Annotated in this window: 38 protein-coding genes and 1 tRNA gene (1 of these 39 cut by a window edge); 28 read left to right on the top strand and 11 right to left on the bottom strand. The window is 40.8% G+C overall.

What is annotated here, in order from left to right; translation table 11 throughout:
- The first annotated feature begins 208 nt into the window (after positions 1-208).
- Positions 209-703, top strand: a complete 495-nt coding sequence (locus JMY09_RS03280) for a hypothetical protein (protein WP_201622154.1) — start codon at positions 209-211, stop codon at positions 701-703.
- A gap of 263 nt (positions 704-966) precedes the next feature.
- On the opposite strand, the gene JMY09_RS03275 is transcribed toward JMY09_RS03280, so the two are convergent.
- The gene (locus JMY09_RS03275) at positions 967-1,674 is read right to left on the bottom strand and encodes a 3'-5' exonuclease (RefSeq protein ID WP_201622153.1); all 708 of its coding nucleotides are present in this window, start codon (positions 1,672-1,674) and stop codon (positions 967-969) included.
- A 367-nt stretch (positions 1,675-2,041) separates the two neighbouring features.
- Between JMY09_RS03275 and JMY09_RS03270 the strand changes: the two genes are divergently transcribed.
- Positions 2,042-2,701 (top strand): glutathione S-transferase, encoded by a 660-nt coding sequence (locus JMY09_RS03270; protein ID WP_265087990.1) that lies wholly within the window; start codon positions 2,042-2,044, stop codon positions 2,699-2,701.
- A 273-nt stretch (positions 2,702-2,974) separates the two neighbouring features.
- Entirely contained in the window at positions 2,975-4,111 is a 1,137-nt protein-coding gene (locus tag JMY09_RS03265) for a M14 family metallopeptidase (protein ID WP_201622152.1), read from the top strand.
- 292 nt (positions 4,112-4,403) lie between these two features.
- On the opposite strand, the gene JMY09_RS03260 is transcribed toward JMY09_RS03265, so the two are convergent.
- On the bottom strand, positions 4,404-5,045 hold the full coding sequence (locus JMY09_RS03260; RefSeq protein ID WP_201622151.1) for a TetR/AcrR family transcriptional regulator: 642 nt from the start codon (positions 5,043-5,045) through the stop codon (positions 4,404-4,406).
- Positions 5,046-5,516: 471 nt separating this feature from the next.
- On the opposite strand from JMY09_RS03260, the gene JMY09_RS03255 reads away from it, so the two are divergent.
- The 11 genes from JMY09_RS03255 to arcC all read left to right on the top strand — a co-directional run bounded on the left by JMY09_RS03255 (position 5,517) and on the right by arcC (position 20,654).
- Positions 5,517-6,656 (top strand): acyl-CoA dehydrogenase family protein, encoded by a 1,140-nt coding sequence (locus JMY09_RS03255; RefSeq protein WP_265087989.1) that lies wholly within the window; start codon positions 5,517-5,519, stop codon positions 6,654-6,656.
- 130 nt (positions 6,657-6,786) lie between these two features.
- Positions 6,787-7,587 carry an enoyl-CoA hydratase/isomerase family protein gene (locus tag JMY09_RS03250; RefSeq protein WP_256932977.1) on the top strand — a complete coding sequence of 267 codons (801 nt, stop codon included), beginning with the start codon at positions 6,787-6,789 and terminating at the stop codon, positions 7,585-7,587.
- Positions 7,588-7,710: 123 nt separating this feature from the next.
- A complete protein-coding gene (locus JMY09_RS03245) occupies positions 7,711-8,487 on the top strand; it encodes an SDR family NAD(P)-dependent oxidoreductase (RefSeq protein WP_201622149.1) in 777 nt (258 codons plus the stop codon).
- Between the two features lie 18 nt (positions 8,488-8,505).
- Positions 8,506-9,534 carry an MBL fold metallo-hydrolase gene (locus JMY09_RS03240; protein ID WP_201622148.1) on the top strand — a complete coding sequence of 343 codons (1,029 nt, stop codon included), beginning with the start codon at positions 8,506-8,508 and terminating at the stop codon, positions 9,532-9,534.
- Between the two features lie 121 nt (positions 9,535-9,655).
- The gene (locus JMY09_RS03235) at positions 9,656-11,218 is read left to right on the top strand and encodes a class I adenylate-forming enzyme family protein (protein WP_201622147.1); all 1,563 of its coding nucleotides are present in this window, start codon (positions 9,656-9,658) and stop codon (positions 11,216-11,218) included.
- A 58-nt stretch (positions 11,219-11,276) separates the two neighbouring features.
- The gene (locus JMY09_RS03230; protein ID WP_201622146.1) at positions 11,277-12,518 is read left to right on the top strand and encodes a thiolase family protein; all 1,242 of its coding nucleotides are present in this window, start codon (positions 11,277-11,279) and stop codon (positions 12,516-12,518) included.
- 204 nt (positions 12,519-12,722) lie between these two features.
- Positions 12,723-14,426, top strand: coding sequence for a class I adenylate-forming enzyme family protein (locus tag JMY09_RS03225; protein WP_201622145.1), 1,704 nt, complete (start codon positions 12,723-12,725; stop codon positions 14,424-14,426).
- Positions 14,427-15,105: 679 nt separating this feature from the next.
- Positions 15,106-15,585: a hemerythrin domain-containing protein gene (locus JMY09_RS03220; protein WP_201622144.1), complete on the top strand. Its 480-nt coding sequence runs from the start codon at positions 15,106-15,108 to the stop codon at positions 15,583-15,585.
- 181 nt (positions 15,586-15,766) lie between these two features.
- Complete coding sequence (locus JMY09_RS03215; protein WP_201622143.1) at positions 15,767-16,150, top strand: DUF1971 domain-containing protein; 384 nt, start codon at positions 15,767-15,769, stop codon at positions 16,148-16,150.
- A 952-nt stretch (positions 16,151-17,102) separates the two neighbouring features.
- The gene (locus JMY09_RS03210) at positions 17,103-18,785 is read left to right on the top strand and encodes an NAD-dependent malic enzyme (RefSeq protein WP_201622142.1); all 1,683 of its coding nucleotides are present in this window, start codon (positions 17,103-17,105) and stop codon (positions 18,783-18,785) included.
- Positions 18,786-19,712: 927 nt separating this feature from the next.
- On the top strand, positions 19,713-20,654 hold the full coding sequence (arcC, locus tag JMY09_RS03205; protein ID WP_201622141.1) for a carbamate kinase: 942 nt from the start codon (positions 19,713-19,715) through the stop codon (positions 20,652-20,654).
- A gap of 249 nt (positions 20,655-20,903) precedes the next feature.
- On the opposite strand, the gene JMY09_RS14665 is transcribed toward arcC, so the two are convergent.
- The 3 genes from JMY09_RS14665 to JMY09_RS03190 form a co-directional block, all read right to left on the bottom strand.
- Entirely contained in the window at positions 20,904-21,044 is a 141-nt protein-coding gene (locus JMY09_RS14665) for a hypothetical protein (RefSeq protein WP_201622140.1), read from the bottom strand.
- Positions 21,045-21,116: 72 nt separating this feature from the next.
- Positions 21,117-21,269: an oxamate carbamoyltransferase subunit AllG family protein gene (locus JMY09_RS14660; RefSeq protein WP_201622139.1), complete on the bottom strand. Its 153-nt coding sequence runs from the start codon at positions 21,267-21,269 to the stop codon at positions 21,117-21,119.
- Positions 21,270-21,631: 362 nt separating this feature from the next.
- On the bottom strand, positions 21,632-22,585 hold the full coding sequence (locus JMY09_RS03190; RefSeq protein ID WP_201622138.1) for an NAD(P)-dependent oxidoreductase: 954 nt from the start codon (positions 22,583-22,585) through the stop codon (positions 21,632-21,634).
- 562 nt (positions 22,586-23,147) lie between these two features.
- Between JMY09_RS03190 and JMY09_RS03185 the strand changes: the two genes are divergently transcribed.
- The 14 genes from JMY09_RS03185 (at position 23,148) to JMY09_RS03120 (ending at position 49,584) form a co-directional block, all read left to right on the top strand.
- Positions 23,148-24,476, top strand: a complete 1,329-nt coding sequence (locus JMY09_RS03185) for an ATP-binding cassette domain-containing protein (RefSeq protein WP_201622137.1) — start codon at positions 23,148-23,150, stop codon at positions 24,474-24,476.
- A gap of 274 nt (positions 24,477-24,750) precedes the next feature.
- The gene (locus tag JMY09_RS03180) at positions 24,751-28,584 is read left to right on the top strand and encodes a DUF4132 domain-containing protein (RefSeq protein ID WP_201622136.1); all 3,834 of its coding nucleotides are present in this window, start codon (positions 24,751-24,753) and stop codon (positions 28,582-28,584) included.
- Between the two features lie 66 nt (positions 28,585-28,650).
- Positions 28,651-29,826 carry an AAA family ATPase gene (locus JMY09_RS03175; protein WP_201622135.1) on the top strand — a complete coding sequence of 392 codons (1,176 nt, stop codon included), beginning with the start codon at positions 28,651-28,653 and terminating at the stop codon, positions 29,824-29,826.
- A gap of 81 nt (positions 29,827-29,907) precedes the next feature.
- Complete coding sequence (locus JMY09_RS03170) at positions 29,908-32,787, top strand: DUF5682 family protein (RefSeq protein WP_201622134.1); 2,880 nt, start codon at positions 29,908-29,910, stop codon at positions 32,785-32,787.
- Entirely contained in the window at positions 32,784-34,055 is a 1,272-nt protein-coding gene (locus tag JMY09_RS03165; RefSeq protein WP_227677130.1) for a VWA domain-containing protein, read from the top strand. Before JMY09_RS03170 ends, JMY09_RS03165 begins: the two co-directional genes overlap by 4 nt.
- Positions 34,055-36,421 carry a hypothetical protein gene (locus JMY09_RS03160; RefSeq protein WP_201622133.1) on the top strand — a complete coding sequence of 789 codons (2,367 nt, stop codon included), beginning with the start codon at positions 34,055-34,057 and terminating at the stop codon, positions 36,419-36,421. Before JMY09_RS03165 ends, JMY09_RS03160 begins: the two co-directional genes overlap by 1 nt.
- A 99-nt stretch (positions 36,422-36,520) precedes the next feature.
- Positions 36,521-37,645 carry an SEL1-like repeat protein gene (locus JMY09_RS03155; RefSeq protein ID WP_201622132.1) on the top strand — a complete coding sequence of 375 codons (1,125 nt, stop codon included), beginning with the start codon at positions 36,521-36,523 and terminating at the stop codon, positions 37,643-37,645.
- A gap of 199 nt (positions 37,646-37,844) precedes the next feature.
- Complete coding sequence (locus tag JMY09_RS03150) at positions 37,845-38,711, top strand: hypothetical protein (RefSeq protein WP_201622131.1); 867 nt, start codon at positions 37,845-37,847, stop codon at positions 38,709-38,711.
- A 1,083-nt stretch (positions 38,712-39,794) separates the two neighbouring features.
- A complete protein-coding gene (gene zorA, locus JMY09_RS03145) occupies positions 39,795-41,861 on the top strand; it encodes an anti-phage ZorAB system protein ZorA (RefSeq protein WP_201622130.1) in 2,067 nt (688 codons plus the stop codon).
- Between the two features lie 18 nt (positions 41,862-41,879).
- Positions 41,880-42,611: a type I Zorya anti-phage system protein ZorB1 gene (gene zorB1, locus JMY09_RS03140; protein WP_201622129.1), complete on the top strand. Its 732-nt coding sequence runs from the start codon at positions 41,880-41,882 to the stop codon at positions 42,609-42,611.
- 5 nt (positions 42,612-42,616) lie between these two features.
- Positions 42,617-43,990 carry an EH signature domain-containing protein gene (locus JMY09_RS03135; protein ID WP_201622128.1) on the top strand — a complete coding sequence of 458 codons (1,374 nt, stop codon included), beginning with the start codon at positions 42,617-42,619 and terminating at the stop codon, positions 43,988-43,990.
- Between the two features lie 17 nt (positions 43,991-44,007).
- Positions 44,008-47,235 carry a DEAD/DEAH box helicase gene (locus JMY09_RS03130; protein WP_201622127.1) on the top strand — a complete coding sequence of 1,076 codons (3,228 nt, stop codon included), beginning with the start codon at positions 44,008-44,010 and terminating at the stop codon, positions 47,233-47,235.
- Between the two features lie 646 nt (positions 47,236-47,881).
- The gene (locus tag JMY09_RS03125; protein ID WP_201622126.1) at positions 47,882-48,943 is read left to right on the top strand and encodes an HNH endonuclease domain-containing protein; all 1,062 of its coding nucleotides are present in this window, start codon (positions 47,882-47,884) and stop codon (positions 48,941-48,943) included.
- Between the two features lie 338 nt (positions 48,944-49,281).
- Positions 49,282-49,584 carry a BrxA family protein gene (locus tag JMY09_RS03120; RefSeq protein ID WP_227677139.1) on the top strand — a complete coding sequence of 101 codons (303 nt, stop codon included), beginning with the start codon at positions 49,282-49,284 and terminating at the stop codon, positions 49,582-49,584.
- A 261-nt stretch (positions 49,585-49,845) separates the two neighbouring features.
- On the opposite strand, the gene JMY09_RS03115 is transcribed toward JMY09_RS03120, so the two are convergent.
- The 6 genes from JMY09_RS03115 to JMY09_RS03090 all read right to left on the bottom strand — a co-directional run.
- A tRNA-Ile gene (locus JMY09_RS03115) sits at positions 49,846-49,922 on the bottom strand.
- Between the two features lie 97 nt (positions 49,923-50,019).
- Entirely contained in the window at positions 50,020-50,856 is an 837-nt protein-coding gene (locus tag JMY09_RS03110) for a pteridine reductase (RefSeq protein ID WP_265087988.1), read from the bottom strand.
- On the bottom strand, positions 50,853-52,082 hold the full coding sequence (locus tag JMY09_RS03105) for a tRNA nucleotidyltransferase (RefSeq protein ID WP_201622125.1): 1,230 nt from the start codon (positions 52,080-52,082) through the stop codon (positions 50,853-50,855). The genes JMY09_RS03110 and JMY09_RS03105 overlap by 4 nt, the downstream gene beginning before the upstream one ends.
- A 168-nt stretch (positions 52,083-52,250) precedes the next feature.
- The gene (locus JMY09_RS03100; protein ID WP_201622124.1) at positions 52,251-54,557 is read right to left on the bottom strand and encodes an NADP-dependent malic enzyme; all 2,307 of its coding nucleotides are present in this window, start codon (positions 54,555-54,557) and stop codon (positions 52,251-52,253) included.
- A gap of 387 nt (positions 54,558-54,944) precedes the next feature.
- Positions 54,945-56,417: a protein adenylyltransferase SelO gene (locus JMY09_RS03095; protein WP_201622123.1), complete on the bottom strand. Its 1,473-nt coding sequence runs from the start codon at positions 56,415-56,417 to the stop codon at positions 54,945-54,947.
- A gap of 461 nt (positions 56,418-56,878) precedes the next feature.
- A protein-coding gene (locus JMY09_RS03090) for an acyl-CoA desaturase (RefSeq protein WP_227677129.1) crosses the window boundary here: on the bottom strand, positions 56,879-57,671 show its 3' portion. The gene runs 662 nt beyond the window's last position; the window shows 793 of its 1,455 coding nt (coding positions 663-1,455); the start codon falls outside the window, past its right edge; the stop codon is at positions 56,879-56,881.

Below are 57,671 nucleotides of genomic sequence, written 5' to 3'. Positions count from 1 at the left end.
ATGCTGCTAAGGATTAGCCTAATACAAGTCATCGGTGGTCATAGAATAATGGTTAGTAGGCTACAGTCAGAGTGTAAAATTATCTTAAATTGAGTAAACATGGTTTACCTATTGAAACTTATGAGATACAGACAGCTAAAGGAGTAAGGGAGTAAGCTCAGTACTAGCACTACAAAACTAAAAACAATTAAATAAGAGGTGTTAAATCATGAGCAATAATAAATCTACAGATGAGAAGAAGCCTAAGCAGACTGATAATGAAGGATTAGAAGCCAAAGACAATAAAGACGTTAATAAGTCGGACGATAAAGCTAGCAAAGACACTAACAAGTCGGACGATAAAGCCAGTAAAGACGCTAATAAGTCGGACGATAAAGCCAGTAAAGACGCTGACAAGTCTGGTGATAAAGCCAGTAAAGACGCTGACAAGTCGGATGATAAAGCCAGTAAAGACGCTCACAAGTCGGATGATAAAGCTAGCAAAGAGTCTAAGAAATCTGATGACTCTGATGATGAAGACGTTGACAAGTCTGATGATGAAGGCGACAAAGAGTCTAAAAAATCTAATGAAGAGGGCAAGACTTCTTTAGTTGAAGCTGCTACTACGAAGGCTAAAGGGGTTGTTGGAACACTAGCTGATATAGCAGCTGATACTATGGAATCAGCGGCTAAAACTATCAAACAAGCTCGTAATAAAGATTAGTTGTTTGAGAGTTAGATAAAGCCTTGCTATACGCAAGGCTTTTTTTATGCGATTTCCCTAGCCAAGACACAGGCACTGCTCAAGACACAGGCGCTGCTCGAGACACAGGCGTTGCTATAGTACTGACATAAAATTATTATAGGGTTTGCTTGCTACGTTGTTGGCTTATAAATAGCCATTGTACAAGCGGCTAAGTTCTATAAAAAATACAGTTGGTAGTAAGAAAACTTGCTGCATAACTCTATTGATAACGATTGCTACAATTACAATGCCTGCTTGCAGGCTTGAGCTAAGTACGGATCGACACTGTCCTGCTTAAGCAGCCATTTAAGATAGCCCGCCCCATCAGAACTGCTCGCTAAATCTGCAATAGCCTCGCCTTTATGTTTACCAAAACTCAAGTGAGTAGGTATACGTGCCTTCTGGCTAAAGTCATATAAGCTAGCCACGTCAGTGATGGCATGACCTTGATTATTAGCTAAGTCAATTAGACTGCTAAGCACCAGCTGAGTGAAGTAAATATCAGCAATAGCGGCGTGTGCTTGCTTTGCTTGAGTGCGCGCGATATCACGATGGAAGTAATAAAGTAGAGATACTAACTTATGGCTATCGAGGGCAGGTAGCAGATGGCTTGCCATAGCAAAAGTACATATCAATTTAGGCGTATGTGTGACGCCAGCATTATGTAAAACCTGCATATCAAAATCGATATTATGACCTACTAAATACTCGACATTGCTGGGCAGTTTAAAGTCTGTATGAGGGGACTCATTGGCGATATCCTCCTCACATATATGTGATATCGCCATAGACCCTAAGCTGATTTCTTTTAGAGGGTTAAAACGCTTAGCTCGTGGCTCTTGCAATACTGCTACCTTACCATTATTTAAATCAATAATAGAGTAGGCCGCTTCAGTCATGTGTGGTTCAATAAGGCCCGTGGTTTCTGTATCAAGTATATATGTGGTCATTATAAGCCTCTATAGCGTTGAGTTATCAGTAGTGCTTGTGATTTGAAAGTCTGCAAATGACAGTTTGCAAATAATAGTCTGCAAGTGACAGTTTGTGAGTAATAGCGTAAGCGTTAAGTTATGCCAATTTAGTAAAAGTAGTGCTATTGCCAGTGAACTAGATGGCTTTTATAGTTTGATGATTAACCAGAGATTATGACCCTAGATAGGGCTATTGTAATGATAAATCATCAGTTATTGTCAAGCAGAATTGAGCCTAAGCTATAAAAGCTATTTTTTCAATAGTTGCTGGTTAATAACTGAGTGCTTAAACCATTTTGTGAACTCTTTATCCTCATTCATTTTGTTTTAACGGCGGTAACTTTCTATGAGCTCTGTTTTAGCTATGACTTCCTCACTTCCTCTGCTGTACTCTTTTCGTCGCTGTCCTTATGCTATGCGCGCCCGTCTTGGTTTACTATTTGCTGAGTTATCAGTAGAGCTGCGGGAGATAGTGCTAAAGAACAAGCCAGCTCAGATGCTTGAGATTAGCCCGAAAGGCACTGTGCCAGTGTTACAGCTCGTTGATGGTACGGTGATTGCAGAGAGCGTGGAGATAATGAGATGGGCGCTTGAGCAGCAAGATCCGCAAGGGCTTTTGGTAGCATGCGTTTCCCTGCAAGCTAAGGCCTTGATCGAGCAAAACGATAATGACTTTAAACTTTGGCTCAATCGCTATAAGTATGCCGATCGTCATCCTGAGAGGACGCAGATAGAATATCGGCAACAAGGCGAGGTCTTTTTACAGCTTCTAGAATCGCTACTGACTAAAAATACTTACCTGTTAGGCAGCAGTCCAAGTATTGCTGATATTGGCATAATGCCTTTTGTGCGCCAATTCGCTCATGTAGATCGTCAGGTTTTTTATAGTCTACCTTACCCAAAGCTACAGCTATGGTTACAACACTGGTTACAGCACCCCTTGTTTGTACAAGCTATGACTAAGTTTCAGCCATGGCAAGAGGGTGATGATGTGGCTATCTTTTAACAGGACTATTTCGGGCACTTGCCGTTTCGTTTACTAGTGGTTATTACTATCTAGCCAACAGGGTTTCGGTAACCTAAGCTTATCAGCTACAATAGCTGATTCGATTGGTTGGGCTATAGTTAATTTTGTTCAATCTAATTGAGTAATAGACAGCGAATCTTTATATAACTTGAGTCATAATTCGCTTACCCAAGTTCAAGGTTTAGTAGCAATACAAGGATTCTGCTGGCCCGTACCCTCTAATTTATGACAATAACTAATTAAGGAAAAATCATGCATATCAGTGCTAATTTTGATGCCGGTAATATTGAAGTCATTAGCTTAGAAGATAAAAAAAATATCCAATTGGCTATTCGCCCAGACGTTGGCGGCGAGTTTTTTCAATGGTTTAACTTTCGTCTAACCGGACAGATCGATGAGCAATATGTGCTTAATATTCTCAACGCAGGGCAAGCAGCATTCCCAGCAGGATGGGATAATTATCAAGCAGTGGCCTCATACGATCGTGAATATTGGTTCCGTCTGCCCACCTCTTATAAAGATGGCAAGCTAACCATAATGGTAGATATGGAATGTGAAACCATTCAAATTGCTTTTTTTGCCCCGTATAGTTACGAGCGTCATCAAGATTTATTAGCCGCTGTACAAATGCATCCGTTAGTGACTTTAGAGCATTTAGGCGAGACCTTGGACAAGCGCGACTTAACTTTAGTTAAAATTAGTGATGACGATAGCGATAGTGAAAGCAAGCGCAATATTTGGATTACGGCTCGTCAGCATCCTGGTGAGACTATGGCGGAATGGTTAGTCGAAGGTCTGCTGCATAGCTTATTAGATAGTGATAATGCCACTGCTAAGCTGCTACTAGACAAAGCCAACTTCTATATTGTGCCTAATATGAATCCTGATGGTAGTGTGCGTGGTCATCTGCGGACTAACGCAGTCGGCACTAACCTAAACCGTGCTTGGTCAGATCCAAGTTTAGAAGAGAGCCCTGAAGTTTTTTATGTGATTAATAAAATGGAAGATACTGGTGTTGATCTGTTTTATGATGTGCACGGTGATGAAGAAATACCTTTTGTATTCCTTGCCGGCTCTCAAGGTACGCCGAGTTATAATGACCGCCTTGCAGGTCTACGCGATAGATTTGCAGAAGTGTTAAAACTAGCCAGTGCCGACTTTCAGACTAAAGAAGGCTATCAGGTTGATGCACCGGGCAAAGCTAATATGACTCTGGCTACCCATTGGGTTGCCGAACGTTTTGACTGTCTGGCTAATACTTTGGAGATGCCATTTATAGATAACAATAACCTTCCCGATGCTGATACCGGTTGGTCGCCAGAGCGCTGTATTAAATTAGGCGAAGCCTCGTTAGTCGCTATGTTGGCGGTCTTTGATGATTTACGTTAAGTAGTGATTTATGTTAAGTAGTGATTTACGTTAATTAGTGACTTATGTTAAGTAGTGACTTAAGTCATTGAAATTAATAAAACCTTAGTAAGTAATTGCTAAGGTTTTATTTTTTAGGCCAAGTTATAGGGTAGTTATATTTTTTACTGGAGTTAATCCTAAATAAAAAGAGACCATCCATTACAGCGTGCTGCTGGTATAAATCTCCCTTGCATGCTGCGTTTCTAGAAGCTACACAAAATTGATCCCAGTAGCCCTTCAATTATTAAGCTAATATTTTATAGTGATTATATTAATCTATTTCAGGATTGCTAATAGCCCGCCATAAAATAGTAAATAGCCCATCAAAGTTCTCATTCAGAGAATCTGGATTTTTGCGTATGATATGCATGAGTCCTAAGCGGCTAATAAAAGCTATAAACACATCGAATAAAACGAACAAAGGCACAGTGTCATTCAATATACCTTGTTGCTGTCCATCGCCTAATACTTGCATAAAAGAATCAACCAACTCTTTATTATCATAAATAGCTATCTCTCGATAACGAGAGGCGGGCACTGCTGTGGACAATACCATCATAGCATCTGGGCTTTTATCAATAAAATCAAAGAACACCCAAAGCGTTTTACGCAGACGGTCTCTAACGCTATCGATACCTTGCAAATGATCAATCATACGGACTGCTAGACGGCCTAATACTCTATTTAAAATAGTATAAATGATGGTTTGCTTGTCACCAAAATAGTTATACAGAGTCTTTAATGACATATTTGCTGTACGAGCTATCTGTATCATGCTGACTTCAGTAGGATCATGATTCGAGAATAACAGTAGCACTGCTTTTTCAAGCTTATCTAAAGTTGCCGGTCGCATCGCTGATATTGGTTTTAATGCTTTATTCAGCGTTTTATGGTGCAGATCTTTGTCTTGCATTTCTTATCCTCCAGTCTCACAGCTTGCGTTGCACTACTTTGTAATTTCCTATCTAGTACCTAGTGAGGCACGGCGTGTTTTAGTTACTTATAAAACTATCTTTAATGGCTTATCGACTAATACTTATAGAAATAAAGGGTGGAAATACTGCTGTTGTAAAGTGGGGGACTGACAGCGTCTACGGATATACATAAACTACTCATTAGAAAATATCTATATCAACAAAAATAACTGTAATAAAATTTAAGGATAATCTTAATTATCTTTAATATAAATTTAATTGCAATATTTATTAGAACTACCTAGTATATTTGTAATAAACACTGATTTAATACGTTTTCTTCTACCTTAGCATAAGATAATCTAAATTATCATTATTTTATTTTTAGTCTAATGCATCCTCTGAAAACTAGCACCAATAGCATTAGTAAAGTTATTAAACGTACTAAAATAGGCAAGGAAGCCATGAACATGTTAATGACAGAAGAGCAGAAAATGGCCACAGAAGGCTTACGAAAAGTTTTGGATAATGATATTGAACCAAAGTTGCGTGCCCACGGTGAGGGTTTTATTCCTAAGGAGATGCTAAAAGGGTTTGTGAAGACTTTGACAGAGTTTGGTCTAATCAAAGCCCCTTTTCCTGAGAAATGGGGCGGCTTAGGCTTAGACTGGGTAACCCACTTATTACTCTGGGAAGAAGTAGGCGTCAGCTCAATAGATTTGGCGTTGCCTATTCTGATTAATGTCTCTGGCGCCGATATGTTGATTAGAAACGCATCAGAACCTATCAAAGAAAAGTATGTACCTAGTCTGCTATCGGGTGATTTGTTTATCGGTATTGGGGTATCTGAGCCTGATGCAGGATCTGACGTAGCTGCTGCTAGGACCCGAGCTGTGCGCGATGGCGATGACTGGATTATCAATGGCGAAAAAACTTGGATCTCAAATGGTGAGCATATGGATATCTTCATATGTACCTGCAAAACCGCTGAGGGCGAATTGACGCATATTTTAGTAGATATGACTACCCCAGGCATTGAGGTGCAAGGTATCAAAAAAATGGCATTAAATGGCCAGTCCACAGCACAAATATTCTTTGCTGATGTCCGTGTTCCAGTGAGTAATACTATTGGCGAGTTGGGAGCGGGCTTAAAAAATACTTTGATCACTTTCGAACGTGCCCGCTGCCATATGGCGGCTTGGGGTTATTCTATTGCTCGTAGGTCTATGGAAGAGTCGATTAAGTACAGCCAACAGCGCTTTCAACATGGCAAGCTGATCGCAGGCCATCAATTGATAGCCGATAAAATCGCTGATATGGCAACCAACATAGATGCTGCTAGATTATTGACGTTAAGAGCTGCCACTATGATCGATCAAGGCATTCGCTGTGATAAAGAATGCGCTATGGCTAAATGGTATAGCACGGAAATGGCGGTCAAAGTCTGCCGTGATGCCGTGCAGATTCATGGCGGTAATGGCGTGACCAAAGAGTATATCGTGGAGCGCTTAGCTCGAGAAGCAATTATTGGCACTATCCCTGATGGCACTACTGAAATCCAAAAATTATTGATAGCGCGTTCCCTTACTGGCATTCAAGCCTTTAGATAAAGGGGTTAGGTATCGTTAACAGTCAGTAGTTAATAGTTAATAGTTGTTTTAATAACAAATGCTTAAGAGTAGCCCGTACTTATACTTATAAACACGGCCTTGCAAATACCATTAGATAGGAGTATCACCTATGGACTTACCGATGAAAAATGACGCTTTAGAATATAAGCAAGTGGGACCAGTGGCTTGGATTACTCTCAATAGACCAGACGCTATGAACGCCATTAATCTTGAGATGTTGGATAAGTATGAACAGCTACTGCCAAAAATTGCTGTAGACGACAGCGTCAAAGTTTTGGTAATTACGGGTAATGGCAGAGCTTTTTGCGCTGGGGCTGACCTAAAGGAAATCTTAGCTTCAACTAATGGCCCTGCTGGCGAGACCGACTTTATTGATCGCTTAACCGTCAACGTGCTTGATGTGCTACGCAACTTTTCCAAGCCAGTCATCGCAGCGATTAACGGCATTACTATGGCCGGTGGTTTAGAAACGGCAATGTGTGCTGATATTGTGATAGCCGCGGACAGCGCACGTATAGGCGATGCTCATGCAAATTATGGGGTTTATCCAGGAGCAGGTGGCGCAGCACTATTGCCAAGATTAATCCCACTCAATGTCGCAAAATACTTACTGTTCACTGGCGAAACCCTCTCGGCAACACAGATGATGGGCTATGGTTTTGTAAATCGTGTGGTCAGCCTTGCTGACTTGCCACAAGAAGCACAAAAACTAGCAGAGCTGATAGCAGAAAAAAGCCCGATTGCGCTGCAACGAATGAAAGTAGTTGCTAATGCTAGCGCGGACAAATCGCGTGATGATGCCTTGCAACAAGAGCAAGTACTATTCCGCAGACATATGCGCTCATACGATATGCAAGAAGGTCTAAGCGCCTTTAGTGAAAAGCGTAAACCAGAGTTTCGCGGCTATTAATCTTAATAATATTTTAAATAGCTTTTTATATGGTTTTTTAGATCTTTTTTTATATCCTTCTTTAAATAAACTTTAGACAGTCGTTATAAATCACTCTTTAGACAATAGGCAAAGGAATGCATCATGAATTTAAGCAATAAAGTCGTCGTTATTAGTGGTGGCGCCTCAGGACTAGGGTTGGCAACGGCTCACTACATGGTAGGCAATAAAGGCGCTAAGGTGGCCTTGCTAGATATGAATCAACAAGCAGGAGAGGCTGCTGTGGCAGAGCTTGGTAGCGAAAATGCCATATTTTGTCGCACTGATGTGACTGTTGAGGAAGAGGTCGATAACGCTATTACCGCCATTATCGCTAAATTTGGTGCTATCCATGCTGACATTAATGCGGCAGGTATTGTTGCTCCGGCAAAGATTCTAGATCGAGAGGGCAAGGCCTCGGCATTAGCCAATTTTAAGGCAGTTATCAACGTAAATTTGATTGGGCTATATACCGTTATGTCAAAGTGCGCTGAAAAGATGGCGCTAAATGAGCCTGATGAGAAGGGCGAGCGTGGGGTCATCGTCAATGTCTCCTCTGGCGCAGCTTGGGAAGGCCAAATTGGACAGAGCGCCTATGGAGCCTCAAAATCTGGCGTTAATGGTCTCAATATGCCAGCTGCGCGTGAGTTTGGTAAATTAGTTATCCGAGTCAATTCTATTGCGCCTGGGATGTTTGCAACTGCTATGGTGGAGTCACTCGATACTAAGGTTAGCGAAGCTTTGATTGCTATGTGTGAGGCGCCCAAGCGTATGGGTAACATGGAGGAATTTGCCTCTACTTGTGCTTTTCTTATCGAGAATAGCTATATGAATGGCCGCTATATTCGTCTCGATGCGGCGACTATACTGCAAGCTAGATAAATAATAAAAGGTAAGGTTATGAATAGTCAGCAAGGAAGCCACATTACCCCACCAGATTTTGGTGAGGTGCTAGTCGTTAGTAACGGCATACTCTGGACTAGATTCAAGATACCCAGCAAGCTGGATCATATTAATATCTACTTGATTAGGGATGGGGACGGCTGGTTTGTGATTGACTCAGGTCCCGCCTCTGATGAAAACCGTGAATTGTGGAAAAACTTGCTACAAAACCTACCTAAACCAACAAAAATTACCGGAATTTTAATTACTCATTGCCATCCTGATCATATTGGGCTGGCGGGTTGGTTGCAGGACTACTGTAACGCCCCTTTGTATATTTCTGAGAAGGAGATTTTACAGGCAAGACTAGAGAACCGTTATCGCAGTGCCAAAGATTATAGTGATTTGCCACACTTCTATAAGCGTATGGCGGCCTCAGCAGAGGATCTGCAAAGTATAGAAGAGGTTTGGGAGTATGTAGACCAGATGTTCGGGCCACTACCAACCCAGATAAATATTGTCAAATCTGGCGATACGCTGGTAATAGGCGGTGAGTCATGGCGGCTTTGGTCCGGATCCGGACATTCTATAGAGCATATCTGTCTACAAAAAGTTTGCGGAGAAGTCATGATTTCAGGGGATCAAATCATCGCCCATATTACCCCCTACGTTGGCTTAAACTATATGACTCAAGAGGCTGATCCCTTAGCTGGTTGGATAGCAGGCTTGAGCGATATGCTTGATTGGATAGATCCTAAGGCCCTAGTGTTACCCTCACACAATAAGCCGTTTTATCACGGGGAAAAACGAGTCCGTGAAGTTTTACAGCACCATCAGACCTCGTTAGACAAACTACGTGGCAGTTTAGAGCAATGGCGCACCGTCAACGAGTTGAGTTCGGTATTAGGCTGGGCTAAGAAACAAGGCTTTGCGCGTTGTTTAGCCCTTGAAGAGACCTACGCTCACGTTACTTATTTAGTAAATAACGCAGAAGTCATTTGCGAAACCGTAGAGCCATCTGGTGTTTTGCGCTACCGCTTGGCTTAAGGGGCCGATAGCGTAAAGAGTAAGATACACCATTTAAAAAAAGGTTGATTAAAGAAAGGTTGATTAAAGACAGATCGCTTAAAGCAACAACAGGGACTATCACTTATTAAGGATAATAAACATGATAATAAACTTTAGCAATCACATGACAGCGCTGGCACAGCGTTATGGCGATCGTGAGGCGCTAGTCAATATAGAGCGCAAGCGCAGATATACTTTTTCTGAATTTCATCTGTTATCCAATCAAATCGTCAATATGATGGTCAATCTAGGATTAGGTATCGGCGATTGCTTTATCAATATTCTAGACAATGACAACTTATCTCTGATTCACGCCCCGACTATTTTTAAGGGCGGGGCTACTGGTGCCTTTACCAATTTTAGAGACTCGCTTGAAGAGCATACTTGGCAGGTGGCAGCGGCTAAAGCCAAAGTTGCTTTTATAGAGACCTCACTACTCAAAACCCATTATCAGATGCTAAGAGAGCAAGGCGTCACTATCGTGGTTATGGACGAGCCAGAAGAGACGCTAGCAGGCGTGCATTACTTTTGGCAATTGGTAGCTCAAGCGTCTGATCACAATCCTAATTTTGAACTGGACGATCGAGAGCACTGTGCACTGATTCGCTTTACCGGCGGCACCACGGGCAAGGGCAAGCCGGCTATGTACAGTATGGACAATTGGTTCAGCTGCCGCGATACCACCTTTGCTTTTGATGACAAAGACATGTGGGCTGAGGAGCCGAGGTGTATTCATATAGCGCCTATCAGTCATGGTAGTGGCATGCTGGTATTACCGACGTTTTATTCCGGAGGCTGTACAATTACCCAGTACAGTCCGGATTTAAATGCCTACTGCGCTAATATAGAAAGTGAGAAGGCCACGCTGAGCTTTTTAGTACCGACTATTCTATATCGCTTGCTAGAGATTGACTCTGATTTAAGTACCCTGAAATATGTGGTTTACGGCGCTGCCCCTATGAGCCCAGGTAAGCTGAAGCTGTTGCAGGCAAAGTTAGGCAATATCTTTATTCAAGGCTATGGCTCTACTGAGCATTTTGGTTTTGCCCTTAATATGAGCACCCAAAAACATATTATTAAAACACCAGCAGATGAAGTACGTCTAGGGTCTGCGGGTCAACCGACTCCAGGTGTGGAATGTCTTATCGTTGATACTGACGGCAACGAAGTACTTCAAGGTGAGACCGGAGAACTTTGGGTGCGCTCACGCAGTGTCTGCCAAGGCTACTTGAATGCCCCTGAACTGACTGCTGAAGAGTTTCACAATGGCTTTTGGAAGTCAGGTGACTTGGGCTATATGGATAAACAAGGCTTTGTTTATCTAGTCGATCGCAAAAAAGATATGATTATCTCAGGGGGCTTTAATATTTATGCCAATGAAGTTGAGTCGGCGCTCAATAGTCATGCGGATGTGTTGCTCGCTGCAGTGATTGGTATTCCTCATCCAGAATGGGGGGAAGCGGTGCATGCTGAGGTTATTCTAAGAGACAGCGTTAGCTTGACAGATCTTGAACTCATTGCTCATGTCAAAGGTTTGATTGGTAGCTATAAAGCACCCAAAACCATCTTAATTGTTGAGCACATTCCTACTAGTGTGGTGGGCAAAGTGCTGCGTAGAAAGGTGCGGGAAAAATACTGGGTCGAGGCTCGTAAGATCTCTTAGTAATCTATATTAATCAACAAGCCATTACTCTCTAATAATTGGTCTAAAGGAATGACTTATGAGTGACATTTATATTGCTGGCGTTGGTATGACCAAGTTTGGCCGCCATTTAGACCGTAGTTATAAAAATTTGACTCAAGAAGCGATAGAGCAAGCATTGACTGATGCCGGTGCCGAATTAACCCAAGTTAAGCAAGCCTACTTTGCTTCTTGCGTTATCGGTTTTATGCAAGATCAACATATGATCCCCGGTCAAGTAGCTCTGCGCTCGATGGGCTTTCAAAGCATTCCTATCTTCAATATTGAGGGTGCTTGTGCCTCTTCTAGTACGGCCTTGCATCTAGCGGCAATGGCGATAAAAAGTGGCTCGTGTGATATCGCTATCGCAGTGGGTACTGAAAAAATGATCAATGAGGATAAGGCCAAAATGTTTGCCACCTTTGACTCGGCTTGGGATGTGACTAGCGTTGAGCATAATAAGCAAGCCTTGTTAGCGATGGGTGCAGGTTTTGACTGTCCTGAAGGTACGCAATCTACTAAGCCCTATTCTATGTTTATGGATGTCTATGCAGCTTTTAGTCGTCAACATATAAAAACCTTTGGCACCACGCAAAGACAAATAGCGGCGGTATGTGCAAAAAACCATACCCACTCCGTACATAACCCGCTGGCCCAGTATCAACGACCTTATACTATAGAAGAAGTATTGGCAGCTCCGCCTATTACCTATCCTCTGACTCTGCCTATGTGCGCGCCCATCTCTGACGGTTCCGCTGCCACAGTCTTATGTAATGCTGAAGGCTTAAAGCGCCTTAAGGGTGATGCTAGCCGAGCCATCAAACTATTAAGTAGTGTAGTGCGCTCTAGCTCAGATCGTAGTTTTGAGGATTATAAAAACCATGTGACAGCATTAGCCGCTACCGAAGCTTATGAAAAGGCTGGTGTCTCTCCTGCTGATGTAAATGTGGCAGAAGTGCATGATGCCACAGCGATGGGTGAGATTATTCAAGCAGAAAACTTGCAACTGGTAGCGTACGGCGAAGCAGGTCGAGCGGCTGAAGCTGGTGAGTTTACGGTAGGTGGCCGTCTGCCAATTAACCCATCAGGTGGTCTAGAATCAAAAGGCCATCCTATTGGCGCCACAGGGCTTGGCCAAGTCTATGAGCTGGTCACTCAATTACGCGGTGAAGCGGGCAAGCGTCAAGTAGAAGGCGCACGCATTGCTATTCAAGAAAATGGTGGCGGTATCTATGGAGTGGAAGAGGCGACTGCAGTGATTAATATCTTTGCTAGACAGTAGGGCAGTATTATAAGGGCTAAACAACATTATCTTAGCTTAGCAAAATGGCTACCTTGGCAGTAATTTTTACAATACAGCTGTTTGCTTTATCAGTGCTATGATGCAGGAGCGTGCTAAAAGGACATTGCAGGCCTTCCAAGCTTCAAAAAACACACCCAGCTGGATGGCTGGTTATAAGTTTAATAAACACAAGGATGTGAAGAAATGATTGTTATACCCAAAGAAAAAATTGCGAGCTATAAAAGCAAAGGGTGGTGGAAAGAGATCACGCTTAATGATCTATTTCAAAAACAGACAGCGAGCCACCCTCACAAACTAGCCCTAGTTGATGCGCCAAATACTTTAGATATTTATGGCCGCGCGCCAACTCGTCTAACTTGGCAGCAATCTGAAGACCGAGTTGTGCGTTATGCAGCTATGTTGGTCAGACATGGTCTAAAAAAAGATGATGTGTTGATAATGCAGCTGCCCAATATTGTCGATTTGTCGATTGTCTACCTTGCCTGCGCTCGCCTTGGTATTATCGTCAGTCCAGTTCCTACCTTATATCGTGATAATGAGCTTGCTGGTATAGCCAAGCAAGTTGATGCAAAGGCCATTATTACCGCAGCTTGCATTGGCAAATATGATCATAGTGCTCTAGCTATTCGCCTGCAACAAGTAAGCCCACTTATTAAAAAGATATTCTGCCTTGGAGAAGTGATCAACTCTGCAAAAGTAATAGCAGTGGAACAAGAGCTAATGAGCTTGACTGATGACGACTCAGCAGCGCTGCTAAAAGCAGTAGATGCCGCAAATGTATCCGCTGACGATATATTTACCATTTGTTGGACCTCAGGAACAGAGTCAGCGCCAAAAGGGGTGCCAAGAAGTTATAACGAATGGCTGTCTATAGCCAGATTAATTAGTGAAGCTAACGAGGTAAAGAGCGGCGCTCATTTTCTTAATCCTTTCCCTATGGTCAATATGGCAGGTATTGGCACTTGCTTTTTCCCTTGGATACTTAGTGGTGGGGTGCTAGTTCAGCATCATCCATTCGATCTGTCTTTGTTCATTCAACAAATTCGTGATGAAGATATTACCAATACTTCGGCACCACCAACCTTATTGAACTTACTTTTACAAAACCAACAGATGCTAAAGGGAGTTAACTTTGAGCGCCTAAAGACTATTGGTTCTGGTTCTGCGCCTTTATCTGAATGGATGGTAACAGGATATCAGGAACAATATGGGGTACACATAACCAATCTTTTTGGCTCTAATGAAGGCTCTGCTTTGATGAGCTCCTTTAGCGTTATACCCGATCCAGTGCTTAGAGCTAAGTACTTCCCTAGGTTTTTTAAACAAAGTCAAGAGGGCTCGTTAACGACTGATGGATTCAAGGTACGTATTGTCAATCCTGAAACTGAAGAGGAAATACTCGAAGCCGGTAAAATAGGGGAGTTACGCGTTAAAGGCCCAGCAGTGTTCTCAGGATACTGGAGAGCGCCTGAATCAACATCACGCTGTTTCGATGCCGACGGTTGGTTCAAAACGGGTGATTTATTCCAAATTTCCGGTGACCATAAAGAGTTCTTAGAATATTTCGGCCGACTAAAAGATATTGTGATTCGTGGGGGCATGAATATCTCACCAGTAGAGATTGAGACTTTATTGATGGCTTATCCACCCATTGCCGATGTGGCGATTGTGGGCGCTCCTGATGATATTCTTGGTGAGCGTGTTTGTGCTTTTGTAGTCGTTAAAACCGATCAACAGCTCGATCTTCAATCTATCAATACTTACCTTCGTGATGAAAAAGGCATAGCAGTTTTTAAACAAGTTGAACGCTTAGAGATAGTAGAGTCGCTTCCTCGTAACGCCATTGGCAAAGTTCTTAAAACGACTTTGCGTAATGAGCTGATCTGATAGCAGTTAATAAGTTATCAAACGGCTTTACTGAGTAACGCATAGTAATTATGACGTTGAACACTAAAGTGCTCAACAGTCCGGTGCTAAACTATGCAATGCTAAACAGTAAAAGGGTTGTTCACACTATATTGCGCTTAGTGTAAACAACCCTTTTTGCTGCTATTAAAAGTTACTCGCTACTGTAATCTAACACTATCGATCACTATGCTGTTCTGCATTATAAGTCTTGCTGGGGAAAGTTATAAAACAATAGAGGGCTTGCTGGCGATTGCCAAAAAACTGGCTATTGGGTCCGCTAAAAATACTTCAAGCTCATAAAGTTTTGCTTCTGAATCAACACTACTAAAGAGTTTTTGCTCGCCTTATCGTTTAAGCGTTATCAGGGTATAATAAGGCTAAGTTGGTAGGTCTACTAATCTATGACCTAAGAGTATTAGCGCATATTCACTAATCTAGAAGGCTAAATAACTAAATAACTAGATGATAATCAACCCCTCGATTCTAGGATGAGGGTCATATATAGTTCAAGAGTATTAGCATTTATATAACAGTTTGCCTCATGGTGGTAATAGCAGGTAGAGCGTTCGATAGGGAATAATTTTCCGAATCGAGCCAATAGTAAGATAATGTCTATCACGACATTGCAATATCAGCAAAGACTTCTAGGAGTTAATTTATGAAACGTGCTAAGCAATTACAGCCTTTATCGCGTCAGCATCATCTTGGTTTAAATCTGGGCCGTCACGGCAAAGAGTGTGCCGACAATCCACAGCAGATTACTGAGCACTGGCAAGCACTGTGCTGCTATATGGGTGAGATGCAAGGTCATTTTAAAATAGAAGATGATTTGATTGCCAAGGGTTTACAGCCTTATCGCAACACCCAATCAGAAGTCGACTCTGTACTTGACAAGCTAACTACACAGCATAAGGCACTAGGTAAATTAACCACGGATATTGAAGCCTCTTTACAGACTAAGGCAAGTTTACCTACGGTTACTCAGGTTCGACAACTTGCTAAGCTACTATATGATCATCTGCGTTTTGAAGAGCGTGAACTGTTTCCTATTAGCGAAAAGTATCTTACTGAGTCTGAGCTTGATGCTATTTATCAGGCCAGCCCAGATCATATTAAGCATTTAGAGGAGCGGCGTTAATTAAACCTTTTCAATCGGTTATAGTATTATCAACGTAGCCAGATAATGGTGATCGCTGTTAGGCATTGACTACCATCTTAATTAATATCACCCAAGCCTACTAACTCAATAACCAGCCCTTAATAACTAGCCCTTAATAACCAAAATGCAATAACTGGACATTAGCAACTAAGGAGTCACCATGACCCGTCAAATCATTCCCAGTCACTGGAAAATCAAACGTTCTACGCATTTTTTTACTAAAGATAAAGTTCCTAAAGCTTTATTAAATCATCACAACACAGCTAAAGGGGTGTTTGGCCAAATTTGCGTGATGCAAGGTACAGTTACTTTTTATGGGTTTGCTGATGAAGCGGCTACTGAACCTGAGCAAACCATAGTGATTGAAGCCGGACAATTTGCCGTCAGTCCACCTGAATATTGGCATAGGGTAGTATTAAGTGAGGATGCTCAGTTCAATATTAACTTTTGGACAGAAGACGATACTGGCAATAAGTCTATGTTTAATAGCTCCACTATTCATAGCAAACCTATTGAGAAACTATTTGATAAAGCTGATGAATAATAGCAATTAAAATTTGCTTTTCCCTATTATAAGCTCACAGCAAAGTTATAAGCATATCCCATTATGCTGGTTTGAAATGTTGACGATTTGGTAAGCGGTAAAGCGCAACTTTTTCATAGTGTTTACTTGCTGGCAGTCTGGGAATCAATCTCTACTGCTAAGCGTTGTTATTTTTAGCGGGATTACTAGTTGCCTTCATCATAAATTAGAATATAATACTTTAGGTTAGCCAAGTTATTTGGCCAACACTGCTGCTCAATTACAATTGGCATACAAATTGGTATTAGGTCGCTTGCAATCAAAAGCTTGGCTTTTACACCCGCCCAGCCTTTCTTCACTCAAACTAGTCCAATAGCAATATGACCACGCAAAAATTCCAAAATCTTAATGATATGGTTAAGTTTGATCTGTATATGTGCACAGCAAATAAATCATACCTAAATTAAGTACATCATTAGAGTCTGCTTGATCCTTCGAACACGGCACTGACACAGATCATTTTTTAGGCGCTGCTTTATTAATATTAGTAAGTTAAGAGTATCTAGCTTAGTCGTCTAAGCAGGTGATTTTAGCAAAGTAGCAGTAAAAACAGGTCTAGCCTCAGTTGCATTTAAGAAGGGGCTGATGCTGAAATTAGTCTATTCGCCGTAACGGTTTATATAAAAGCAGCTAGCCTGTGCATCTGCATTATCTGCGTTTTTTACTCAGACTAGATTACAGCTTTAATAAATAGCTATCAGTAGTGCCTATTTGCAAGTATTCAGCACGCCCTAATAATAAAGAGAGTTTAAATTTTTATTGGTATCAGTCCTTGAACCTGTTGGTTTAAATCATTTTAAAACCGCTAAAGAAAAATATAAATTTAAATAATTTCTATTATTTATATCATTGATAAAAATATTTAAACCCTTACCCTAATCATCACTAGAAGCCTCACTAAGAAGATTTTATTATGTCAAACAAACGTCCGTTATATATTCCCTTTGCTGGGCCAGCACTACTAGAAACCTCTTTGTTAAACAAAGGCAGCGCTTTTTCGTCAGAAGAGCGTGATAGCTTCAATTTAACTGGTTTACTACCTCATACTATTGAGACCATTGAAGAGCAGTCATTACGCGCATACCATCAGCTTTCCTCATTTACTACTGATATGGATAAGCATATCTATTTGCGTAATATCCAAGATACAAATGAGACGTTATTTCATCATTTGATTGAGCAGCATATCGAGGAAGTTATGCCGTTGATATATACGCCAACGGTAGGCCAAGCTTGTGAAAAATTCTCTCAAATTTATCGCCGTAAACGTGGTTTATTTATCTCTTATCCTGAGCGCCATAAAATCGATGATATGCTGCAAAACGCTACTAAACAAAAAGTAAAAGTGATCGTGGTTACTGACGGTGAGCGTATCTTAGGCTTAGGAGACCAAGGCATTGGAGGAATGGGAATTCCAATTGGTAAGTTATCTCTATATACGGCTTGTGGTGGTATCAGTCCTGCCTATTGCCTGCCAATCTTATTAGATGTAGGGACTAATAACCAACAGTTAATCGACGATCCTTTATATATGGGTTGGAGAAACCCACGCATTTCTGGCGATGAGTATAATGAGTTTGTAGACTTGTTTATTCAAGCGGTTAAACGTCGTTGGCCAGAAGTGTTATTACAATTTGAAGATTTCGCTCAAGAAAACGCTACCCCGTTATTGAACAGATATCGTGATCAACTATGTTGCTTCAATGACGATATCCAAGGCACTGCTGCGGTTTCAGTTGGTACCTTGATTGCAGCGTGTCTAAATAAAGGTCAAAAACTTAGTGAGCAAAGAATAGCATTCTTAGGGGCAGGATCAGCGGGTTGCGGTATCGCCGAGCATATCATTCGCCAAATGCAGCGTGAAGGTTTAACTGAAGAGCAGGCACGTAAACAAGTGTTTATGGTTGACCGCTACGGCTTGCTAACTGATAGCATGACAGAGCTGCAAAAATTCCAAGCACCGTTAGTACAAAAAGAGTCAGATATCATAAGTTGGGATAAGAGTCAGAAACTGGGCTTAGAGCAAGTGGTCAAACAAGCAAAAGTAACAGTATTGTTCGGCGTAAGCGGGCAAAAAGGTTTATTTACACAAGAGATAGTCGAAGCCTTATGTGCTAATACTGAAAATCCAATCGTATTGCCGCTTTCAAATCCAACGTCTCGTATTGAAGCTACTCCGCAAGAAGTAACTAACTGGAGTCGTGGTAAAGCTATCGTTGCAACGGGTAGCCCTTTCCCTAATACCACTTTTGAAGGTCAATCTTTTGAAGTTTCTCAGTGTAACAACAGCTATATCTTCCCAGGTATTGGCTTAGGTGTTTTAGCATCGCGTGCTACCGGCATCAGCGATAATATGCTAACGGCTGCCAGCCAAGCACTTGCTGATATCTCAATCGAGTATGAAAAAGCCCCTGGTGCAATATTACCGCCTATTAAATACATTAGAGAGATCAGTGAAAAAGTAGCCTATGCCGTTGCTCTACAAGCGATCGAAGATAAATTGGCCTTGCCTATAACGGCAGAAAATTTTGAACGTCGATTAAAAGCTAATTTCTGGTTACCTAAATATCGCAGCTATCGCCGTACTTCTTTCTAACTTTATAGCGCACCCATAAAAAAGCCGAATGTTATTTTTAAATAGCATTTGGCTTTTTTTTATTGCTATTTTTGCTTTAACTCAAATCGTTATTAATATAATGATTTCTAGATTTGAAACCACAAGATTATAGTTCTTTATTATAGATTTTTATGAACAACATCTTAACTAATCCGATAACATCATAACTATTTAAACCATTGGTAGTTTTGAACCATTGATAGTTTTAAACCATTAATAGTTAGGTTATAAACGCTCTATATTTACTACACCCTATTATTAGCTAAACTAAATTAGTCACCTACTATAATAAAGCTGTGCTTATTAATATCAATACGAGTTAAAGTCACTTTAGGATAAGTTCCGCTATATATCTGCACCGCTTACAATCCCCATAAACACCCATAAAAAAAGGCTTACATAGTATGTAAGCCTTTTTTGCTACTGATAATAGGCGGCTTGTAGTAGGGCTTGAACGTAGTATTTAACCAACTAATGTTAAAGGATGCTAGTTATTAATGAGTTCTTTATACCCGCCAATATATCAACAGTTTTTTTAAATAAATACTAGGTTGACTAGTCGAATTGAGAGCTATAGACTCCATGAAAATTATGAGTGGCTATGGTTAAGTTTGGGCGGTTTATTACCTCCACGCTTGAACTTTATTTATTTCAAACTTTAGCATTATTAAAGCAATGGAGTAAGTATTAAGATGATTTCAATACTGACCTGTATTCACAAACTCACTATTTGTATCGCAGTACTAACAAGGCAATGAAAATATAAGACATCACAACATCGCCTGTAAAGTAGCTTGTATATCGGATTTTTAGTAATGAAAATAATCATAGATAATTTTGAACACAGACCGGAAGTAAAGTAAAAAGTATAAGAACCCTAAATATTAAAAAGAAACGGAGGCATTGATGGCAATAATTGTCGTAGCATTAGGTGGAAATGCATTGCAGCCTAAAGGCGAGGCATCAGCCACTGCTCAAAAGGCAGTAGCTTGCGAGACTGCAGTAAAGCTAGCTGCAATCGTCAGCCAAGGTCATCAGCTGATCATAGTGCACGGTAATGGACCGCAGGTTGGTAATATACTACTTGCACAGCACGCCATTGATTCTAAGGAGATACCTGCTTTGCCACTAGATACTTGTGTCGCGATGACGCAAGGTTCAATTGGTTATTGGTTGCAACAAGCACTAAATAATGAGTTTCAAAAAAACAATCTTAATAAACAGGCTGTTTCTATAACTACCCAGATGGTTGTTAATAAAGATGATCCAAAGTTTCTTAGTCCAGATAAGCCAATAGGTCCATTTTATAACTCTAAAGATGAAGCAATAAATGCTGCTGATGGACAAGGTTATACTTTCCATGAAGATTCTGGCCGTGGCTGGCGACGTGTCGTGCCTTCACCAGCACCGGTTACAATAGTTGAGACTAATGCAATCAAAGCTTTAATAAACGCAGGAATAATACCCATTGTCGCAGGGGGCGGTGGAATACCAGTCATCAAGCAAGCTGATAATAGCTTGCAAGGTATAGAAGCGGTGATTGATAAAGATTCTTCAGCAGCTTTGATAGCGGAACTTTTGGGGGCTGACCAATTTATTATATTGACCACAGTATCGACCGTTATGCTGGGATTTGGTACCCCTCAAGAGACGGCCTTAAACAGGGTTAGCAGTGATGACATTACACGCTATATAGACGACGGTCAGTTTGGAGCTGGTAGTATGCTACCAAAAGTTAAGGCCGCCCAGCAGTTCGTAAAGCATTCAGGCAATAATGCCATGATTGGAGAGCTAAATGAAATTGAAGCTATTATAGCCGAACACGCTGGAACCATAATTACTCCTTAGCGGTCTAATTTGTGCTATTTTTTATGATGAGTACTTATTTTTTAGTACTCATTTTGCCGAGCAGATAACATCATACTGCGCCTATCGTATATTAGCGCCTCCAACCATTGGCTATGCAGAACCGATCCCAGATAGCGCTGTGTACCAAGCACTATCAGCTGTGATGGCCATAAATCGCATTTTATATAGACAGGCCTGTTGATGAGTTTATTATTAATGCAGTCAAAGCCAGTTACATCGATTAATTACTTAGTTCATTGAAGCTGCCAACTTAACAATCGCTTTTTCAAACACTTCAAACGGTGGGTTAACCACACCAGCGCCAACCATACCGATACCAGCGTCTTTAGTACCACCAACCAAAGGACTAATTGCCAGAGCAGCCGCCATGGCGAATCCACCAATACCAAAAGTTTCAGTAATTGAACTATCACCAATACCAAGACCTGAGTCTTCTGGCTGCTAGCCGGCAAACATAGGACCCATGACTTGCTGAGCGGGTCCGGTAATCCATTGGAATCCTTCCATGTGCGAGACGCGAATACCAAACTCAGTACCGTTGCGGCACATAGTAGTGACGATAGTGCTGTTCTCTACACCATGAGCGGCGTGCATACCCTTAGTACCCGTTATAAAAAAGCCTATACTACGAGTTGCATAAAAATAGTTATAGCTAAACGGATTGCAGATGGCTTTATTACTAATAATATTAAAGCTTTAGATAAAAAAAGCGATGATAGATAGTGGTATGCGCATGTATAGTTGATGATATTGGCTAACATTACGTGATATTGCGTGACATTACGTGATGTTGAGATAGGCGGGGTAGTGCGTTAATAGCTTTATGGCTAGCTTAGCAGGCTATTTATTATTCAATGATGCGCTTATTTTATGTGAAAAACTTCCTTCCTATAACCTCTGTTTATTATACTCAATAAAACAAACCTACCGTGACGATAGGTTTGTTTTGAGCTGTTTTAAAGCACTATGTTTTCTTGTTGGCCGTTTTCCCATTTGATAATATTGTTAAAGGTAATTCTGGCTCTTCTGATCATAGCTTCCTCTGTTGCATAGCCGATATGCGGGACAAGAACCGTATTCGGAGCGTTTAGGATAGGATAGTCTGTGGGAACTGGTGGCTCCATATCTACTCTATCTAAGCCAGCACCAGCGATTGTGCCAGCGTGTAGTGCTGCTGCTAATGCAGCATTATCAACGATCGGCCCAACGGCAGTGTTGATTAACAATGCACTGGTTTTCATCAATGCCAGCTTGTCTGTATCAATCAAGCTTTTGGTGTCATTGGTTAGGGGGATATGAAGGGTGACAATATCACTGGTTTTTAACACATCATCTAATGCCTTGTATTCTACCCCTTTGTCTATCAGTTCTGCATTTACGCTTCTGTTGTAAGCAATGACTCGGCAGCCGTAAGCCAAACCTAATTTAGCTACTGCGCTACCGATATCGCCAGTCCCTAATATGCCCAAAGTTTTACCGTTTAAATCAGTCTGTTTGTAGCCAGTCTTTGTACCGCCCTCTCTAGTGACTGCATCTAAAGGTACAATATTACGTAATAGAGCGGTTATTAGGCCAAAAGTGAGCTCTGCTACAGAGTTTGTGCTGTAACCTGCAGCATTTGAGACTTTAATGCCTTTTTCTTTACATTTTGCTAAATCGATATGATTATAACCAGTGAAAGCGATTGAGATATAAGTTAGTTTTTCGGCAGCATCGATCACATCGCTACTCAGTGGCGTATTAGCTAGTACTAAAATCTCTGCATCTTTAATTCTTACCTTGATAGTCTCATCATCTAATTTTCCGTCGTCATACACAACTAACTCATGACTACTATCGGTTAAAGGTTTTGTTATTATATTTAACTCTGCATCACTAATTCCTAGAGATTCTAAGATTACTATTTTCATTTTTTATTCTTCCTTAATTTATTATGATTACCCTTAATAATACTGGGCGATTTTTATCTAACTACCTAATTATTCAAATATTTTTAAATTTTATTGATATAACCATCCTTAATAGTAATACCTTTACTAAAAGTCATGGCTAGTAGAGTCTAGGTCATACAACTAAATAAGGCAACCCGCTTTAAAGCCTAAGATCAACCGATATTTCAGCCTCTATAAATCATGGACAGTCTTAAATATAGTGAGTGGTACTAGGATGGGAGCGCTTAATTTTGCGGCGATGTAATACAAGAGTTGTACTTACAGTTTAACTAACAGTCGAACTGATATTTGAATTAAAGGCAAAAGGATTTAGGTTATAAAACGCCAGAGCAGATGGGGGTTTATTTCCAAGCTTTTTGATTGGGTTCTTCTGGTTATTTGTTACGAATTTGAAAGTAGGGGTCAGTAATCTGATTATCCTACTATCTATTATTTTGGTATCCTTTTATAGTTCTTGAGTAGTAACAGGCCATTACTTGCTGCATTATTGGGTTTCGATCTTAGAGGATGTTAATAAATTGTGCTTTATAAACTCATACTAAATAAGCATTTGCAGGTTGCACTGCTATTTTTGCTGATCCAGCAAATCATCGTTGCTTCATCAACGTACTTTATTGCGCGCCTTGCACAAAGTTTAACTCAAGACACCATCTCGATTTTCTATATGGTGCTATTTGCGGTTTCTTTGCTAGCAGTTTATGTGCCTGCCTACTTTTGTGTCACCAATACGGAGCGTGCTAAATACGATGCTCATAAGCTTTATAACGACGCCTTTCATACTGTATTTTTAGGCAAGAGCTATTTGTTATCCAGCAACGAGTTGCAGAGTACGGCAACGACAACTCTCGCCCAAGAAAGCAAGTACACCCTTGAGACAGTTATCGATAGTGTTTTTGACATTTCAGCTTTGGTGCTTAATGTCTTATTTAACGTGTTAGTCATTGCTTGGTTTTTGGATGGTAGCTTATTGCTTGGTTATGCAGTAGGAATTATTTTCGCTTCTGTGTTTGTACATCTTAGACGCCATGCTCTAAAAATGGCCGCAAAAACAGACCAACAGTCTCGGCTAAACTTGACTGCTAAGCTTTTTGATAGTTGGGATAATGTCGTTATTTCTAACAAGCATAATTACACGTTGTATAACCATATAGTTCAAAAGAGCTTCGCAACAGCTAAGCATAACAGCGTTAAATCCACCTCAATCCAGCATATCAATTCAAGCGTTGGTATGATCATACTTATGCTGCCGGTATTTGTGGTCACGGGATTTATCTTTAATAACAACTGGCACGATGCTGCGACGATGGCGGTATTAATTGCAACGCTGCCAAGACAAATTCAACTGTTGCAAATGTGCTATGCGTTGGTTGGCTATCACACTAGTATTGGCGTTCTTAAAACTATGCTAGAGGGTATTTTGCAAATATTAAGACCTGTTACTGTTAATTTAGATAGCTATATTCAGGCAGACCAAATAAGGGTGAAGCAAACTGGGGAAGTTTTTGATTCAACACAGCTTCCCAAGCAGGGTAGGATAACGTTGGTTGGTAATAATGGCGTTGGTAAATCTTGTATGCTGCTCAAGCTTAAAGACTGCTACCAAGAACAGACTTACTATCTACCCGCTAAGCACAATTTGTATTTTAATTACAAAACAGACCAACAGCATCAGGGTTCAACAGGACAACAACTGATCAAACAAATTCAAGAAATTAGAATGGATGATCAAAGTAATATTGTAATGCTTGATGAATGGGATGCACATTTGGATAGACACAATACCCAGATCATAGATCAATATCTTGATGAGCTTGCCCAAAAAAAGCTTGTTATAGAAGTTAGGCATTGAGCTAAAAATATTTTAATCTATTTACTATCAGTAGCATACAGCTAAAAATTCAAACTCTCATTCAGTTCTTCACTAGGCAAGCCAATAGGATTGACAGCTATCTGATTAATCAGCAATAGTCCTAGGTCTACTTTTCATTCAGCAGCCTTCTAAACCTATAAGGCCGCCATTCATTTATATGGGCTATTAAGTTAACAATATAGTATTCAAATGCGTTAATCATACTTATAATCTTATTAATATAGAATTAACAAACATAAGCAAAGGAATACTTATGAAAGGCTTTTTTGAAAAAATAAAATCTATGACTAACTTAGCTAGCAAGGAGGATAAACTGGCTGTAGAGCAACTCACCGCCATTCTTGCACCTTTAGCAAACGTGGATGAGAGCTATCTTCAACGTATTCTCAGCTATATTGTTAGTGCTGACGATCCCAATATATTATTAGAATTACAAAACCGCAGCGATGACAAAGCTGGGGTATTAATGAATTTCCCAGGAACTGTCGGCTATTATTGGGGGAGTTATCGCCCGACAGATAAAGAAGATAAGCAAGTCGCTAATAGCGTTAAAATTAGAGATAAGTTCTATCAACGAATTTTCAAAGCCCTAAGCCCTGAGCAAATTATCCGTTATAGTAAGTTTTTGGCTGCAGTCACCCAACTCAAAAATTATAAAGTGCTATCTCCACTAAGCCCAGAATGGTTCACTTATCTCATCGCTGATGGACTAAGTACCTCACTTGAGAGAAACAACAACAGTGACATCAAACATCGGAATAATTGGTCGCATGCCCATCTGCTGGCTGTCTTAAAAGCCGATGATCAAAATAAGGAGGATAGCGATGCCTATCGTTTATTACTTTCACAAATCTTTGAGCGTAAAGAGGTAGACAGTTATTACAGTGATAGCCTACATTTACTTTATCAGTTTGCAGACACTATAGAGCTGTTGCAACAGCACAAAGCATTGTTAGATGAGCTAATTCCTGCCTTATCAGCCAAAGGGCAAGAGCAGTTTATAGACAGCTTTGCCAAGTATCATCCTGATTTTATCAAGCAATCCCCCTATCTAGTCGCCACCTTAGCTACTAGCACTAGCAAAACAGTGCGCGAGTTGGCACTGGCCAAAATCAATCTGTTTGAGCAAGCAGAAATAAAGCCTTATCTGATTGAGTTGTTAACCAATGGTAGCAGCAAACAACGTCGAGAAATCGCTGATATTATCGCCCGACAGGGCGCGCAGCAAGACGTTGATGGTGGTGATAATAGCGCTGAGAGTCGCAAAATACTAGAGCAAGCTTTAGCTAATGAAAAGCAGAAATCGGTGATTCAAGCGCTAGAGTCGGCGCTCAGTCGATTAGATAGTGTCGCCCAATTAGCGGAAGTGGAGTATGTAGTGAGCGATTTTGCGGCCATAGTTAGCCAAGATCTCCCATATAGTAGTGTGGAAATACTAGCGCAAAATTATGCAGAGCTATTGGAGAAAAAACAGCTCGCTGCCGAGCAAGAAGCTGAGCAAAATAAAACCTCTGATTATAAATATACGTGGTCACAAAAAAACTATCGTGAGTGGAAAAAGCTAAAACCTGAGCAGTATGGTCACCACCTAATCGATGCCCTCAATGGCAAAGGTAAAATAAGCAGTCTTGATAATAGTAATATGATTGAGTTGTGCGCTTATAAGAATCGATTAAAAAACCTACCAGAATTTGGTTTGCATCACGCCATCCGTCTAGCAAAAAGTGGCGATTCAGTCAGGAGTTATCAGCTAGAGAATTACATCAAACCTGAGAATTTAGCCACTATAGAGCTACGCCAGTATGCGCAAGTACTCAAAGATTGCCAAATCGAACATCCAAATCGTAGCATTGCTATAGAGTATCTAGAATATGTTTGGTCGCCTCTTCTACCTAAATACATCAATAAACCTGAGCAGATCGTCCCTTTCTTTATGGAAAATATTGATTATTTATCAGAGGCTTTAGGACTGCTTCCTAGTTCTATTGCAGGACATTGGCGAGGTTTAGAGCCTAGCAAAGCTATCGAGATACTAGCTGCTTTTGCGCAAATTCCTAAACAATTTATTCCTAAAATTTTAGAGCTAGCCTTAGGTGAAAATAAAAGTTTACGGCATGATGCGCAAGAGCTGCTATCTAAGCTGCCTAATATTCATGAGCGTGCTATCGAAGCTTTGGCCAATGGTAAGCAAGCGATAAGAGTGACGGCCGTTGAGTGGCTGGCACGTCTTAATGACCGGACTGATGCTCACAAAGCTGAAGTCTTAAAAGCATTGTATGATTTGCTCAAAAAAGAGAAAAAAGAGATCGTCATCGCCAGTATATTGACGGCGCTTGAGAGCATGGGTGAAGACATCAGTAAATATCTGTCGCCGACCGCCTTATTAAAAGATGCCGAACAGGGACTAAAGGCAAAGGTATTAAAAAGCTTTGAGTGGTTTAAATTGGATAGTTTGCCAGCAGTGCAATGGCAAGATGGCAAAACCGTCAATCCCAAAATTATTCAATGGTGGGTAGTGTTAGCCGAAAAACTCAAAGACCCGGCACCCAATGGTCTATTGCAACGCTATTTAGGATTACTTGATGCCAAGAGCCAACGCAACTTGTCGTTATTTTTATTACAGAGCTTTATCGCTGAAGACACTCTTAATCCAACCCTTGCGCAAGCGATGGACATTGCTAACGCTGAAGCGCCTGCGCGTCTTGCCCAATATCAAGATTACTATAAGCGCTATGGTAAAGATGATCCTGACGGCTGGTATGCTAAATACGCCAATGTGACTCTGCATGAAGTGATTGAAGAGATTAAGAAAGAACAGCTGGCTATTTACTTAGGGTCAGCCATCAAAAGCAAAGGAATGCTGGCGCTTACTTATAGAGCAGAAGGCAGCAAGACGGTCAGTATCTTGCAGGACTATATGAAAAATCATTATCGGCGCACCTCTCAAATCACTGCGATGCTTACCGTGTTTGCTATGAGTGATGATCCGTTGATTATTCAGCTATTACTGGGACTATCACGCCGCTATCGCACCAGCTCCATTCAAGACTTGGCCAAGCAGTTAGTGGGTACGATAGCTGAGCGTAATAACTGGACTGCCGATGAGCTAGCAGATCGCACCATTCCTACCGCTGGGCTCGATGAAAATGGCATTTTAATCATCGATTATGACACGCGTACGCTAAGTGCCTATGTCGATGACAAAGACAAGTTTGTATTAAAAAACGAAGCGGGCAAAGTCATCAAATCATTACCAGCAGCCAGACAGAACGATGATGCCGCTATTATCAAAGAAGCCAAAACCTTATTTAGTAATAGTAAAAAAGAGTTCAAACAAGTCGTTGACTCTCAGACCACACGCTTATATGAAGCCATGTGTAGCGAGCGGCTTTGGACGAGTAGCGACTGGCAGGAATATCTATACGCCCATCCTATTATGAAGCGCCTGATTACTCAGTTGATATGGATAGAAGTTGATAGAGACGGCAAGCAAATAGTATCCTTCCGTCCGAGTGACGATGGCAGTTTATTAGACTTTAACGATGATGAAATCAGCTTGCAAGCTGACAGTTATATTAAGCTGGCGCATGGCGTGTTACTCACTGCTGAGGAGGGCGAGCAGTGGCGTGAGCACCTCAAAGATTATGAGGTTAAGTCGCTATTTGGTAAATTTACTCAATTTGATCACGCACTACCAGTATTTAAAAAAGAGCAAGATCAAATCGACGAATTCAAGGGCTATTTGACCGATACTTTTACGCTGCGTGGACTGCTAACCAAAATGGGTTATAAGCGCGCCAGTATCGAAGATGGCGGCTCATTCGATCGCTATTATAAAAATTATGACAGCTTGGGTTTATCAGCAGTCATCGTATTTAGTGGTAGCTACGTGCCTGAAGAAAACATCCCAGCTGTGCTGTATGAGCTATGCTTTGAAACCAAGCAATCTTATTCATGGAATACCGACTATGTTGCCTTAACGGATGTCAATCCTATCCTATTGGCTGAAAGCTATGCCGAGTACAAAACCGTCGCTGATGCTACTGGCGGTTTCGATGCGGATTGGGAAATGAAAACACCTTGGTAGCATTGGATGAAATGACTAGTTCTTGTTATAAATAATAGACGACCGCTTTTTGATTAAGGATAAACAATGAGCACTGCTACTGACAGCAATACTGAGAATAATACTGAGAATAATACTGAGAACAACAGTAACCAGGGTAAGAATATTCTCAAACAATCCGCTGAACACCGTTATGCTGACGAGTTGGCACGATTGATTCAGTATGATGCCGCTGAAAATAACCTTAAACCCATAGGTTGGATACGCTCCCCAAAAGCGGTACGTAAATTTATCTTAGGTGACGATGCTTTGGATATTAGCCGTAAGTTTTATGGGGACGATGCTTTAGCCGATCGCTGCATTGTGACTTTATTAGGTAAGCAAGGATTAATGCTAGTAGGGGAGCCAGGTACCGCCAAATCCATGCTATCTGAGCTATTGAGCGCGGCGATATCAGGTGATTCTGGTCTTATGGTGCAAGGGTCGGCGGGCACTACTGAGGATCATCTGAAGTACTCTTGGAATTATGCACTATTACTCGCAGAAGGTGCTAATACTAAATCACTAGTGCCATCACCGCTCTATCAAGCTATGGAGCAGGGCAAGATAGTCAGGCTTGAGGAGATTACTCGCTGTCCGCCAGAGATTCAGGATGTACTCGTATCGATGATGTCTGAGAAAACCATGATGATTCCTGAATTTGGTGATGCGGGTCGATTATTTGCGCAGGCAGGCTTTAATATTATTGCCACCGCCAACTTACGAGATAAAGGCGTGCACGAAATGTCATCAGCATTAAAACGTCGCTTTAACTTTGAGACAGTACATCCTATTAGTGATCCTGCCTTTGAGAAGTCGTTAATACTCAAACAGTTACGCACTGAGCTTGGCGATCTTGGCGCTGGTATCAGCAGTGAGATTACGATCAATGAGGATGTCGTTGATCTATTGGTCACGGTCTTTCAAGAGCTGCGTCAAGGTCAAACCCAATCAGGTACTAATATCAAAACCCCTGATGCGGTCATGTCATCAGCAGAAGCGTTCAATGTGGCCTATGCTTCGGCGTTAGAAGGTTATTATTTGGGCGACAAATCATTGTCAGCGAATGCGGTCGCCAAGCAGATTATCGGTGTCGTGCTCAAGGATAATCCCGATGATATCAAGCGCATTCGTTTTTATATGGACAACGTCGCAAAAGAGCGCGCAAAAAAAGATAAAACATGGAAAGCCTTTTATGAAGAAGGTAAACGCTTTTGGCAGTAATGGTTAACAAGCGGTGTTGAAAATAATTTAATCAATCTTGTTAATTAAAATCCAACTTTACAACAAGGCGTGTTTTTAATTATGGAAAATCGGTTACCAGCACGTCTTATTACTGCTCTAGCTCAGCTAAAAGCGCTCAATGAGTTGGGCATTACTTTATTGCCCGTGCGTCATCACAGTCCCGCCTGCGCTTTTGCTACCGGACAGGCACTTAGCCAGCTACAACCTGCTGATATTCTTATCGAAGCGCCGGCTAGCTTTAATGATTTATTGCTCGATCTACAACACCCCGATAACAGGCCGCCTTTAGCTGTTCTTTGCCAAACGCAAGCGAGTACTATTGTCAACGATAGTGAGCAAGGGTCCAAAACCAGCAATGACATCAGTTCTGAGGACGATAAAGACAGTAAGCAGAAAAAGGGGCGCAAGCGAATTTATTCTGCCTATTTTCCTTTTTGTGACTATTCACCTGAATGGGTAGCGCTGCGTTTTAAAAGTACCAACTCTTTAGCTAAACCGCCACATATTGAATGTATTGATTTGCCATGGTCACACCAAGTTGAGCATCGTGAACGAGTAAATTCCGAGCAAACATGGCAGACACAGAGTTTACAGCAAGAGCGCTATCTTGCGCACAGTCAGTACATAAAAGCACTGGCAGATAAGTTGCATTGCCGAGACCATGATGAAGTCTGGGAACATCTGTTTGAGCTAGATACCACGCTTGAATTACGAGCGTGGCAGACATTCTTTTATAAAGTGTTAATCTGGTGCGCCATGTCACGTTTGGATTATGAGCAGGATGTGCTAGAGTCAGAAAGCGCATTAGTACGTGAACAGCACATGGTCAAATGTATTGTGGCTCGCTATCACTTTCATCGTGCTGAAGGCTCTAACTCTAAAACCAACTCTAAAACTAACTCTAAAACCAACTCTATAGCGAAAAAACCTGAAATAGTGGTGGTGACTGGCGGTTTTCATACCTTAGCTTTAATTGAATTATTATATCAACAGCTGATCGAACAACCGAATAAACAAGCTGTAAAAACGGTCAAAAATAAGGTCAACACCGAAATTAATTTTCCTGCTTCCGCCATCAATACTACCCCTGATGAGTCATGGTTGATTCGCTATAGTTTTGATAGGTTGGATGCGTTAAATGGCTATGCATCAGGTATGCCATCGCCAGCTTTTTATCAAAAGTGTTGGCAACAAAGACTGGCATTCGATAACAGCCCTGAGCCTAGTAACAGCCCTGAGCCTAGTAACAGCCCTGAGCCTAGTAACAGCCCTGAGCCTAGTAACAGCCCTGAACTTAGTTACCGCGAGGAAAATAAACAAAGTGAAAGCCAAGCCCGTCACCGCCTAGTCATTGATTTCCTCAGCGATTTTTCTCAGCAATTGCGTAGTGAGAAAATTAGTCTCAGCAATTTTATTACCGTCAAAACCGCCAGCGAGCAAGCCATCCGTTTGGCTGAGTTACGGGGACATCGTTTGACTGGGCGCTTCGATTTAATGGACGCTTGCTATAGTAGTTTTTTGAAGGGTAGTAATGACAACGGCACGCAAAGCTTCCACCGATTGCTGCAGCAACAGCTAGGTGGTTCGCAACTCGGACAAGTGATTAGTACTGGAAGTACACCGCCGTTATTAGCGCAAGTCTATGATTTAATCAAATCAAATCGTTTTAAGCTCGATGATACCTTAAGCAAAACCGCCAAGCTCGACGTTTTACGAGATGCTAACCATCGTCAGCGTAGTTGCTTGCTGCACCTGCTAGCGTTTTTGGACGTCGGATTCGCTAGACGTTTGAGCGGTCCTGATTTCTTACACGGTGGGCAACTGCACTTGCTGTTTGAAGAGTGGACTTACGCTTGGACACCGCAAATAGAAGCGCGTTTGATAGAGCTGTCCGAAGAAGGCTCGGATATTTATCAGTTGGCTATCCAGCGCTTATTAAAACAGCGTGAACAGTTCGATGAGCAAGCTCAAAGTCAGTCCTCAGCTCAACTTATTGGCCTATTGATTCAAGCATCGATGATGGGTTTGACAGAACAAATTGATAATTTATTGAAAGAAGTAAAAGATATTTTGCCGCATGATCCAGATTTGGCTTCGGTGCTGGCTTGTGGCCAACATCTAATGTATTTGTGGACGGGTAAACGCTTTTTACAACTACAAGACGATCAACAGTTAATCGATCTTATTGCTCAAATTCCAGTAACTAGTCTTTTTTTATTGTCGCAACTACAAACGCCCAATGACGATCAAGTCCGAGAGATTTTAACTCAGATCTTGAGTTTGCGAAATTTATTAAAACAAATAAATCCTATCTTGCGTGCTACTACAAACAGGGTTGCTATCGCTGCTCATCTTCAGCCAACTAACAATATAGTTCCAACTGACAATATAAGTTTCGATGCTGTTCAAGACTTTCAAAATGATAGCGATCTGCTCAGCCAATATCATATAACCTTGAACAGATTATTGCCCGACTGGCAGGATATTGATTTATTGCTCGGAGCCGTGCATGCCCTATCATTTATCGATAATATCAGTAATGAGAGTCAGCTCTCCGATCAATTGCAGCTGCATTTTGGCGTTGGTGCTCATGCCGAGCAAGCAGTGGCTTATTTATCAGGAATGATGGAAGCCGTACCAACTCTGTTTTTGCATCACCAAGCGATGACGCAAATGCTGGATCGTCTGGTTTCGCAGTGGGATAAGGCAACTTTTATTGCGCTGCTACCAGATTTGCGCTTGGCGTTTACGGCACTCAAGCCTATGCAGACCAATGAGCTGGCGCAGCAAGTCGCTACCTTACATGGGGTTTCCAGCACTGAGGTGACACAGTTTCAAGGTCAGATTAGTGAAAGCGACATGCTAAAGGGTCTGGCACTGAACCAGCAGTTGCAGCAACTATTGACTGAACGTGGACTGATAGGCTGGAGTGGCCAATGATGAATGATTTTAACTTACCCACTGACTTATCTGCTGATTTGCCAACGCCATCAGGTAATAACGCACAAAACGCTAAGTCTACTGCTGCAACCGACATTACCGACGATAGTAACAGTAACAGCGATAGACTCGCACGTTGGCGTCTTATTTTAGGGCGTTATAGTGATAAAGCCTTGTCGGATGTGGCGTTAAATAACGAGCAAATGCGTTTGGAGCGCAGTCTCGATTATTTATACAATCGAGAATATGACAATCGCGGCGATATGTTGGGTAAGCGGCGTGGTCAAACGGGTAGCCGCCTTAGTGGACAAGGCGGTTCGCTCGACGATTCGCAATTAACCGCGATTAATTGGCTCAATCAAGCACAAGATTTGTTTCCAAAGAGCACTTTTGAGCGGGTACAAAACCATGCATTTGAACGCTATCAATTAACCAGTTTACTTAAAAACGATCAAGTGTTGGAGCAGTTAGAGCCCACGCCGCAACTCGCCAAAACTTTGCTTAGTTTGCGGGGTCGTTTGAGTGAAGATACTAGAGACAATGTTCGCCGTATTATTCAAAGAGTAGTAGATGATATCGTCGCTAAGCTCAGACCTGATTTTGTCAATGCTATTCAGGGTAGACGCAATCGATTTCGCCGCTCCTTTATCGCCAATAGCCAGAACTTCGACTGGCGACGCACTATAGCCACTAATCTTAAACACTATAACCAAGACCTGAATAAAATTATTATCCGCGAACCTGTATTTAATGCGCGGGTGCAGCGGCATTTGCCTTGGACGGTCGTACTGTGTGTTGACCAGAGTGCGTCTATGCTCAGCTCGGTGATGTACAGCGCTATTTGTGCCAGTATTTTGACGAGTTTGCCAGCAGTAACAGTCAAACTATTGGTGTTCGATACTAATGTGGTTGATTTATCGTATATGGCACATGATTCGGTAGAGGTGTTATTGACGGTACAATTAGGCGGTGGCACTAACATTGCCAAAGCGGTGCAATATGCCGAAACTTTAATAACAGAACCTACTCGTACGATCTTTGCCTTGATTAGTGACTTTGAAGAAGGCGGCTCTGTACCGCATTTGCTGAGCTCAGTGGCTAGAATGCATGGGCAAAAAGTAAAGCTGATTGGTCTTGGCGCTTTAGATGAAAGCGCTAATAGTGTCTATGATATTCAAATGGCACAGAAACTCTCTGAGCAAGGCATGCAAATCGCAGCGCTTACGCCTGAACATTTTGCTGAATGGATAGCTGAGGTGATAAATTGATGAGCGTTGCCAGTATTTATCTCGCCTATGATGACAGCGCCTTAACCACCTACGCCAATGCTGGGTTATTACGCCGTGCCCAAAAAGACGTGGCAGCTAATAAAATTGAGCTGATTGCAGGTGATGATTCTATCAACAGTGCCGAGCAAATCATTCTAGACAGTGATGGGCAAACGGTTATCTTGCCGAGCAGTGGTTTGACGAATGCCAGTTGTAATTGCTCATCAGTCAGCGCCTGCAAACATATTCTGGCGTCAGTATTGTATCTGCAATCGTTAGCCGAATCTGCTAAAGGACAGGACACTGACATAGAGAGTCACCAAGCAACCAGTAGCATCGAATCTAACAAGACGGTTAAACAGAAAATCGATAGTGAGAATAAAGTCCCCAAGGTCAATGATGACAGTTTAAACAAAGCTAATAGTTCTAAAAATACTACCAATACTAGCAACGCTACCAATACTACCAACGCTACCAATACTACCAACGCTACCAACGCTACCAACGCTACCAATACTACCAACGCTACCGTGAAAACAGCAGTCGCTGAAGTGCTTACTTTTAGTCTAGACGACCTACAGAAATTTGCCAAAACTATTCCCAAAGCCAAACGTCTTAAAGCCATGCTAATGGCTGCTCATTATTTAGAGAACTTTGATAAAGTTGACTCTAGCGATTCTGCTAATAATAGTGACAAGTTGCAAGCCAATGTGATTGATGAGACCCAAAGTCTACGTATCCATTTGCCCCATCAAAATGAAGAAATACGCTATATCTTGGGCGCTGGATTCGCAGGGATGCTATCCAAAATTGAGCGTGATGTAGACAGTTATCATTGGCTGGCACTGATAGCTGTACAAAGGCTATATGGCTCAGAAGAGGGCATAGCCAAGATACGTCAGTGGTTAGCTGAACAATTATCCAACACCAGCAGTACAGCTAGTGTGAGTTTAGATACCTTGTCAGCGCTAACGAAGATAGTGTTAGATGATATTGCTTTTGACGTCGAGCAAATATTGTATCAAGGCTTGTCGCAACTAGAGCATTTTTCCGCTAATCGCATGCATCTTGCTAATACACTGGCTCGTAGTCAGCACCTACCACGTCTGGCTATGCAGCTACGCCAGCTGAGTGGTCAGATGCATGACTTTATCAAAGGTGATAATCATATTGACGAGCGTCAGCTATTGGTTAGTCTGGCAGAGCTGAGTGCTTATTTGTACCAATTGCAGCATAGCGATGCGACACAGCTACCAAAGTTACGAGGTAAATTACGTCATACTTATGACACCGATGACAACCGAGCTGATTTGAGTTTGCTGCCGTTAGGCGCACGCTGGTGGTTGAGTCAAGCTAAAGCACGCGGTTTAACCTTGTATTTTTATGAGCCCAATGAAGACCAGATTATCGAGTTTACCCAAGCTCGAGCGCAAGCACAGGATTTAAATTTTAACAAACAAACAGCTTGGTATAACGCCGTTTGGCTTAGCACGGCTCAAAACCTGATGAACCAGTTCAGCACCTTAGCTAACCCCAGATTCAATGACCATGGTGGGCTTGCAGTCACCGGGAGCAAAGTGCGAGACCACTCTTCGTTAAATGATGATTTTGCCGGCTATCTTAATAGCGTAAAAAAATTGGCCGTTGACGATTGGCAGCATCTACAACAACGCTGGCTACAACAATTGATGGATAATGGCACCGTCAATGAGATCGTAGTGTTAAATCCCGCTAAGATAGGCAGTTTGCAAGTTGATGAAATTGAACAATGCGTTTGGTGGCCGTTAGCCGATCAAAATAATAACCAAGTTCGCCTACGAGTTAATTGGAACGCTAATGAGCAGCAGAGTATCGATACTGTTGATAAGCTTGAGCGCATCGATAGCTATCTGATTCAAATGATCGTCGCTCAAGTCAGTATGATTGAAAATACCATTGAACTCACTCCAATCTCTTTGATCCTCTCAGACCATTTGTTTCATTTAGACTATAGTCGAGTCCCTACCAAGAAAAATACTTTGAAAGCGTTGCTAACTGGGCAAATCAGCAAGCTTATGAGTAAGAAAAGACGCTTAGTGGAAGTTGAGAGTACTAAGGTTTTGACCTTGAGTCAGCTTATTTGTGAGCCAATTCTAAGCGTATTAGACAGCTTGTCAGCAAGTGGACGATTGCAGCCTACCGAAATGCAAATCAAGCAGCTTCGCCAGCAGCATAGATTAGCGCAAGATGCAGGACTGAGCCTACTAGCTGCTAATATTGAATGTTTTTATAAACGTAGAGTAGAGGCAAATGACATCTTGCAACTGACTTATCTGTGCAAAATATTGCTGTTATTAGAAGCAGAGCTGCCGCTAAGTTTTAGCTGATAGATTTCATTAAGCTTTGAACCCATAATCTTCAATTAGTGAACGAAATATATGACCTTATATAAAATCAAATTAGCGGTTACTGTTGTTTGTTTTTCTTTGGCATCTATTTCGATAGCCAGCTGTCAGAAAACCAAAAATGACCAGCATCAACAACCGTCTTACGCACAGATATTAAATGAAAAGCATAGTGACGTTATAGCGTTACAGAGATTGGCCGAACAAGGCGATACTACAGCACAATTCGATTTAGGGGTTGCTTACGAGAATGGCCAAGGAGTAGCGCAAAACTACGCTAAGGCAATCGAGCTATATACAAAAGCAGCTGGCCAAGGTGACTCAGATGCACAAAATAACTTGGGCAGAATGTACGATGAAGGAAAAGGAGTAGACCAAGATTATACTCAGGCTGTTGAGTGGTACACCAAAGCGGCTAATCAAGGCAACGCCAATGCACAAAACAATCTTGGTTTACTGTATTTCGAGGGTCAAGGCGTAGATCAGAATTATGATCACGCTATTGAATGGTTGCAAAAATCCGCTGAGCAAGGAAATATGGACGGTCAATATAACCTTGGGGTTCTATATAGAGATAGTGATGAAAATCATCGAAGCTATAGTAAGGCGATTGAGCTATTCGAACCTTTAGCTGAACAAGGTCGTTCTGAGGCACAGAATAACCTTGGAGAAATATATCATAATGGTTATGGTGTAAATCGAGATCTCGTTAAGGCTATTCGGTGGTATCAAAAAGCAGCTGAACAAAATAATGCTGAAGCACAATACAATCTTGGAATTATGTATGTCACTGGTCAAGGGGTTGAACTAGATGAATCACAAGCCGTAAGATGGTTCGAAAAAGCAGCAGTTCAAGGAAGGATGGAGGCGCAATATAATCTTGCAGTAATATATGAAAAAGGCCTTGGTGTTGATAAAGACTATTCCAAGGCTATTCAGTGGTATCAAAAGGCGGCTGAACAAGGCTTTGTCAATGCTCAAAATAATCTGGGAAGACTATATGACTATGGGGACGGAGTACTTGAAAATGATGCCGTAGCCGTTGAATGGTTTCAAAAAGCGGCTAGTCAAGGACTGCCTGAAGCACAGTATAATCTTGGAAGAATGTATGATTATGGCTATGGGATAAATCAAGACAAAATTATCGCCAAAGAGTGGTATAGCAAAGCCTGTAATAATGGATTGCAAGAAAGTTGTAATAAATAAGAGGTGAAAATAAAGCCAAGCTTATTAAGTATACTCAGATATATACTGGTTCCAAACAAGACCCTATTCTTGCAGTGGAACTAAGATTTAAATGGATTGAGGCTATAGAGTACTTAAACAGATGCAGTTTAACTTTTATCTTCAAGCCGCTTGAATTGAGGTATATAAATATCAATGACCCAAATTCAGGAATTAAGCCATGTCATTTCTTCATTTAAAGTCAGCATTACCTATATTTAAAACGGCAATGGTTTGCACTTTATTAATAGGTACTGTGCAACTGATGATAGGGTGTGACTCACAGCCCTCATCTTCAAATAATGACGGCACTACGCAAAAGAATAATACAGACATAGACGGGGCTGAAAATGATGAGCTGTCTGTCAATCCAGCGCCTACAGATACCAGTGCTATGGATAAAGCACAAAATAACGAAGCAGCAGATATAGCTGATGAGCAAATCGTTAGCCCATCAGGTTATCAGAAACTAAGTTTCGGTCAGGTTATTACCCCTGAACTGCTAAGTAGCTTAGGGATGACTAGAGCAAAGAGTGATAATGAACAGTGTTATTACGTCAGTAATCCACAACTGAGCTACGTCGATAAAGAGTACGGTAAACGTGCTTCTGTACTATATCAAATCATAGAGGGCAAAGTTGCCCTGATCAGTATCCAAGATCCAAGCATACCTTTTTACAAAGATATCAAAGTCGGTGATTCCGCTACAGGCGTTATGAAAGCTCATAATGACAAGCTTAGTTACGAGGTGGATAAATATGCGGTTGATGGTGATTACTATAGCCTGATTGCTAACGTTAATTTTAAAGTGATAAAACAAAGCTCACTTGGAGAATCTTTAAAGAACGAAAATATTGAGCTTAATAATAAACAGGACAGCTTGCCTCTACAAATTGACTATCATATCAAGGGTGGTCAAAAGCTAAATGATCACACAATTAAAGCGACTGAGTGGACAGTAGATAATAAAGATCTCTTAAAAGGTCAAGTAAAAAGCATCGATATCGGTATACCAGAAGCGATTTATTTAGTTGAAGGTTGCTCTTGAAAATTTATGTGAAAAACTCTGCGTCTAGCTGAGTTTTTAAGGAAAAGCTATTTTTTATAAGATTACTTTGTGAATTGTGCTAGGTTAATGAGTCATCGAACTGTCTAGAATCTTATATGCTGCTTTGACTCTATCTACATTGGGATAGTTTTTATTTGCCAAAATAATAAACCCCAATATCAACAGCGTTATCTAAAAAAATTATACCTTAGCTCTCTATAATATTTTGAATATAGTTTTAGCAACCTTTTTTATTTTTATCAAAATAAATTATGTCATTTATTAATTTATAATATTCCTGTCACCGCACTAATGGGGTAGTTGGTATCTGACAAATATCAAAGATAGGCTACAGAGTAGTTTTCTATAACGTTAAACTGAGTTAAAGGCAGTAAGTATTTTGAATATGAATACAAGGACTTTAAGCGCTTCAATTTGCACACGGATATCATTTACCTAGCTTAACAGTTGCGAATGTATATATCTAATCAGATAAAAAAGGTACTCCTTCTGCTACTTTCAGTTCTCTTGTCTTAAAAGTACTTGATTAAGCAAATAAAATATTAATAACAAATGATAAAATATGAGCTGCCCTATAAATACGACAACATAGATTAACATTCTCGGCTAGATGAATATTCCAATTCTGAATTTGGCTACAAACTTCATTTATTCATCTAAAAGAGCAGACATAAAATCTCCAATCCTAAGGTTGGGATGTTCAAATTTGCTAAGCATTATTAGACTCAAATTACCCCCTATCTGTTATATAAAAAATGGCTCTACTGTATAAGTAGTCTTGAATAAGCCCTCTATTTTTCTTCCTACCATAGTTGCGAATTTCTCAAACCGCCTGTTATTTCATAAATATTATCTACCAATCATTTCCTAGTTATGTGTTTATGTTACTATTCTCTTTTTGTAAGTTACAGCTTGTAATTTAGAGTTTGGATTACTGTCATGGATATTTTTGACATAAATCTTTGTTATGAAATTGAATTGACTCTAATTTAGCTAAATTTGGATACAACAGGTTGAATAACAAAGCTTTCAATCTTTTAATTTATGAGATAGGTGACATTAATGGATTGGTTCAAAATAGCTCAATTTGTGCAAGAGTTTTATGTTTTTCCTTTGATAATTGTTTGTTTTGTTGTTTACATCGGCTTTCGATTTGTCTCAAATTATATAAATCCAGCAAAAATACTAAATAACAAACTAGCACAATTGGCTAGTGATTTAGAAAATATGAATGGGGATTCTAATTTTGACAAAGACTCATTGGATACAAAGTTTGAAGGCAATACTTCATTAAAACAGGCATGGTTAAATTATAAAAAAACTTTTCATGATATTCATGAAGTGAGAGACGGTGAAAGCATTATAGATCACTCACGGGCAACGGTGCCAAGTGAGATGTTTTTCACGGAATCCATCGTGGTAGATATTCCGCTAAAAGTGGATTTTTATAAGCACTTACCCGGTATGATTACCGGTGTTGGTATTATAGTTACATTTGCAGGTCTGTTGATTGGACTGTTAGCTTTTGACCCCGGAGGAAACCCTGACAAGGTTCAAGACAGCTTGACATTATTGCTAAAAGGCGTGGGAGAAGCCTTTATGGCTTCTGGATTAGCGATTACAACTGCAATGTTAATTACTTGGCGTGAGAAGTCGTGGCTTAGACAGTGTTATGCGCAATTACAACGGTTGAATACTGCCATAGATAATGTCTTCACTTTTGATGAAAGTGGTGAGGAATATCTGGCTAAACTACTCAAATCCTCTCAAGCCAATGAGGTGAATGCTCGACAGCTTAAAGATAGTCTAGTTAATGATTTAAAAACCATGATGATTAACTTGGTCGAAGAGAATAAAAGAAATCAAGCTGCTTTTGCTTCACAACTCAGTGAGTCTTATGCTCAAGTAGGCGCATCAACGGCAGCTCAGATTGGTGAATCTATTAAAAGCACATTACAAGAGCCTTTAGATAAAATCGCCTCAAGCGTGCAGCAGGTCAGCGGCGATCAGGGTTCAGCTGTACAAGAGCTTATGACTGATGTGTTAACTGCTTTTATGAGTAAGTTGGAAACGACATTTGGCGGTCAAATGACAGGTATGAGCGAGATGATGACTCAGTCTGTCACGGCTATGCGCGAGATGCAGTCAGGTTTCTCTCAATTAATTACAGATATGCAAACTAACAGTGAAGTGTCGACTAAAACGCTAGAGACTCAAATGGCGGCAATGATGGAGGACATTCATCAAAAACAAAATGAGATGTCTAACCAAATGAACGAAATGGTAGAGAATCTATCTGCGGGTTCGGCTAAAATTAGTGATCAAGGGTTATATGCTGTTGAGCAGTTAAACAGTAAGGTTTCAGAGCTTGTATCAGGTTTAGGTAATTCAATGTCAGACCTGTTATCAAATGTCGCAGAGCAACGTATCGAGCAGGATCGCCAAATATCAGATAATCAACAGAAATTGCACGAGCAGTCGTCTGTACTGATTGATAACTTAGGTAATGAAATTAAAGAGCTCATTACGCATAGCAAAGAAGCGGTTCAAACTCATAAAGAAAACATCCAAAAACTATCTCAAGTGACCACTGATAGTATCACTGGTATGAATAGTGGTGCGGAAAAAATGCGTATAGCTTCTGAACAGTTTACGACGGCTGGCAGCTCACTAATCACAGTGACTGGTAAAACCTCAGAGCTTATTGCACAGGTTAATACGACGTCAACCAATATGACCAGTGCTAGTAGTAACCTTATTGAGTTGATAAGAGATTATAAGAACTCTCAAAATAGCGTTAACCTTGCAATTGAAACACTAGAAACTCTCATTGAGCAGTCAAAGTCTGAAGCTGGCATGACTAGTCAAATGCTTAATGATATGCAGAATATGACGACGGCTTTAAGCCAAGTGAAAAGGGAGATGCAAGAATATTTAGCAGAAGTTAGTGATGTTCTAGTGAAGAGCTTCGATAGCTTTGGTACTTCCGTTGAAAGTAGTTTAAATCAATCGTTGGTGTCTTTTGACAACACACTTAACCAAGCTGTTCAACGCCTTGCAACTGGTGTTGAAGGCTTAGGTAATGTGGTTGAAGACCTTGAAGATCTTACCCAAAGAACTAGACGCTAATTTTGGAGTGTATCGCTAATGATTGGTAATAGGTACGCTAAAAAACCTCGTTCAAAGGATGAGGGTGAGAAGCCATTTTGGATCTCATTTGCTGACTTAATGACAGCGCTAATGACATTGTTTTTGGTAGTGATGGCAGTATCTTTAATGGTAGTCACTAAGAAAATTAATGAAGCAACACAAGCAGAGAAAGAGCGAAGTTCAGAGATCTTGGATATTTGTACTGGTATTAAAGACGACCCCACTTTAAAGAATCAGCTCATCACAGTAGACTGTAAAGAGAACCGTATAAATTTTGGTGAGGCGGGTCGCTTTGGGTACAACGATTACCGATTGAATGCAGAGGGCATAAAAGCTCTAAGTGCTTTAGTGCCGGTTGTCTTAAAAGCTGCCAATAGTGAAAATGGCAAAAAATGGTTTAAACAGATCGTGATTGAGGGCTTTACAGATACCGATGGATCATATTTATATAACTTGAATTTAAGTCTACGCCGTTCGGAGTGGGTGATGTGTAGCTTGTTAGATCCCACATTTAACCCAGAGCTTAGCTTAACTGATGAGCAAAAAAATCAAATCAAACAGCTATTTCTAGCTGGAGGTGTGTCGTTTAATTCAGCAAAAGACAGCAAAGAAGCATCACGTCGTGTAGAGCTACGGATGCAGTTTTATGGTTTAAAAGAAAAAGAAAGTGCTGAGGCGCAGCCTATTTTTGTTTCTGCCCCTATTGAAACCTGTCAGCTGGCAAGGTAAATGTGATGAGTATAGCTATTTTAAAGCAGAGACTGAATCAAAGTATCGATAGTTTCTCTGAACCTGCGCAAATACATAATAGGTTTGCCAGGCCGAGTAAGTTAATTAAGACGTTAGAAATCATTGAACGTAAGTTTGATGATATGGAGAATATTCAGCCTATCGAAGAAAAAATTGTTAACTCAATTTTAAAATTAGAAAAGCATGGTAAAGACTATCTCACAAAACGCGATTGGAAGAACCTAGCTTGGTCACTCAGTAAGACGTTGCTAAATTATGAGGACAAGATACTTTTTACTTTCAAAGGTAGCGAGCTCATTGAACAATTTAATAAAATGAATCCTGAGTTGCTAAAGGTTGTTTATTTCCCTCTACTTTATAGTTATTTTGCGGTAGAACAAGATGAGATAAATAAACGGCCCAATAACTGGATTCAGCTCAGGAACATTTTAAATACTAATCGCTCTACGTTGTTTCAAGCCACTCTTAGGCCTAAAAAATGGCTTACTACGTTAACTGATCATCCTGAAGTGCTTTCGCTAGATCCTTCCAAAAGATTTATTCGTGACTTTTTATACAATAGCGATGACAGTAGAGTCAGTAGTCAATTAGAAAGCTTAAGCATTGCTCCTAATAGCTGGTTTTGGGATAGCTTGGTAAGCTCATCTATCAAGTCAGTCAAGACGATTAAGGAAGATGACTACTTTAAAGTGATACCACGCTTCTTACTTCTTCTCGAAAAGAATCCAATTTATACCACAGCTATTTTAACGGCTCTACTTGAACGTTATGCTTCTACCTCAAAACGCACACTTGTACATGAAGCTTTAAAGAGTATTTGTTTAACGCAATGGGGAAACCCACAATACGACTCATCAGCAGGTTGGCGCAATGTAAACCCAGATACTAGAAAAATGGTGGTTCAATGGTTTGTAAGAGCAGACTTAGAAAGCTTTTTTACCGTTTTTAGTGGTGGTGCCGATATTCGAAGATTTAATTACTGGATGAGGTTTCTTAAGCAAGTAACGCTCTCAGAAATCTTCTTAAATGAACAGGCAATGTTTTATCCAACAACACAACAAGTAGAGTTTAAAAAAAATAATTTGGGAAGATTTAAAAGGATTACTGGTAAAAGCAATGCTGCAAATGCCTTTATGATTAAAATAGGTGGGTTTTATATAGTAGAGTTCTCTGAAATGAATAATGCAACTTATTTTTATCGCCAAATACCATACTCTTCATTTCAGGAAAAAACACATAAGGTTGATATTACTAGTTTAAAATCAACTTCCCGAGCTGAGTTTTACTTATCACATCAGAGTGTTTGGGAAAATTCTTTTGATCGAAGATTACAAGGTTTAGGAATATTTCCAGATTAAACTTATAGAGTATCTTTATGAAACTATCATTTTGGAAACGAAATAAAAACGAGCAGACCACAATATCAGAAACCATAGTCAATAGTGTCAAGCCTGCGCCATTGCAATATGATGACATGGGTTTAAAGCACTGCTATACAGCTGTGGCTAAAACTGATGCAGATTTCTACTGGGAGAGTTTAGCTGATGAAGAGCTCGCTTATCAGTCAGATGAGAGATATATATTGCCATGGGAAGAGTTATTTCAGATTAAACAAGATCCTGACCATAGCGATGTCATTAATTTGCTCAACTTGCCGCTATCAAATGATTTATACCCGATAATTCGTAGTGAAAATGGTATAAGCGATTCTAATTTCCAAATTATTCTGGATGGTTGGTGTGATAAAAGCAAGGTTAAGTTTAAAGGCTCAGTCAAACGAACAGGCGCGATTATTAGTCTTACTAGTAAAGAGTATTTATTAAACGAAAGTACTTGGAAGTTATTAGAGAAAATTAAAGAGTTCTCTCGTATTACGGATAAAGATAAATCAATAAATCAAAAGTATTGGGCACAAATACGTGGTTTAGCAAATAAAAGTGAGGCGAACTTAGATGAGTTCCTACGTAAAACCATCGTACTAGCCCCAGATGAGCTGCAACTTAACCTTCGTAAAAACTTGGTTAGTACAGAGTCAGTGGTGGAGGTTCAGCCTGATTTCAAAGATTCGCCCTCGAATTGGTTACAAACTTTTGATAAGTATAATGAAGTGCAAGATGAATATACAATCAGCTTACCAGAAGGTGGCTTGGCACACGTTATCATCGAGCCGCAAGTTAAGAGTGTACTAAATGAAATTAAGAAGATGCCAAATCGACGCATAACTGGCGAGCGTGCACAGACCTTTTTACATAATCCTTTTGCTCAGTTAGGGGAGGATGCGATAGAGGTTATATCTCCAGAGGGCTTTGAACAATCCAAAGAAGATGCAGAAATCTATACCTACCGTTTGCTAGTAGATAAAACCTATGATGAAGCATCGCATTTTAGTTCCGCTCAGTTAACTTTGCACGAAAACTCAAGTAGAGCACAAGACCCTGTTATTTTAGAGCTTTCAAATCTAGCGCAAGCTCAACACTTTGTTGCTACTTATGAGCGATCATCACCTGTGTTCCTATGGGCAGGTTACAGTATAGACAGAACAAACTACTTAGATAATCTGATAGAAGAACTGAAAAGTGATCTAGAAAAAATTCAGCAGTATGATGATGAATTGCAAGCTAAAACAGTGCTAGATTTAAGCAATTACAGCGATAGAGTGATAGGGATTGGTGAAGCTGAGAAACTGAGCTCTGAAGCCATTCAAAAAGATAGTGGCGAATCCGAATGGTTACCACAGAATCTTATAGATGAGTCAGCCGATTTATCTCAATTTACTTCTGATAATACTGATGCCACTACTGAACTACTTGAGCAACGTATCCAGCATGCAGAGGCAGAAGGCGAGAGCTTCGTTCTACATCCGGACAGCAACGTCTCTATTCCATTAGATGATGCAAAAAAATTACTTAATGATCTGCGTGATTCAAAGAGTGATGACCTAGCGGAAAACGACATAGAGCAAGAGCAGCCAAAACCTGATGAAACAAAGAAAAAATCTACCTTATTGATTGCCAATAATATCGATGAGGCTGACTTTACTAAGAAGCGAGCGGAGGTTCTAACTTTTGATGAAAGTAATCGCCCTCAGGCCAGATTGCCATCAAGTTTTAGAAGCCAAGAATTTAGTCTGAAAAAGCATCAGGAGTATGGTATCGCTTGGCTACAAAACCTATATGAGTATGCACCAATTCAGGTAAGCGGCTGCTTATTAGCGGACGATATGGGATTAGGAAAAACTTTGCAGTTACTTTGTTTTATTGGTGAGTACTTAGAAAACACAGAAGATAAAAAGCCTGCATTAGTAGTAGCGCCAGTTTCTTTATTGGAGAACTGGGAGGCTGAAATCAATAGATTTTTTAGCGCAAAGTTTGGTAAGGTTCTAAGCTTATATGGAGATAACTTAAAACAGCGAAAAATACCGAAGCACTTAATATCTTCTCAATTAAGAAATGATTATGGAATAACGAATCTACTTGAAGAAAATTGGTTAGGCGGTGCAGATATCGTATTGACTACTTATGAAACAATGCGAGACCTTGAGTTTTCTTTAGGAAGGGTAGATTGGAGTATCATGATATGTGATGAAGCCCAAAAAATAAAAGTGCCTACTGCAATGGTTACTAAAGCGGCTAAAGCTCAAAAAGCAGATTTTAAGATTGCTTGTACAGGCACGCCTGTAGAAAACTCACTTGTTGATCTATGGTGCTTATTTGATTTCATTCAAGAAAATCTGATAGGTTCGCTTAGCGAATTTAATAAAGAGTATCGACGTCCTATTGAAAAGAAAGACGATGAAGACAACGCGATAATAGATTACCTTCGTAAGTTGATTGAGCCACAAGTATTAAGACGTATGAAGCACGATGTCGCTGAGTTACCAGCAAAACACGAAATTAATGATTGTAAAAATATTCAAATATCAACGTTACAACGCACACTATATAAACAAGTATCAAATGATTATAGACGTTTATCTGAGCAAGGCCATAAAGGCGTTATGTTAAAAGCACTACATGACATGCGAATGATTTGTGCTCATCCTCTAAATTTGCTAGAACAAGCGACTATCAAAGATTCACCTAAAGCTGAATGGTTAATAAAGACTTTAGAGAGTATAAAACAAAAAGATGAGAAGGTTATTATTTTTACTGAGTTCAGGGCTATTCAAGTGTTCTTAAAACGCCTTCTTCTTGAGCGATTTGGATTAAATGTTACTACAGTGAACGGAGATTCCAACACTAACAGCAGAGTAGGCTTAACTCGGCAGGGTATTATTGATAAGTTCCAAGAAATGGATGGTTTTAATGTGATTATTTTATCCACGGTGGCAGTTGGCTTTGGAGTAAATATCCAAAAAGCGAATCATGTAATTCATTATACACGAAGTTGGAACCCCGCTAAGGAGGACCAAGCAACCGATAGAGCCTACCGAATTGGGCAAGATAAAGAGGTTTTTGTTTATTACCCATCTATTGCAGCAGATGATTTTGAAACCTTTGAAATCAAACTGGATAAGCTACTATCAAGTAAGCGTAGTCTTGCTGATGATATGTTGAAGCCAAACGTAGAGCTGACTCAAGAACTGATTCAGTCGATTTATTGATTCATTTTTTTAAGAAAAAGGCGTTTAAACATTGACTATTAATAAATATATTTTAAATGAGTTATATGAATTTAAATACATAGCTGTTGGTACGAAATATATAGTCAATCCATAATAAAACTGGAACGGTAACCCTCCCAAGCATAAGACACTAATCAAATAAAATTAAGCTGCGTAGTTTGATTTCTGTATCGCCATAGATCCCAAGCTAATTTCTTTGAGAGGGTTAAAGCGCTTCGCTCTTGGCGCCTGTAATACCGTCACCTTGCTATCGTTTATCTCAACAATAGAATAGGCCGCTTCAGTCCTGTCGTTTATGTGTCGAATATAAAAGTAGTCATAATTTTATTCGTAGTTCTTATTTGAGGATGAGATTTAAAGTAGTGAAATATTTGATGTGATTAGCATCGGATCAGATAGCTAATAGTAAGTGATCAATTAACATATAAATTGGTAATAGCTATAATTTATCAGATTTTTTGATTAAGTGATCGCCAACCTATGAAATTACATATATGAGGACTAAACTAGGGCTGGCTAGATAAAACAGCTTCATTTATAGGCCAAGCATTACATAATCAAAAGCTTAGTGGTATAAGTCTGAATTACAGCGAGTTAATTAATCGCCCCTCTAAGGATTCTCATAGTGCCCACAGCAGAATTTCAGCTTAACTTCCTAAGACGTATTCAATGGTTGCTTGAATCTAGCTCTTATACCTCGACCTATAAATTTGCATTATTAATCGCAGTAACCAACCTTTCTATAGAGTCTGGGATTAGTGATAACAGTGAATGCTTTATTTCTTATGAGCAGTTAGCAGAGCAGTTTATGCAGCTTTATTGGACACAAGCATTACCGTTCTCAGATCAGTATGGTGAATCTATATTGAAGCAAAGCAGTACAACAGGCCAAGCTAAGGTCATCACTAGTATTTTAACCCTGCAACAAGAAACTAAGACTACTAACTTAAATATAGCTCGGACACATAATGTCAAAAAGTGGCAATCAACTATTAAAGAAATAGCTCGAACCATTAAAAGCAACCCTGCCAAGTATCTACAAAGTGCAGAAGATAAAGTTAGCCGTGAATTCTTCTATATCTATAACTCAAGAGAAAAAGTAATCATATTAAAGTCTGGGATCGCTTACTGCTTTGCGCGTTTTAGTCAGATAATACATAAGCTTTGCCAACAATACTGGACAGAGTTTGTACGGGACAATCGTCACAACCAATTATATTTCAGTAATGACATTGATCTACAAGATTTTTTGTTTAACAAATCGCGTCAAGATCTAAGCTTGTTAGTACCTATACTCAATGAAACTCAGCAGGGTCAGTGTTTCTACTGTCAAAAACCATTAAAAAAAGACATCGAAGTTGATCATTTTGTACCTTGGTCAAAATATCCCAATGATACGACTCATAATTTTGTACTGACTGATCATACATGTAATAACAGTAAACGTGACTATCTGGCTGAGGAGAGGTTTTACGAGAAGTGGTTGAGGCGTAACCAACAATACGGACAAGTTATTGAACAACAAACAGACGGTATTGGCTTCATAAGTAACCAGAAGCGTTCAGAAACTATTAGCCAATGGGCTTACCAAGTAGCTGTAGAGCATGAAGACCTAGTCTGGTCACCAGAATTAAATATGAGGCTACGTACTATCAACCCTGAGCTATTACCCAGATTGAGAAGCTGATACTTTAATCATATCAATTTTATGATTAATCGCTTATTGAAAACTGATGTGGATTTATCACAACTATGCATAAAAATTTGCGTGAGTTGGGCTAATAAAATCATGATTTAAAGTTGTCACAATAGCGGTTTTCAAAATCAAAAAGGGAAAGTATGTCAACCCTGATTATGCTTTTCCCTAATATGTACTATTAAATGCTTGTGACATATTTAGAACATATGACAGAGCAATGCCTTATTTCGATATGATTACAAAATTTACTGATCTTATTGGAGGCAGTTAATCAAATCACTGATAGTGCTAGGCGTGCAGTAGATATATAAGCCTATCTAGGCGACCTGATTGGGGGCAGTCTACTACTTACAAAAACGAGAGTTATCGCAGAGGCGCTTCTTAAAAAGTTACCTGAAGATGAGTTGAAAGCTTTGATAGTAGAGCATAATATTCTACAGAAGAAGTCTGATAAAACATCTAGCCGCTATGCGAGTGCGATCCGAAAGCGGATTGAGGGCTTGGGGGATGAGTTCATGCAGTGGTTGTGGTCTGCTACAGATATAGCTTATATTCAATTCCTATTGATTGCTGTAATCACTGCATACTTGCCCAAAGTGAGCGATTGCTGCTTCCCTTGCCAGCGATAGGCACACCCTGTTGTGCTTGTTTGAGGATATTGACGATTTAATTGTCAGTAAAGCATATCTTCTTCATAGTATTCTCCTGCTGGTAATTTAGCCCTTCATCTTTACTTTGAAGTGTTCTTATCTATCTGGAGCAGTACCTACTAAACAACAATTGAGTTTCAGTTTTGTATTGTTAGCAAAGACCTTCGACATATTTGAATAAAATCTAAACAATAAAAAAGGCTTACAAATTAATGTAAACCTTTTTAGGTACTGCTAATATGGTGGGCCCAGTAGGACTTGAACCTACGACCAAAGGATTATGAGTCCTCTGCTCTAACCAACTGAGCTATGGGCCCTAACGTCAGACGGCTAATGATACCTGATTTTTTCAACTTTTCAAGTAAAAGATACGCTCTAGGGCAATATTATTAGATAATAACTGCTTTTTTTAGCTTAACCCCCTGCTAGAGTCAAACTACGACCACCATCGACGTTAATGATATGCCCAGTAATATAGCTGGCTTGTGCCAAAAAAAGTACGCTTTGGGCAATATCTGCTGGGCTACCAATACGTTGCAAAGGGATAGAGGCGATGATATTAGGTTGCTGAGTTTTATCAAGCGCTTGATCGCTATCGGCATCCGGTAGGATATTGACTCCAGGAGCTACGCCATTGACTCTGACCAAAGGAGCTAGCTCTAATGCTAGCGATTGTACCATCATATGCTGAGCCGCCTTAGCCATGTTGTATAGGCTGTAACCATTAAAGGGCTTGTCATGTGCATGAATGTCTAACAGGCTGATAATGCAGCCTTGCTGAGCCTGCAAATAGGGCAGTAGCGCTTGACTGAGTAATAAAGGCGCTTTGGCATTAGTCAAAAACAGCTCATCCCAGTGCTGAGCATCGATAGTAGCAATAGGGGTCGGATAAAACCGCGATGCATTATGTACTAGTACATCCAACTGTCCAAAAGCTGCAATCACTGTTTGGCTAAATTCGTTTAAGCTAACAGAGTCATTGACTAATGCTAAGTCGGCAACTAGTACTAGGGCGCTGTCAGTACGCTGCCGATTGAGCTTGCCAGCTAAGACGTCGGCTGCTGCTCGACTGCTATTACAGTGAATGATAACTCGATAGCCTTTAGCATGGGCAGCTTGCACAATAGATGCACCGATACGTTTAGCGCTACCAGTAACTAGCATCACTGCTGCATTATCAGCGTGGTTCAAAGGAGGCTGACGATGAGCCGCCCCTTTGTCATAAGGCGTTAGTGGCTCTATAACACTCATAGCGACGTCTGGCTGCTGGCGGCTTGTAAGTGTTCAATACGGGTTTGGCGTAACGCTGCACCAATAGCAGCGCCCTTCAGCTGCGGGTCTATACTGTCCATAGTAATGGCGTGAAAGCTATTGAGGGCTAGCATAGTTCGTCGATGTTTCCGTGCCAGCTGTAGCAGTTGGCTAGTGACTAATAATTGTGAGAGCTTATTAGGGTCTTTATGCGCACTACAAGCTTGAAGCAGATCTATTGTTTCAGCGGCGCTTAGCTGGTTAATCATGGCTAGTTTGTGTGCTTGTTGCACGAATAGACTAGCGAATTGAGTCTGGGCTTTAGGTACTTTAGCGTTATCGCCTGTGCTAGTGATCTCGGCTACAGCCTTAATGGTTGCTGCATCTTTATTATTTATGATGCCATTGTTGTGTTTAGAAGGGTGCTGATCGGCATAGTCAAATAAGGTTGGATCAATACTCGCCATTAATAGCGCCCAACGCTGCGATAAGTTCAATTGCATCTGCCCTGCAAAGTATAAGGCAGTTTGAACCGTTTCGCGGATATGAGTGTGCCTCCAAGCCTGCTGTAAAGGCGCGAAATAATCGACCAAAGCACCAATATCGAACAGTTGCTGCCAATAAACTTGTGGTGAGTCCTGCATTGTAGCGCGACTAGACTCTTGCCAAATCCGCTCTGCGCTTAAATGCGTAAGCTCGCCTGAGCTGACCAGTTGGGTCATTAGTTCTAGCGTTTGAGTAGCTATAGTAAAGCCCAAGTCATAATAGCGGCTATAAAAGCGCGCTGTCCTAAGTACTCGTAGCGGATCTTCACTAAAAGCCTCTGAAACATGGCGTAAAGTCTTAGTAGCCATATCTTCTAGGCCGCCATAGTAATCCACCACTGTATCAGTAATAGGGGTGTCGTCAGTTAAGCTAGTCACTTCAATAGCCATAGCATTAACCGTCAAATCACGACGCTGCAAATCTTCCTTTAGCGTGACTTCACTGCTGGCATGTACCTTAAAACCTTGATAGCCATGGCCTTGTTTACGCTCAGTACGGGCTAGTGCATACTCTCCATGAGTAACGGGGTGCAAAAATACTGGAAAGTCAGCGCCGACTTGTTGAAACCCTGCTGCCAACATAGCATCTACCGTTGTCCCTACTACTACAAAGTCTTTGTCCTTTATTGGGCGTCCTAATAGCTGATCACGTACCGCACCACCAACCAGATAAACTTGCATCTCAACCTCTTGTCATTGAGTTTTAAAATAAATAACAAATAGTAAGCAAAAAAAAGCCAACCAACGGCATCAAGTATAATGACGTTGACTGGCTTTATTATAACAGACAGCTAAGGTCTAAAACGCTAGCTGCTTTTGAGCCCATAAATTATGACTATCTAACAACTACTATTGCTGTTCGTTTTCTAAGTCTTGAGCTTCCGTTACAGCAAGTGCAGTCATATTGACGATACGGCGAGCGGTTGCTGAAGGGGTTAAGATATGCACCGGCTTGTTTGCACCTAATAGGATAGGGCCAATAGAGGTGCTATTGGTTGCGGTTTTGAGTAAGTTAAAGGCAATGTTTGCCGCATCTAAAGTTGGTAAGATGAGTAAGTTTGCCGCACCCTTAAATCTAGTTGATGGGAAATCTTCTAGACGGATGTGCTCATTTAAGGCGGCATCGCCTTGCATTTCGCCATCAAACTCAAAGTCTACTTTCATGTCTAATAACAATTGGAATACTTTGCGCATTTTTACCGCACTAGCGCGGTTTGAAGTACCATAGCTTGAGTGTGATACTAAAGCAACTCGTGGGACAATACCGAAGCGATGCAGCTGATTGGCAGCCAATACAGTCATTTCAGCCAATTGCTCAGCCGTAGGATCTTCATGGATATAAGTATCAGCAATAAAGATATTACGGTCTTGCATCAATACAGCGTTCATTGCATAAAAGTCTTTGACGCCTTGCTTTTTGCCAATAACGCTTTCAACGTATTGTAGATGTAGCTGATAATGGCTAAAGGTACCACAAATCATGCCATCAGCATCGCCATTTTGTACTAGTAAAGCCCCAATTAAAGAGGTCTTACGACGTACATCACGACGTGCCAGCTCGATACTCACACCGCGACGTTTGTTCTGCTCATAGTAGCGCTGCCAGTAGTCTTTATAGCGCTCATCGTCATCAATATTGATGATAGTAATATTTTCACCGTCTTTTAGACGCAGACCTAGTCTGTTGATATTGGTTTCGATAATTGCTGTACGGCCGATTAAGATAGGTTGTGCCAGTTTCTCATCGACGACAACTTGTACCGCAAGCAGAACGTTATTATCTTCGCCTTCACAGTACACAATACGTTTAGGGGCAGATTTAGCGCGAGCAAAAACCGGCTTCATGACGAATGCTGAGTTATACACAAACTCAGATAGACGCTGACGATAGGCTTGCATGTCCTCGATTGGTAGCGTCGCTACACCTGAATCCATAGCGGCTTGGGCGACAGCAGAGGCAATCTCGATGATTAAGTTTGGCTCTAGAGGTCCTGGAATTAGATATTCACGACCGAAGCTCTTAACCGTCTCAAGGCTTTTGACGTTGGCTGTTGGCGTAGCTTCAACATGGGCCATAGCAGCGATTGCACGGACACAAGCGATTTTCATCTCTTCGTTAACTGTAGTTGCGCCTACATCTAATGCCCCACGGAAAATATAAGGGAAGCATAAAGCATTGTTTACTTGGTTAGGATAATCCGAGCGACCAGTAGCCATGATAACGTCAGGGCGAACGGCATGTGCTTCTTCTGGCATGATCTCTGGAGTTGGATTGGCAAGAGCAAAGATGATAGGGTCTTTTGCCATACGGCGAACCATATCAGCAGTAATAGTTCCCGGCATAGACAAACCTAAGAACATATCGACATCGTCCATGATCTCATCGATGTTAGTAGCTTGAGTATCACGAGCATAGCGCTGCTTAGTTTCGTCTAAGTTTTCACGGCTAGTTGTGATGATGCCACGAGAGTCAGAGACATATAAGTTCTCTTTGTTGACCCCAAGGGCACAAATAATATCTAGGCAAGAGATGGCAGCCGCACCGGCGCCAGAACAAACGATTTTGATGTCTTCGATTTTTTTATCGATAAGAGTCAAAGCGTTGAGCATAGCGGCAGCAACAATGATAGAAGTACCGTGCTGGTCATCATGGAATACTGGAATGTTCATGCGCTTACGTAATTCGCGCTCAATTTTGAAACATTCTGGCGCTTTGATATCTTCTAAGTTGATACCACCAAAGGTCGGCTCAAGAGCGGCAACCGCTTCGATAAATTTGTCAGGATCATTTTGGGCTATTTCTAGATCGAAAACATCGATACCAGCGAACTTCTTGAATAATACGCCTTTACCTTCCATAACGGGCTTAGAAGCTAATGGACCAATATTACCTAGACCAAGTACGGCAGTACCGTTAGTGATAACACCAACTAGGTTAGCACGAGCGGTATATCTAGCAGCTAGTTTTGGATCTCTTTCAATCTCAAGACAAGGTACTGCTACCCCCGGTGAATAAGCTAAGGCTAGATCACGTTGGTTAGCTAATTGCTTGATAGGGGTAACTGAAATTTTACCCGGTCGTGGAAACTCGTGGTAATGAAGTGCGGCTTGTTCAAATTGTTCTTTATCGGTATGTAGATGGTTATCGTCATTCATAGTGGCTGCCATGGTTGAAATAAATTGAAGTGAAAATGAACTTAAATATAAGGCTTACTGCCATAAACAATTAAAGGTCGTAAAATTTTAGCGGTTTAGCTTGCATAGATAATAGTTGCAATAAGCAGATAATGCGAGACAATCATCAAGTCAAAACGTGCTAGCAGCATCTTGTAAGCAACCAAAGGTCAAAAACAATTCTTCTAGCACTATTGCCAAGTCACTGACTAGTCAACAATAACACAAAATTCAGAGGTTAGTCATCAGTTGATAATCAATATTTCACACTCTAATAATGCCATAATAATAGTGACAATTAGTCAAATAAAGTAGGCAATAGAATGAAAGATACTGCCGCTATGTGCTACAGATGACTATTACTATCTGCTAAGACGAACAGCTTATCGGCTGCTGCACAGCATTAGGGGCTGGCGCAGCACTATCTGAGTCAACAGCAATCGCTTGTACCTGATAAGGGTTAGCCAATAACTGATAAACACGCTCAACTTCAGCAAACTCTCCTTGCTCGGCGGCATCAATAGCACGCTGTGCCATACTATTACGCAGTACATAAACAGGGTTGTTGTTTTGTAGGGCCGTTAACACTTGCTGTTTATCCACTTGCTGTAGTTGTAGCAGATAACGCTTATGCCACTGTTGCCAAACGCTTAATGCTTCACCCGTAAGCTCTGCTATGAGGGTAGTGAGTAGCTGCTGCTCGTAGGGATAGTTAACGGCGTCAACTATAGCTAACAAGGCACGAAAGCTATTAGTATAATCGAGTAGATTATCCTCGAGCAATGTCAAAAACTCAAAGGCCAAGCGCAAGCTCTCAGACTCGTGCGGCAGTCCCAGCTTACGACATAGCCCTTGCTGATAATGCTGCATGAATGTGGGCTCATATACTGATAAACAGTCATCCAAGCTTTCACGAGTAACGCCAGCTTGGGTCAGACGCATAAAGTGTGGGAGCCAAACATTAAGATTCCAGTGTCCAATAGCGGGCTGGTTTTGATAAGCATAGCGTCCACTATGATCGGAGTGATTGTTGATCCATGCTGGATTAAAGCGTTCCATAAAGCCAAATGGTCCGAAATCTAAAGTGCTACCAGTAATCGATAGATTGTCAGTATTCATCACCCCATGAGCAAAGCCAATCAGTTGCCAATCAGCAATCATTCGTGCATTACGCTCGACTACTGACTGCAAAAAAGCCAATACGGGTTGTTCGCTATCACGGCACTCAGGATAACAGCTGTCGATCATATAATCGGTGAATTCGCTGAGTAGGTCAGGGGCGAAGCTAGCAATCCATTCGATGTGACCAAGGCGAATATGAGTATCAGCGACTCGCATCAGTGCCGCACCAGCCTCGACACGTTCACGGCGTACAGGAGTATCAGTTACCACGAAGCCTAATGCATTAGAGGAGGGAATATCGAGCTGGTTGAGCGCATGGCCACATAAGTACTCACGAATAGTACTGCGTAATACCGCACGGCCATCACCCATCCGCGAGTAGGGCGTCAGACCACAGCCTTTTAGATGCAGGTCTTGGCGCTTATCATTATTATCGATTACTTGCGCCATCAGCAAGCCACGACCATCACCCAATTGTCCTGCCCATTGTCCAAACTGATGACCAGCATAAGCCATGGCTAGCGGTTCAAACTCAGCAGGTAGATAATGACCAGCCAGAATATCAACCCAGCGTGTCATCAAGTCGCTATCTTCTGTCCAGCCCAATTGCTCAGCTACCTGAGAATTGAAATGACCTACACGTGGGTTATTCAAGGGGACAGGAGGCTGACGATTATAAAGGCGCGGGTCTAAGTTGACATAAGTATTTTGGTAGCGCATAGCAACAATCCGTTATAGAAGTATTAGTGAATAAAACTACTATAACATAGCCATATTTCTAGGGCATGTTTGATCAGGCATAACTGGTTGCTGGTTTATAATTAACTAAGCATTAATGATACATAGCCTAAGCAATAATGTGTTGTTATCTAAGTACCATGGATAGCGTTTAGTTAATCAACGCGCTGTTACAGACAATACACTAAGCATGGATAGTTTAGTGAAACGTTGTAGGTCAATAGACTGAGTGAACAAAGCAACTGCCAGCGTACTTTTAAAAAGTAGCTATTGAAAAAATAGCTAGTGAAAAAGCAGCTTTAAAAAAGGACTTATTGAAAACATTACTTATTAATAACAGTGCTTGTTAACAACACTAACTATAAAAAATAGGCAATAAAAAACCCCCTAGCTCTTGAAGATAGGAGGTTTTTAAAATATATAAAGTTTAACTTATATTAGAACTAAGCGGCTTTGCTGTTATGACCAATAGAGCGGAAAGCCACCTTTAAGTTGTCATTATGCTCATGGATCTTCTGTTCGATATTGGCATACTCATGCTTAAGCTTATCATCAACTTCATGTAAGCGATCAGCAAACTCAGTCTTTTTCATCTCAATAGCTTTTGCTTTTAGCGCTTGCCATTCTTCAACGGTCTGAGTAAAGGCCTCAAATTCAAACTTGATACGATCCTGAAAAGTCTTCATAGCATGAGGAATATCTAGACCACCAGCATTGACTGTATCGATCTGTTGCTGTGCTTTTTTGAACTGCATTTGTACTTCAGCATGCTTGATAGTCGTATCATCAATAGTACGTAACTCAGTAGTCAAACCAACTTTTGATAATCCAGCAATCAACCATTTAGTTGGATCATACTGCCACCATTTGACTCCATTACGATAGTCGTATTGGAAGAAATGATGATAGTTGTGATAGCCTTCGCCCCAAGTAAACAGAGCCAAAAAGAAGTTATCACGGGCAGTGTTAGTATCAGTATAAGGACGTGAGCCAAACATATGACATAACGAGTTAATAAAGAAAGTGAAATGGTGAGTCAATACTAAGCGTAACAAGCCCGCTAGTACTAAAGTTCCCCATACATCACCTATCAACCAGCCAATCGCTGCTACTAAACCGACGTTAGCCGCTAGTACCCAAAGACCATAGTACTTATGTTGAATCTGCAAAGTTCTATCTTTAGTCAAGTCTGGAATGTTTTTGTAATCAAACTTACCACTAGGATAGTTCTTTAAC

Source organism: Psychrobacter urativorans (assembly GCF_904846695.1).
Classification (GTDB): domain Bacteria; phylum Pseudomonadota; class Gammaproteobacteria; order Pseudomonadales; family Moraxellaceae; genus Psychrobacter; species Psychrobacter urativorans.
Note: the sequence above shows the minus strand (reverse complement) of the source record. Positions and strands in the feature narration are given on the sequence as shown.

Coding starts and splice junctions, on each gene's coding strand:
- arcC (WP_201622141.1), top strand. CDS start 19,713: ATGGCAATAATTGTCGTAGCATTAGGTGGAAATGCATTGCAGCCTAAA.
- JMY09_RS03235 (WP_201622147.1), top strand. CDS start 9,656: ATGATAATAAACTTTAGCAATCACATGACAGCGCTGGCACAGCGTTAT.
- zorA (WP_201622130.1), top strand. CDS start 39,795: ATGGATTGGTTCAAAATAGCTCAATTTGTGCAAGAGTTTTATGTTTTT.
- JMY09_RS03265 (WP_201622152.1), top strand. CDS start 2,975: ATGCATATCAGTGCTAATTTTGATGCCGGTAATATTGAAGTCATTAGC.
- JMY09_RS03250 (WP_256932977.1), top strand. CDS start 6,787: ATGGACTTACCGATGAAAAATGACGCTTTAGAATATAAGCAAGTGGGA.
- JMY09_RS03260 (WP_201622151.1), bottom strand. CDS start 5,045: ATGCAAGACAAAGATCTGCACCATAAAACGCTGAATAAAGCATTAAAA.
- JMY09_RS03255 (WP_265087989.1), top strand. CDS start 5,517: ATGTTAATGACAGAAGAGCAGAAAATGGCCACAGAAGGCTTACGAAAA.
- JMY09_RS03160 (WP_201622133.1), top strand. CDS start 34,055: ATGAGCGTTGCCAGTATTTATCTCGCCTATGATGACAGCGCCTTAACC.
- JMY09_RS03220 (WP_201622144.1), top strand. CDS start 15,106: ATGAAACGTGCTAAGCAATTACAGCCTTTATCGCGTCAGCATCATCTT.
- JMY09_RS14665 (WP_201622140.1), bottom strand. CDS start 21,044: ATGGCGGCTGCTCTGGCAATTAGTCCTTTGGTTGGTGGTACTAAAGAC.
- JMY09_RS03215 (WP_201622143.1), top strand. CDS start 15,767: ATGACCCGTCAAATCATTCCCAGTCACTGGAAAATCAAACGTTCTACG.
- JMY09_RS03225 (WP_201622145.1), top strand. CDS start 12,723: ATGATTGTTATACCCAAAGAAAAAATTGCGAGCTATAAAAGCAAAGGG.
- JMY09_RS03165 (WP_227677130.1), top strand. CDS start 32,784: ATGATGAATGATTTTAACTTACCCACTGACTTATCTGCTGATTTGCCA.
- JMY09_RS03280 (WP_201622154.1), top strand. CDS start 209: ATGAGCAATAATAAATCTACAGATGAGAAGAAGCCTAAGCAGACTGAT.
- JMY09_RS03130 (WP_201622127.1), top strand. CDS start 44,008: ATGAAACTATCATTTTGGAAACGAAATAAAAACGAGCAGACCACAATA.
- zorB1 (WP_201622129.1), top strand. CDS start 41,880: ATGATTGGTAATAGGTACGCTAAAAAACCTCGTTCAAAGGATGAGGGT.
- JMY09_RS03275 (WP_201622153.1), bottom strand. CDS start 1,674: ATGACCACATATATACTTGATACAGAAACCACGGGCCTTATTGAACCA.
- JMY09_RS03245 (WP_201622149.1), top strand. CDS start 7,711: ATGAATTTAAGCAATAAAGTCGTCGTTATTAGTGGTGGCGCCTCAGGA.
- JMY09_RS14660 (WP_201622139.1), bottom strand. CDS start 21,269: ATGCACGCCGCTCATGGTGTAGAGAACAGCACTATCGTCACTACTATG.
- JMY09_RS03110 (WP_265087988.1), bottom strand. CDS start 50,856: ATGAGTGTTATAGAGCCACTAACGCCTTATGACAAAGGGGCGGCTCAT.
- JMY09_RS03135 (WP_201622128.1), top strand. CDS start 42,617: ATGAGTATAGCTATTTTAAAGCAGAGACTGAATCAAAGTATCGATAGT.
- JMY09_RS03100 (WP_201622124.1), bottom strand. CDS start 54,557: ATGAATGACGATAACCATCTACATACCGATAAAGAACAATTTGAACAA.
- JMY09_RS03105 (WP_201622125.1), bottom strand. CDS start 52,082: ATGCAAGTTTATCTGGTTGGTGGTGCGGTACGTGATCAGCTATTAGGA.
- JMY09_RS03175 (WP_201622135.1), top strand. CDS start 28,651: ATGAGCACTGCTACTGACAGCAATACTGAGAATAATACTGAGAATAAT.
- JMY09_RS03230 (WP_201622146.1), top strand. CDS start 11,277: ATGAGTGACATTTATATTGCTGGCGTTGGTATGACCAAGTTTGGCCGC.
- JMY09_RS03170 (WP_201622134.1), top strand. CDS start 29,908: ATGGAAAATCGGTTACCAGCACGTCTTATTACTGCTCTAGCTCAGCTA.
- JMY09_RS03095 (WP_201622123.1), bottom strand. CDS start 56,417: ATGCGCTACCAAAATACTTATGTCAACTTAGACCCGCGCCTTTATAAT.
- JMY09_RS03210 (WP_201622142.1), top strand. CDS start 17,103: ATGTCAAACAAACGTCCGTTATATATTCCCTTTGCTGGGCCAGCACTA.
- JMY09_RS03240 (WP_201622148.1), top strand. CDS start 8,506: ATGAATAGTCAGCAAGGAAGCCACATTACCCCACCAGATTTTGGTGAG.
- JMY09_RS03270 (WP_265087990.1), top strand. CDS start 2,042: ATGAGCTCTGTTTTAGCTATGACTTCCTCACTTCCTCTGCTGTACTCT.
- JMY09_RS03190 (WP_201622138.1), bottom strand. CDS start 22,585: ATGAAAATAGTAATCTTAGAATCTCTAGGAATTAGTGATGCAGAGTTA.
- JMY09_RS03150 (WP_201622131.1), top strand. CDS start 37,845: ATGTCATTTCTTCATTTAAAGTCAGCATTACCTATATTTAAAACGGCA.
- JMY09_RS03180 (WP_201622136.1), top strand. CDS start 24,751: ATGAAAGGCTTTTTTGAAAAAATAAAATCTATGACTAACTTAGCTAGC.